General features: G+C 64.6%; 51 protein-coding genes and 2 pseudogenes (2 of these 53 cut by a window edge). 25 read left to right on the top strand and 28 right to left on the bottom strand.

The window, feature by feature from the left end; translation table 11 throughout:
• The 5 genes from uvrD to LJY18_RS05780 form a co-directional block, all read left to right on the top strand.
• Window positions 1–336 carry the final stretch of a DNA helicase II gene (gene uvrD / locus LJY18_RS05760; protein WP_238040822.1) on the top strand. Its footprint begins 1,854 nt before the window's first position, so only the last 336 of its 2,190 coding nucleotides appear in the window; its start codon lies beyond the left edge, outside the window; its stop codon occupies window positions 334–336.
• A gap of 44 nt (window positions 337–380) precedes the next feature.
• Window positions 381–1,475, top strand: a complete 1,095-nt coding sequence (locus LJY18_RS05765) for a TRAP transporter substrate-binding protein (RefSeq protein WP_238040823.1) — start codon at window positions 381–383, stop codon at window positions 1,473–1,475.
• A 101-nt stretch (window positions 1,476–1,576) separates the two neighbouring features.
• Window positions 1,577–2,155: a TetR/AcrR family transcriptional regulator gene (locus tag LJY18_RS05770; protein WP_238040824.1), complete on the top strand. Its 579-nt coding sequence runs from the start codon at window positions 1,577–1,579 to the stop codon at window positions 2,153–2,155.
• A gap of 125 nt (window positions 2,156–2,280) precedes the next feature.
• On the top strand, window positions 2,281–3,132 hold the full coding sequence (locus LJY18_RS05775; RefSeq protein ID WP_238040825.1) for a Tim44 domain-containing protein: 852 nt from the start codon (window positions 2,281–2,283) through the stop codon (window positions 3,130–3,132).
• Between the two features lie 182 nt (window positions 3,133–3,314).
• Complete coding sequence (locus LJY18_RS05780; RefSeq protein WP_238040826.1) at window positions 3,315–3,725, top strand: SMI1/KNR4 family protein; 411 nt, start codon at window positions 3,315–3,317, stop codon at window positions 3,723–3,725.
• A gap of 28 nt (window positions 3,726–3,753) precedes the next feature.
• Here LJY18_RS05780 and LJY18_RS05785 read toward each other — a convergent pair whose 3' ends face one another.
• Window positions 3,754–4,419 (bottom strand): GntR family transcriptional regulator, encoded by a 666-nt coding sequence (locus tag LJY18_RS05785; protein WP_238040827.1) that lies wholly within the window; start codon window positions 4,417–4,419, stop codon window positions 3,754–3,756.
• 210 nt (window positions 4,420–4,629) lie between these two features.
• Complete coding sequence (locus LJY18_RS05790) at window positions 4,630–5,412, bottom strand: SDR family NAD(P)-dependent oxidoreductase (RefSeq protein ID WP_238040828.1); 783 nt, start codon at window positions 5,410–5,412, stop codon at window positions 4,630–4,632.
• Window positions 5,413–5,531: 119 nt separating this feature from the next.
• Between LJY18_RS05790 and LJY18_RS05795 the strand changes: the two genes are divergently transcribed.
• The 5 genes from LJY18_RS05795 (at window position 5,532) to LJY18_RS05820 (ending at window position 10,476) form a co-directional block, all read left to right on the top strand.
• The gene (locus tag LJY18_RS05795; RefSeq protein ID WP_238040829.1) at window positions 5,532–6,923 is read left to right on the top strand and encodes an aspartate aminotransferase family protein; all 1,392 of its coding nucleotides are present in this window, start codon (window positions 5,532–5,534) and stop codon (window positions 6,921–6,923) included.
• A gap of 104 nt (window positions 6,924–7,027) precedes the next feature.
• Window positions 7,028–8,395, top strand: a complete 1,368-nt coding sequence (locus tag LJY18_RS05800; protein WP_238040830.1) for a glutamine synthetase family protein — start codon at window positions 7,028–7,030, stop codon at window positions 8,393–8,395.
• A 53-nt stretch (window positions 8,396–8,448) separates the two neighbouring features.
• Window positions 8,449–9,207: an SDR family NAD(P)-dependent oxidoreductase gene (locus tag LJY18_RS05805; protein WP_238040831.1), complete on the top strand. Its 759-nt coding sequence runs from the start codon at window positions 8,449–8,451 to the stop codon at window positions 9,205–9,207.
• 301 nt (window positions 9,208–9,508) lie between these two features.
• A complete protein-coding gene (locus tag LJY18_RS05815) occupies window positions 9,509–9,991 on the top strand; it encodes an acyl-CoA thioesterase (protein ID WP_238040832.1) in 483 nt (160 codons plus the stop codon).
• 95 nt (window positions 9,992–10,086) lie between these two features.
• Window positions 10,087–10,476, top strand: a complete 390-nt coding sequence (locus LJY18_RS05820; protein WP_238040833.1) for a DUF3301 domain-containing protein — start codon at window positions 10,087–10,089, stop codon at window positions 10,474–10,476.
• Between the two features lie 137 nt (window positions 10,477–10,613).
• On the opposite strand, the gene LJY18_RS05825 is transcribed toward LJY18_RS05820, so the two are convergent.
• Together LJY18_RS05825 and LJY18_RS05830 are read right to left on the bottom strand one after the other, a co-directional pair.
• Window positions 10,614–11,495, bottom strand: a complete 882-nt coding sequence (locus LJY18_RS05825) for an alpha/beta fold hydrolase (RefSeq protein ID WP_238040834.1) — start codon at window positions 11,493–11,495, stop codon at window positions 10,614–10,616.
• 71 nt (window positions 11,496–11,566) lie between these two features.
• Window positions 11,567–12,535 (bottom strand): CobW family GTP-binding protein, encoded by a 969-nt coding sequence (locus LJY18_RS05830; RefSeq protein WP_238040835.1) that lies wholly within the window; start codon window positions 12,533–12,535, stop codon window positions 11,567–11,569.
• A 171-nt stretch (window positions 12,536–12,706) separates the two neighbouring features.
• Here LJY18_RS05830 and LJY18_RS05835 point away from each other — a divergent pair, with 171 nt between their 5' ends.
• On the top strand, window positions 12,707–13,060 hold the full coding sequence (locus tag LJY18_RS05835; protein ID WP_238040836.1) for an NADH:ubiquinone oxidoreductase: 354 nt from the start codon (window positions 12,707–12,709) through the stop codon (window positions 13,058–13,060).
• Between the two features lie 37 nt (window positions 13,061–13,097).
• Here the strand turns inward: LJY18_RS05835 and LJY18_RS05840 are convergent.
• From LJY18_RS05840 to LJY18_RS05850, 3 genes and pseudogenes are all read right to left on the bottom strand, one after another.
• Window positions 13,098–13,232: pseudogene (locus LJY18_RS05840) on the bottom strand (GTP-binding protein); the annotation flags it as partial.
• Window positions 13,233–14,100: 868 nt separating this feature from the next.
• Window positions 14,101–14,394: a hypothetical protein gene (locus LJY18_RS05845; protein ID WP_238040837.1), complete on the bottom strand. Its 294-nt coding sequence runs from the start codon at window positions 14,392–14,394 to the stop codon at window positions 14,101–14,103.
• Window positions 14,391–15,563 (bottom strand): DMT family transporter, encoded by a 1,173-nt coding sequence (locus LJY18_RS05850; RefSeq protein ID WP_238040838.1) that lies wholly within the window; start codon window positions 15,561–15,563, stop codon window positions 14,391–14,393. Before LJY18_RS05850 ends, LJY18_RS05845 begins: the two co-directional genes overlap by 4 nt.
• Before the next feature lie 688 nt (window positions 15,564–16,251).
• On the opposite strand from LJY18_RS05850, the gene LJY18_RS05855 reads away from it, so the two are divergent.
• The 8 genes from LJY18_RS05855 to LJY18_RS05890 all read left to right on the top strand — a co-directional run bounded on the left by LJY18_RS05855 (window position 16,252) and on the right by LJY18_RS05890 (window position 23,812).
• A complete protein-coding gene (locus tag LJY18_RS05855; protein WP_238041122.1) occupies window positions 16,252–17,622 on the top strand; it encodes an NAD(P)-binding domain-containing protein in 1,371 nt (456 codons plus the stop codon).
• 233 nt (window positions 17,623–17,855) lie between these two features.
• A complete protein-coding gene (locus LJY18_RS05860) occupies window positions 17,856–18,341 on the top strand; it encodes a GNAT family N-acetyltransferase (protein WP_238040839.1) in 486 nt (161 codons plus the stop codon).
• A gap of 2 nt (window positions 18,342–18,343) precedes the next feature.
• Window positions 18,344–18,580, top strand: coding sequence for a hypothetical protein (locus LJY18_RS05865; protein ID WP_238040840.1), 237 nt, complete (start codon window positions 18,344–18,346; stop codon window positions 18,578–18,580).
• A gap of 174 nt (window positions 18,581–18,754) precedes the next feature.
• Entirely contained in the window at window positions 18,755–19,159 is a 405-nt protein-coding gene (locus LJY18_RS05870; protein ID WP_238040841.1) for a ribonucleotide reductase subunit alpha, read from the top strand.
• Between the two features lie 131 nt (window positions 19,160–19,290).
• A complete protein-coding gene (locus LJY18_RS05875; protein WP_238040842.1) occupies window positions 19,291–20,013 on the top strand; it encodes a hypothetical protein in 723 nt (240 codons plus the stop codon).
• Entirely contained in the window at window positions 20,010–21,005 is a 996-nt protein-coding gene (locus tag LJY18_RS05880) for a DUF6976 family protein (protein WP_238040843.1), read from the top strand. The genes LJY18_RS05875 and LJY18_RS05880 overlap by 4 nt, the downstream gene beginning before the upstream one ends.
• Window positions 21,006–21,194: 189 nt before the next feature.
• Entirely contained in the window at window positions 21,195–23,078 is a 1,884-nt protein-coding gene (locus LJY18_RS05885) for a DUF294 nucleotidyltransferase-like domain-containing protein (RefSeq protein ID WP_238040844.1), read from the top strand.
• The gene (locus LJY18_RS05890; RefSeq protein WP_238040845.1) at window positions 23,075–23,812 is read left to right on the top strand and encodes a 3'-5' exonuclease; all 738 of its coding nucleotides are present in this window, start codon (window positions 23,075–23,077) and stop codon (window positions 23,810–23,812) included. Before LJY18_RS05885 ends, LJY18_RS05890 begins: the two co-directional genes overlap by 4 nt.
• Window positions 23,813–23,907: 95 nt before the next feature.
• Here the strand turns inward: LJY18_RS05890 and LJY18_RS05895 are convergent, their stop codons facing one another.
• Complete coding sequence (locus LJY18_RS05895; protein ID WP_238040846.1) at window positions 23,908–25,575, bottom strand: BCCT family transporter; 1,668 nt, start codon at window positions 25,573–25,575, stop codon at window positions 23,908–23,910.
• Between the two features lie 266 nt (window positions 25,576–25,841).
• Between LJY18_RS05895 and cls the strand changes: the two genes are divergently transcribed.
• Window positions 25,842–27,287, top strand: a complete 1,446-nt coding sequence (gene cls, locus LJY18_RS05900; protein ID WP_238040847.1) for a cardiolipin synthase — start codon at window positions 25,842–25,844, stop codon at window positions 27,285–27,287.
• 436 nt (window positions 27,288–27,723) lie between these two features.
• Here the strand turns inward: cls and LJY18_RS05905 are convergent, their stop codons facing one another.
• The 11 genes from LJY18_RS05905 to LJY18_RS05955 form a co-directional block, all read right to left on the bottom strand.
• Window positions 27,724–28,143 carry a DUF1850 domain-containing protein gene (locus tag LJY18_RS05905; RefSeq protein ID WP_238040848.1) on the bottom strand — a complete coding sequence of 140 codons (420 nt, stop codon included), beginning with the start codon at window positions 28,141–28,143 and terminating at the stop codon, window positions 27,724–27,726.
• The gene (locus LJY18_RS05910; protein ID WP_238040849.1) at window positions 28,140–30,167 is read right to left on the bottom strand and encodes a TRAP transporter permease; all 2,028 of its coding nucleotides are present in this window, start codon (window positions 30,165–30,167) and stop codon (window positions 28,140–28,142) included. Before LJY18_RS05910 ends, LJY18_RS05905 begins: the two co-directional genes overlap by 4 nt.
• Before the next feature lie 201 nt (window positions 30,168–30,368).
• Window positions 30,369–31,322: a TAXI family TRAP transporter solute-binding subunit gene (locus LJY18_RS05915; protein WP_238040850.1), complete on the bottom strand. Its 954-nt coding sequence runs from the start codon at window positions 31,320–31,322 to the stop codon at window positions 30,369–30,371.
• 440 nt (window positions 31,323–31,762) lie between these two features.
• Window positions 31,763–33,115 (bottom strand): sigma-54-dependent transcriptional regulator, encoded by a 1,353-nt coding sequence (locus LJY18_RS05920; RefSeq protein WP_238040851.1) that lies wholly within the window; start codon window positions 33,113–33,115, stop codon window positions 31,763–31,765.
• A 70-nt stretch (window positions 33,116–33,185) separates the two neighbouring features.
• Complete coding sequence (locus LJY18_RS05925) at window positions 33,186–35,219, bottom strand: ASKHA domain-containing protein (RefSeq protein WP_238040852.1); 2,034 nt, start codon at window positions 35,217–35,219, stop codon at window positions 33,186–33,188.
• 95 nt (window positions 35,220–35,314) lie between these two features.
• Complete coding sequence (locus LJY18_RS05930) at window positions 35,315–36,226, bottom strand: dihydropteroate synthase (protein ID WP_238040853.1); 912 nt, start codon at window positions 36,224–36,226, stop codon at window positions 35,315–35,317.
• A gap of 36 nt (window positions 36,227–36,262) precedes the next feature.
• Window positions 36,263–37,327, bottom strand: coding sequence for a methylenetetrahydrofolate reductase (locus LJY18_RS05935; protein ID WP_238040854.1), 1,065 nt, complete (start codon window positions 37,325–37,327; stop codon window positions 36,263–36,265).
• On the bottom strand, window positions 37,324–37,791 hold the full coding sequence (locus LJY18_RS05940) for a methylenetetrahydrofolate reductase C-terminal domain-containing protein (protein ID WP_238040855.1): 468 nt from the start codon (window positions 37,789–37,791) through the stop codon (window positions 37,324–37,326). Before LJY18_RS05940 ends, LJY18_RS05935 begins: the two co-directional genes overlap by 4 nt.
• A gap of 85 nt (window positions 37,792–37,876) precedes the next feature.
• The gene (locus LJY18_RS05945) at window positions 37,877–38,188 is read right to left on the bottom strand and encodes a virulence factor (protein WP_238040856.1); all 312 of its coding nucleotides are present in this window, start codon (window positions 38,186–38,188) and stop codon (window positions 37,877–37,879) included.
• Window positions 38,185–38,775 (bottom strand): DUF1638 domain-containing protein, encoded by a 591-nt coding sequence (locus tag LJY18_RS05950; RefSeq protein WP_238040857.1) that lies wholly within the window; start codon window positions 38,773–38,775, stop codon window positions 38,185–38,187. The genes LJY18_RS05945 and LJY18_RS05950 overlap by 4 nt, the downstream gene beginning before the upstream one ends.
• 17 nt (window positions 38,776–38,792) lie before the next feature.
• Window positions 38,793–39,491 carry a corrinoid protein gene (locus tag LJY18_RS05955; protein ID WP_238040858.1) on the bottom strand — a complete coding sequence of 233 codons (699 nt, stop codon included), beginning with the start codon at window positions 39,489–39,491 and terminating at the stop codon, window positions 38,793–38,795.
• 372 nt (window positions 39,492–39,863) lie between these two features.
• Here LJY18_RS05955 and purU point away from each other — a divergent pair, with 372 nt between their 5' ends.
• The 3 genes from purU to LJY18_RS05970 all read left to right on the top strand — a co-directional run bounded on the left by purU (window position 39,864) and on the right by LJY18_RS05970 (window position 43,348).
• Window positions 39,864–40,730 carry a formyltetrahydrofolate deformylase gene (purU, locus tag LJY18_RS05960; protein ID WP_238041123.1) on the top strand — a complete coding sequence of 289 codons (867 nt, stop codon included), beginning with the start codon at window positions 39,864–39,866 and terminating at the stop codon, window positions 40,728–40,730.
• Between the two features lie 71 nt (window positions 40,731–40,801).
• Window positions 40,802–41,716 (top strand): bifunctional methylenetetrahydrofolate dehydrogenase/methenyltetrahydrofolate cyclohydrolase FolD, encoded by a 915-nt coding sequence (folD, locus tag LJY18_RS05965; RefSeq protein ID WP_238040859.1) that lies wholly within the window; start codon window positions 40,802–40,804, stop codon window positions 41,714–41,716.
• 75 nt (window positions 41,717–41,791) lie between these two features.
• Complete coding sequence (locus tag LJY18_RS05970) at window positions 41,792–43,348, top strand: trimethylamine methyltransferase family protein (RefSeq protein WP_238040860.1); 1,557 nt, start codon at window positions 41,792–41,794, stop codon at window positions 43,346–43,348.
• A 75-nt stretch (window positions 43,349–43,423) separates the two neighbouring features.
• Here LJY18_RS05970 and LJY18_RS05975 read toward each other — a convergent pair whose 3' ends face one another.
• From LJY18_RS05975 to LJY18_RS06015, 9 genes and pseudogenes are all read right to left on the bottom strand, one after another.
• Window positions 43,424–45,442, bottom strand: coding sequence for a hydantoinase/oxoprolinase family protein (locus tag LJY18_RS05975; protein WP_238040861.1), 2,019 nt, complete (start codon window positions 45,440–45,442; stop codon window positions 43,424–43,426).
• Between the two features lie 115 nt (window positions 45,443–45,557).
• The gene (locus LJY18_RS05980) at window positions 45,558–47,327 is read right to left on the bottom strand and encodes a sensor histidine kinase (RefSeq protein ID WP_238040862.1); all 1,770 of its coding nucleotides are present in this window, start codon (window positions 47,325–47,327) and stop codon (window positions 45,558–45,560) included.
• Window positions 47,328–47,361: 34 nt separating this feature from the next.
• Window positions 47,362–47,946: pseudogene (locus LJY18_RS05985) on the bottom strand (LysE family translocator); the annotation flags it as partial.
• Between the two features lie 111 nt (window positions 47,947–48,057).
• Window positions 48,058–49,242: a C17 cyclopropane fatty acid synthase CfaB gene (cfaB, locus tag LJY18_RS05990; protein WP_238040863.1), complete on the bottom strand. Its 1,185-nt coding sequence runs from the start codon at window positions 49,240–49,242 to the stop codon at window positions 48,058–48,060.
• A gap of 81 nt (window positions 49,243–49,323) precedes the next feature.
• Complete coding sequence (locus tag LJY18_RS05995; protein WP_238040864.1) at window positions 49,324–50,109, bottom strand: HvfC/BufC N-terminal domain-containing protein; 786 nt, start codon at window positions 50,107–50,109, stop codon at window positions 49,324–49,326.
• Complete coding sequence (gene bufB, locus LJY18_RS06000) at window positions 50,100–50,945, bottom strand: MNIO family bufferin maturase (RefSeq protein ID WP_238040865.1); 846 nt, start codon at window positions 50,943–50,945, stop codon at window positions 50,100–50,102. Before bufB ends, LJY18_RS05995 begins: the two co-directional genes overlap by 10 nt.
• A 61-nt stretch (window positions 50,946–51,006) precedes the next feature.
• The gene (gene bufA2 / locus LJY18_RS06005) at window positions 51,007–51,261 is read right to left on the bottom strand and encodes a BufA2 family periplasmic bufferin-type metallophore (RefSeq protein ID WP_238040866.1); all 255 of its coding nucleotides are present in this window, start codon (window positions 51,259–51,261) and stop codon (window positions 51,007–51,009) included.
• Window positions 51,262–51,448: 187 nt separating this feature from the next.
• On the bottom strand, window positions 51,449–52,831 hold the full coding sequence (locus tag LJY18_RS06010) for a heavy metal sensor histidine kinase (protein ID WP_238040867.1): 1,383 nt from the start codon (window positions 52,829–52,831) through the stop codon (window positions 51,449–51,451).
• Entirely contained in the window at window positions 52,828–53,511 is a 684-nt protein-coding gene (locus LJY18_RS06015) for a heavy metal response regulator transcription factor (RefSeq protein WP_238040868.1), read from the bottom strand. The genes LJY18_RS06010 and LJY18_RS06015 overlap by 4 nt, the downstream gene beginning before the upstream one ends.
• Before the next feature lie 266 nt (window positions 53,512–53,777).
• Between LJY18_RS06015 and LJY18_RS06020 the strand changes: the two genes are divergently transcribed.
• Window positions 53,778–54,005: a DUF2933 domain-containing protein gene (locus LJY18_RS06020; RefSeq protein ID WP_238040869.1), complete on the top strand. Its 228-nt coding sequence runs from the start codon at window positions 53,778–53,780 to the stop codon at window positions 54,003–54,005.
• 3 nt (window positions 54,006–54,008) lie between these two features.
• Window positions 54,009–56,302, top strand: partial view of a heavy metal translocating P-type ATPase gene (locus LJY18_RS06025; protein WP_238040870.1) — the 5' portion only. 58 nt of this gene lie beyond the right edge of the window; 2,294 of the gene's 2,352 nt are visible here — the first part of the coding sequence; it begins with the start codon at window positions 54,009–54,011; its stop codon lies beyond the right edge, outside the window.

Consider the following 56,302-nt stretch of genomic DNA (forward strand, 5'->3'; position numbering starts at 1 on the left):
GTCCGCCGTTTGTATGGCAATGAAACGCGTAACTCGATCTCGCGCTTCGTCCGCGAGATTCCACCGCAACTGATCCAGGAAGTACGCCTGTCCAATAGCGTCAGCCGGCCCTTCACCGCCAACAGCCGCAACATGAGCGGCAGCAGCATGTTCGCCGGTAGCGCCGTACCGGACACCGCGTTCAGCCTTGGCCAACGGGTGCAGCATGCGCTGTTCGGCGAGGGCACCATCCTCAATTTCGAGGGCTCGGGCGCCCAGGCGCGGGTGCAGGTGAATTTCGAGAGCGAAGGCAGCAAATGGCTGATGCTCAGTTACGCCAAGCTGGATGCTTTGTAAGGCAAATTTCCTCGACCGCACACTCAAACAATAAGGACGCCCCGATGAACCGCCGCAACCTCTTAACCGCTGCCGTGGCGCTGCTCGCCACCCTCGGCCTGGCCGGCTGCAAGGACGACAAAGCCAGCACCGAGCAAGCCGCCGTCGAACCGGCGCAGAGCTTCCAGTGGAAGATGGTCACCGCCTGGCCGAAGAACTACCCGGGCCTGGGCACCGCCGCCGAACGTCTGGCCGAGCGGGTCAGCACCATGAGCGCCGGGCGCCTGACCATCAAGGTCTATGCCGGTGGCGAACTGGTGCCGCCGCTGGAGGTGTTCGACGCGGTCTCGCGCGGCACCGCCGAACTGGGCCATGGCGCCGCCTACTACTGGAAAGGCAAGGTGCCGGCTGCGCAGTTCTTCACCGCCGTGCCTTTCGGCCTGTCCACTGCGGAAATGAACGCCTGGCTCAGCCATGGCGGCGGTCAGGCGCTGTGGGACGAGGCCTATGCCCCTTACGGGGTCAAACCGGTGGTGGTGGGCAATACCGGCATGCAGATGGGTGGCTGGTACAACAAGGAGATCAACACCCTGGACGACCTCAAGGGCCTGAAGATCCGCATGCCCGGTCTCGGTGGCGAAGTGCTGTCGCGCCTCGGCGCGACCACCGTCAATCTGCCCGGCGGCGAGGTATTCACCGCCCTGGAGACCAACGCCATCGACGCCACCGACTGGGTCAGCCCCTACAACGACCTGGCCTTCGGCCTGCATAAAGCCGCCAAGTTCTACTACTACCCGGGCTGGCAGGAGCCACAGGCGGTGCTCGAACTGCTGATCAACCAGAAGGCCCTCGACAGCCTGCCGGCCGACCTGCAGGCGATCCTGACCGAGGCCGCCCGCGCCGCCAGCCAGGACATGCTGGACGACTACGTCTACAACAACGCCCTGGCCCTGGAGGAACTCAAGCAACAGGGCACCCTGCTCAAGCGCTTCCCCGATGAAGTGCTCGACGCCCTGCAGCGCGAGTCCGAGGTGGTGCTCGGCGAGCTGGCCGCGCAGAGCGAGCTGAACGGGCGTATCTGGGCCTCGATGAAGGCCTTCCAGGCTCAGGCCAGCGAGATGCATCGGCTGTCCGAGAAGGAACTGTATAACTGGCGCTGAGCCCCTCGGCACCTCGCACAAACGGAGCCCTCTGGCTCCGTTTGTCGTTTGCGCCCTGCGCTTTGCGACTCCCGGCCCATACTCGATGACGAGGTGAGTCGATGAAGAAACCAACCATCAATGCCCCGCAGATTCTCGATGCGGCCCTGCAACTGGCCGATGTCTGTGGCTGGGAGCGCCTGCACCTGTTCGATGTGGCCGCCCAACTCGACACTGACCTGAACACCATCGCCGCCCATTATCGTGACAAGGATCAACTGGTCGACGCCTGGTTCGACCGCGCCGACCGGGCCATGCTGGTGCGCAGCAGCGCCGCCGACCTCGGCGCACTGGAGCCGACCAAGCGCCTGGAGGAACTGCTGGTCGCCTGGCTCGATAGCCTGGCCGCGCACCGCTCGGTGACCGGACAGATGCTGCTGTACAAACTCGAACCCGCGCATCTGCACCTGCAGGTACTCGGCCTGCTGCGCATCAGCCGTACCGTGCAATGGTGGCGCGAAGGTGCCCGGCGGGAAAGCCGCCACCTGCATCGCATCGCCGAGGAAAGCCTGCTGACCGGCGCCTACCTGCGCAGTTTCATCCACTGGTTGCGCCACCCCGGGGAAGACCCTGCCGAGTTCCGCGCCTTCCTGCGCCGGCAACTGCGCTGCGGGCCGCTGCAGATGCTGTTGCGCCGGTAAGTTGCGATGCCGAGGCGATACCGTTGAGCGAAAAGCAAAAGCCCGAAACACTCTATGACTAGCCTTCCGCGCGACTGGCGGGCAAGATGCCGCGCAGCGTTCCAACCACCAAGAGACAGCTAAACATGCAGCGTTTCCTCAGCATTGCCCTGGCCATGTGCCTGAGTGTGGGCCTTACCATGAGTTTCGATGCCGAAGCCAAGCGGTTTGGCGGCGCCAAATCCTTCGGTTCCGCACCTAGCCACCAGACTCGCCAGACCACCTCGCCAACCTCGACCACCGCCAACACGGCAACCACCGCTCGGCAGCCCGCCGCCACCAGCGGCGCCTCGCGCTGGCTCGGCCCATTGGCCGGCCTGGCCGCTGGCGGTCTGCTTGCTTCGATGTTCATGGGTGACGGCTTCGAAGGCCTGCAGATCATGGACATGCTGATCTTCGGCCTTATCGCCTTCCTGCTGTTCCGCTTCCTGGCCTCCCGGCGCAAGCACGCCGGCCCGGTAACCGCCAATGGCGCGCCCATGCAGCGTGAAATGTCTGCCCAGGCTGCACCCGCCTCGATCTTCGGTGGCGCCAGCAGCGCCGCAATCAAACCGGTGATCAATGCCCCGGCCTGGTTCAACGAGCAAAGCTTCGTCAGCGCCGGCCGTGAACACTTCCTCAGCCTGCAGCAGCACTGGGACGCCGACGAAATGGACAAGATCGCCGAGTTCGTCACCCCGCAGTTGCTCGAATTCCTCAAGCGCGAGCGCGCCGACCTCGGCGAGGGCTTCCAATCCACCTACGTCGACAACCTCGACGTTCAACTGGATGGCGTCGACGATCTGAGCGACAAGACCGTCGCTACCCTGACCTTCACCGGCGTAGCGAAAACCTCGCGCTTCGACCAGGGCGAAGCCTTCAGCGAAAGCTGGCGCATGGAGCGCGAAGCCGGTGACAACCAGCCGTGGCTGGTAGCCGGTATCCGCCAGAACGGCTAACGGGCCTCTGGCTTCGCGCAAAACCCGGGCCTGTCCCGGGTTTTGTGTTTGCGCGGGGCCAATCCCTCTTGTCCGGTCAGGCCGGGCAGAGTAAAACCCAACGCGGGAGAGCCTCTTCGCTGCATGGCGCGGGGCTCGCTGTTACTACCCCATCATTGTGCCTTGCTGCTGGAGTCCACCCCGTGGAAGAAGTCATCGAACAACTGCGTGAAATGAACGAACCTGTACCGGTGCCGCTGGAACTTCCGGAAGAAGAAGTGCTGGTGGAGATCGAGGAGCAGATCCTGATCAACCTGCCGTTCGAGCTGCGCGAGTTCCTGCTCAAGGTCAGCGACGTGGTCTACGGCCGCCTCGAGCCGGTCACCGCCACCGACCCGCAATCCCACACCTACCTGCCGGAAGTCGCCTCGGTGGCCTGGTCACTGGGCGTATCACGCGAGCTGGTACCCATCTGCGAGGATCGCGGCAACTACTACTGCGTCGAACTGGACGGCACCGTGGTGCTCTGGGAAGGCGAGACCGGCGAGCTGAGCGAAGATGAAACCTGGGACTCGGTGTGGCACTGGGCGCGCGACGTCTGGCTGGAGAGCTAAGCCCGTCCGGGCCGGGCCAGGCTTGGTATCAACCCTGGCGACTGGCCTCGCCCTGCTCCAGCTCCAGCAGGTTGAGCAGGAACTGACCGAAGAAGCTCAGGTCCTGCTCCGCCGCCGCCCGCGCTGCCTTGCCGTCGCCGGCGCGCAGGGCCCGAAACACATCCTCGTGGAAATCGTTGAGGCGCAGTGACAGGTCGGCCTCGGTGAACAGGCGATTGAAGAAGGGCCCGACCTGCAGCCACAGCGACTCGATCAGGCGCAGCAGCACCGGATTACCGCAGGCCTGGTACAGGTTCAGGTGAAACTGGCTGTTGTCGCTGAGGTAGGCCTGCACGTCGCGCCGCTCGAGGGCGCTTTCCATGCGCGCGATGCACGCCTGCAACCCCGCCAGTTCGGCCGGACCGATCCGCGCGGCGGCCAGCTCCACCGCCAGCCCCTCCAGGCTGATGCGCACCGGCAGCAGCTGCTGGTAGCGCTCGCGGGTCATCGCCGGCACCCGCACCGAGCGCTGCGGCTCGCCCTCCAGCGCGCCCTCGGCGACCAGCCGCTGCAGGGCGGCGCGCACCGGCATCGGGCTGGTGCCCCACTCGGCCGCCAGGTCGCGAATCTTCAGCCGCTCGCCGGGCTGGAAACGCCCGGCCAGCAGGGCCGCGCGGATATTCTGGTAGAGCTGCTCCTGCAGGTTATCGGCCATGGGTCAATGGTTCCCTGGTGCCGGCGGTGCAGGCAGTTGGGCCAGGGTCAGTAGGCAGTTGCGCATGCTGTTCTCCAATGTATTCAACGAAAGCTGAACGCTTCTGCTAGCGGCAGGCTAGGCGCAGGGGTGCTTGAAAAGCGGAGTTGACTGCAGTCAATGCGCATTTTCGAGCCCCCCTGCAACAACGCCTGACCGACGCAGAAACGCTCAGGGGGCCTTGTTTTCGATCAGGCAGTTGCCGCCATCGACCACCAGCACCTCGCCGGTAATGTAGCTGGCTTCGGGCGAGGCGAGAAAGGCCACGGCAGCGGCGATTTCCTGCGGGCGGCCGGCCCGGCCCATCGGCGTGTACTCGGCGGCGTGGCGCTCCTCGTCGGTGCTCGATCCGGTGGCGATCCAGCCCGGCGCCACGCTGTTGACCGTGATGCCCTGCTTCGCCACCTCCAGCGCCAGGCCCATGCTCAGCCCGAGCATGCCGGCCTTGGCCGCGCTGTAGGCGGCCTCGCCGGGATTGCTGCCGCGGGTGCCGGTGGTCGAACTGATGTTGACGATGCGTCCGTAGCCGCGCGCCTGCATGCCCGGCAGCAGGGCGCGGGTGAGCAGGAAGGCGCTGGTCAGGTTGCGTGCGATGGACAGGTTCCAGGTCGCCAGGTCCATCGCCGCCACCTCGGCGAACGGCTCCGGGCTGCCCTGCATGGCCATGCCGGCGTTGTTGACCAGGATGTCGACGCGGCCGAACTGAGCCTGCGCCCAGCTCGCCAACTCGGCGACCTGCGCTTCGTCGGTGAGGTCGGCAGCCAGCGCGCGGGCGTCTATACCTTCAGCCTGCAACTCGCGCGCACGCTGCTCGATGCGCGCACTGCTGGCGGTGAGCAGGACGCGCACGCCTTCGCGGCCCAGGCGCCTGGCGATCGCCAGGCCGATGCCGCTGTCGCTACCGGCACCACTGACCAGCGCCACCTGGTCCTGCCAGATCGAATGCGTCTTCATCGCCACTCCTGTGATCACAAATTTGGGGCAATACTAGCAAATATTGCCTTCATGACGATCCATTGACTTATTTGTGATCACAAATAAGAATGTGCAGAAATTCGAACGAGGTGTTCAACATGACTGCCAGCGGCATCAGCCCATCCGCCGTGGAAACCTTCGCCGCCCGCGAGCGCGAACGCTTCCTGCAACGCAACCCGAAATCGGTAGCCCTGGCCGAACGCGCGCGCCATTCGTTATATGGCGGCGTGCCAATGCACTGGATGGCCGACTGGTCGACCCCGGTGCCGCTGTTCGTCGAACGCGCCAAGGGCGCGCGCTTCTATGACGTCGACGGCCACGCCTACATCGACTTCTGCCTGGGCGACACCGGCACCATGTTCGGCCACTCACCAGATCCGATCGCCAAGGCCATCGCCGAGCAGGGCAACAACGGCCTGACCACCATGCTGCCGGGCGAGGATGCGGTGGTCTGCGGCGAACTGCTGGCCGCACGCTTCGGCCTGCCGTTCTGGCAGGTCACCGCCACCGCCACCGACTCCAACCGCTACGTGCTGCGCTGGGCCCGCGAAATCACCCAGCGCAAGACCCTGCTGGTATTCGACGGCTGCTACCACGGCACGGTCGACGACGTGATGGTGCGCTACCGCGACGGCGAGACCGTGCCGCGCTCCGGCCTGGTCGGCCAGGCCTATGACCTGACCCAGTACAGCCGCGCCATCCCGTTCAACGATGTCGCCGCCCTGGAGGCCGCGCTGGCGAAGGGTGACGTCTGCGCCCTGCTCTGCGAGCCGGCCATGACCAATATCGGCATGGTCCTGCCCGAACCGGGCTTTATGCAGCAGTGCCGCGAGCTGACCAAGAAATACGGCGCGCTGCTGATCATCGACGAGACCCACACCATTTCCACCGACATCGGCGGCTGCACCCAACTGTGGAACCTTGAGCCCGACTTCTTCGTGGTCGGCAAGCCGATCGCTGGCGGCGTGCCCTGTGGCATCTTCGGCTGCAGCGCGGCGATGGCCGAAGCGATGACCGCCGCGCGCAAACGCGCCAGCGAGAACAGCCACGGCCACGGTCACAGCGGCATGGGCACCACGCTGTCGGCCAACGCCCTGGCCATGCACTGCATGCGCGCCAACCTGGAACAGGTGATGACCCCGGCGGCCTACGCGCACATGCTGCCGCTGGCCAAACGTCTGGCCGACGGCTTCCGCCGCCTGATCGGCAAGTACGACCTCAAGTGGTCGGTGACCGAGCTCGGCGCGCGCAGTGAGTTTCAGTTCTGCCCGGTCTCGCCGAAGACCGGCGCCGAGGCCGAAGCGGCCTTCCACGACGAGCTGCAGATGGCCATCCACCTGTACCTGATCAACCGCGGCATCCTGATCACGCCGTTCCACAACATGACCCTGTGCTGCCCGAGTACCACGGCAGAGGATGTGGACCAGCTGATCGGCATGCTCGATGCGGCCCTGACCGAGCTGCTGGCCATCCCCGGCGCCCGCGAATAACGCCGGCAATTACGTAGGATGGGTTGAGCACCGCGATACCCATCAGATCGCATCGATGGGTTACGCCGCCACGCGGCTAACCCATCCTACCCAGGACACCGACCATGCAATTCGCCGATATCCAGGAAGCCCATAACTTCCTCGCCCGCCACCCCGAAGTACGCAGCATCGAGCTGATGCTGATCGACGCCAACGGTATTCCGCGCGGCAAGCTGCTGCACCGCGACGAGCTGTTGGCCATCTACGAGAACGGCCGGCCGCTGCCCAGCTCGATCCTGGCGCTGACCATCCAGGGCGAGGACGTGGAAGAAAGCGGCCTGGTCTGGGAAGTCGCCGATGCCGACTGCTGGACCTACCCGCTGCCCGGCAGTCTGACGCTGCAACCCTGGCGCACCACGCCCACCGGCCAGCTGCAGGTGAGCATGCACCCGACCCAGGGTCTGCCCGCCAGCCCGGCCGACCCACGGCATGTGCTGGTGCGCGCCATCGACCGGCTCAAGGCCGACGGCTACCACCCGGTGATGGCGGTGGAGCTGGAGTTCTACCTGCTGGACAAGACCCGCGACGCCAACGGCCGCCCGCAACCGGCGCTGCAGATGAACGGCGTGCGCCCGCAGGCACCGCAGGTATACGGCGTCTACGAGCTGGAGCAAATGCAGCCGTTTCTCGATGACCTCTACGCCGCCTGCAAAGTGCAGGGCCTGCCGGTGCGCACGGCGATCTCCGAGTACGCCCCGGGCCAGCTGGAGCTGACCCTGGAGCACCGCTTCGACGCGCTGCAGGCGATCGACGAAGGCGTGCGCTACAAGCGCCTGGTCAAGGGCGTGGCCAACAAGCATGGCTTGCAGGCCTGTTTCATGGCCAAACCATTCGGCGACCTGGCCGGCAGCGGTATGCACCTGCACGTCAGCCTGGCCGATGCCGAGGGCAACAACCTGATGGCCAGCGAAGACCCGCAGGGCACGCCATTGCTGCGCCATGCCATCGGCGGGATGATGGCCACCTTGGACGACGCCCTGGCGATCTTCTGCCCCAACGCCAACTCCTACCGGCGCTTCCAGGCCAACAGCTACGCGCCGCTGGCCAAGAGCTGGGGGGTGAACAACCGCACCGTGTCCTTCCGCGTCCCGGGCGGCCCGGCCAACAGCCGCCACATCGAGCACCGCATCTGCGGCGCCGACGCCAACCCCTATCTCGCCGCCGCGGCGATCCTTGCCGGCATTCACACCGGCATCCAGCAGCAGCTCGATCCGGGCCAGGCCATCGTCGGCAACGGCTACGAGCAGGCGCGCGAAACCCTGCCGACCGACTGGCTGACCACCCTGCACGCGCTGGAACACTCCAACTGGGCCAGGGAAGCACTGGGCGAGGACTTCCTCAAGGTGTTCCTGGCGATCAAATGGGCCGAGTTCCGCCAGTTCATGGGCGAAGTCGGCGAGCAGGACTGGCGCTGGTACCTGAGCCACGCCTGAGCCAACCCTCCAGCCTTACCTACACTGATTGAACCAGCCACGAGGAGAACTTCATGAGCACGCCCGTCATCCTGATCACCGGGGCCGCCGGCGGCCTCGGCCGCGCCATCGCCAAGCGCTTCTCCCAGAGCCGCTGGCGGGTCACCGCCACCGATGTCGACAAGGCCGGCCTGCACGCGCTGAACACCGCTGTGCCACTGGACTTCAGCGCCACCGCCGACCTGCGCAGCGCCAGCAACTGCCAGGAGCTGATCGCCGAGACCCTGGTCGCCACCGGCCGCCTGGACGCGGTGGTCAACGCCGCCGGAGTCTGGCGCGAGGGGCCGGTGGAGAGCTTCACCGAGGAAGACTTCGACCAGGTGCTCGGGGTCAACCTCAAGGCCGCCTTCTACATGAGCCAAGCCGCCATCCCCCACCTCAAGGAAAGCCGCGGCTGCATCGTCAATATCGCCAGCGATGCCGGCCGCCAGGCCTATCGAGGCTCGGCGGCCTACTGTGCGAGCAAGGCGGCGCTGGTGATGCTGAGCAAGACCCTGGCCCTGGAACTGGCCGAGCACGGCGTGCGGGTCAACGCGGTGTCGCCTGGCGACATCGCCACGCCGATGCTCGACTATCAGGCCGAGCGCTACGGCAAGGGCAACCCCAATGCTTACAAGCGCGAGCTGCTGAGCCTTTATCCACAGGGCCGCGAGGCGCGCTTCCTGCGCCCCGAGGAAGTCGCCGAGCTGGTCTGGTACCTGTGCCAGCCCGAGGCCGAGGCCATCACCGGCGCCGACCTGGCGATCGACTTCGGCCTCTCCGCCGGCAAATAGCCCGCGCCCTCACATACCGTTGGCGAAAGCCGGCGCGATGGCCGTGCGCAGCGGGCGCATGGCCATCGCGTACTGCACCAGCACCCCGAGGGCCCAGCCGGCGCGGGCGCCGGCCGAGACGCCAACCAGCAGCCCCCGCTTGTGCCCCAGTTCGCGGCGCCCGGAAGAGGTTCTTCAGCGCAGGGCAGGCCATGCCGCGCCACTCGGGGCTGACCAGCACCACGCCGTCCGCCTGAGCCGTTATGATAGACAGGGCTCCGCGATGCCCGAAGCCGTCCACCTCAACTACAAGAGTGTCCCCATGGAAGCCGGAAACGCGCAACTGACGATGAGCGTATTGATGACCCCGGATATGGCCAATTTCTCCGGCAACGTTCACGGCGGCACCCTGCTCAAGTACCTCGACGAGGTGGCTTTCGCCTGTGCCAGCCGCTACGCCGGCTGCTACGTGGTGACCCTGTCGGTGGACCAGGTGACCTTCCGCGAGCCGATCCACGTCGGCGAGTTGGTGACCTTCCTCGCCTCAGTCAATTACACCGGGCGCAGCTCGATGGAAATCGGCATCAAGGTGATCACCGAGAACATCCGCCAGCGCTCGGTGCGCCACACCAACAGCTGCTTCTTCACCATGGTCGCGGTCGATGACGGCGGCAAGCCGATAGCCGTACCGGTACGCCAGCCGCAGACCTCCGAGGAGCAGCGGCGCTTCAAACAGGGCCACCAGCGCCGGGCAATTCGCCAGGAACTGGAGCAGCGCTACCGCGACCTCAAGCACGACGCTTGAGTGCTCGGGCAAGACAGCCCGCAGCGGGACTGGCAGAATGGCGTAACGCTCCTCGAGCCACACCGCGCTCCGACCAAGCCCGCCTGGAACCCGCAATGCTGACCCTCGGTAATATTTTCGTTCTGATGCTGCTGGCCACGGCCGGCGCCTGGCTCTGGCACGCCCACGGTCTGCGCGAGCGCGCCCTGGCGCAGGTCAAACAGCACTGCGCGAAGGCCGATGTCGAACTGCTCGACGGCAACGTCGCCCTACGCAAGATCACCCTGCTGGCCGATAGCCGCGGGCGTAAACGTCTGGCGCGGGTGTATGGCTTCGAGTTCACCGTCACCGGCGAACAACGGCATGTCGGCAGCATTGTCATGTTCGGCCAGCAGGTCGGACGCATCGAGCTGGCGCCCCATCCGTTCAGGAAACCACCGGCGGAAAACCCGCAGGTCATTGAACTCAATGCCTGGCGGCGCGAACGTCAGCCGCCCGAGGACTGAGAGCCCGTGAAAACGCTCGCCTACTGCGGCCGCCTGCAAATGACCGCTGCGGCGCTGGATATTTTCACAACCGCTGAGACGCACTCAGACCCGTCTTGCCAGCGGCAAGCCCACTGCAGAGCCGCTTTCGGCTGACGTCAGGCATAGTGCGGCAAGCAGAAATCGCGCACCCTGATAGCCGCGTCCTCGGGCTGTTCCTGCATGAAGCAGTGCCCACCCTCCACCACCTGGGCATGAACGTGCGGGTTGCTGGCGCACCAGCGCGCCACCGACTTGGCGACAAAGGGGTAGCTGCGCTGGCCATACAGCACCTGAGTCGGCGTCACCACCTTGGCCAGCGATGGCCACAGGCGCTTGGGGAAAGAGCTGAATATTTCCGCCTCACGGCTCGGCCGACACTTGAGCTCGACACCGCTCTCGGTGTCGCGCAGGGCATGGTTGAGGTAGGCCTCGAACGCCGCCTCGTTCCAGCCGCGGAACATCCCCCGGCCATGCAGCGCGGCATAGGCTGCAATCCGGTCGGGCCACTCGCGGCGACGCTTGCGCGCCTTGCTCGCCAGGGTATTGCGCTGGCTCAGACCGACCACGTCGGATAGCGCCATCACCCCGATCATCGCCGGGGTGAAGAGCACCGGATCGAGCAGCACGGCGCGCTGAAATAGCTGCGGCTGCTGGGCCAGCATCAGGCTGCTCAAGACCCCGCCAAAGCTATGGCCGACGGCAAACAACGGCACCTCGGCAAAGTGCTTGCGGCCCTCGGCGAACGCCTCCAACGCCAGCTCGGCACTGCGGTTCCAGCCATGGAAACGCCCGCCATGATCGCTGTCGCCATGGCCCTGGGCATCGCACAGCCAGAGATCGAAATCCGCAGCCAGAGAAGCCAGCAGCGGCTCATAAACGCGACCGCAATAACCGTTACCGTGGAGAAAATGCAGCAACGGCTTGCCCGAAGGCGGCGAATGCCAGCCGCGCAGGGTGAAACCGGCGGAACAGGCGTGGGACCAGGAAATCAGTTGCATACCCTTCATCCATCAGGAAAACCCGTGAAGTCTATCAGGCCCGCACAAGAAGCCCTGTACAGGCCGCACTATCAGCCCAATCGACACCGCTGCATGCCGGCCTGCAAGGTCTCCACCTCCTGCGCCTCGCTAAAAATCAGCTCCAGGCGGGAATCCTTGCGCCATTCGCTGGTTTGCCAGTGCAAGGGCTGGCCCTGCAGGGCGTTGGCCGAGAGCCAACCGGCATTGGTTTGCAGCACCAGCTTGGCTCTCCGCCAGGGTAAGGTGTTGAGCCACTGCTGCACCTGCATCAACTCGAACTGCTGGCTGGGGTGCCAGCGCCAGCCGATGCTCCAGCCTTCAGCTTGCGCCTGAACCTGGCAGATCGGCTCGGCCGGTGTGCGCCAGATCTGCGGCCTGGCTGCGGCGACGCTGTGGGGCAGGCCGTCCAGACCCGTACCGGCTTCGGCCCGGGCAGCGAAACCGGGGAGTTGCGCCAGGGGCAAGGCCGCCTGGGTCGTCCACAGCAGCGGACGCGCCGGCAGCTGCGCCTGAATCCGCCCCTTCGCCGCATCGTCCAGGTGCTCGGCCTTGTTCAGCAGCAGCAAACCGGCACTGCTCAAGCTGGCCTGCTGGCTGTCAGGCAAGCCGGCGCCGGCGGCCAGGGCGGCGGCATCCAGCACCAGCACCGCCGGCTGCACAGCCAGTACGCCGGCCCAGGGCGGCTCGCGCAATTGGCGCAACAACTCCAACGGATGGCCCAGGCCGGACGGCTCGATCAGCAGGCGATCCGGCCTGGCCTTGCGCAACAGCCGGCTCAGGCCGATCTGGAAGGGCACGCCGTTGACGCAGCACAGGCAGCCGCCGGCGACCTCGCCCATGGCGATGCCGTCGGCGTCGCTGCTGAGCAGGGCCGCGTCCAGGCCGATCAAGCCGAACTCGTTGATCAGTACCGCCCAACGCTCAGCTGCCGGGCGCTGCGCCAGCAAGTTGCGGATCAGGCTGGTCTTGCCGGCGCCCAGGGGGCCGGCGATCAGGTGGGTGGGAATATTCTTGAGCATGGGCCTATGGTGCGTTTGTACAAGCGCTAAGGGAAGGGATCCCGGTGCGCTGCTTGTGCTGGTTAAGCGGACTGTGTCCGCGAGCGCCGCAACGGTCTGACTCGGCGCCACGCAGACGCGGAAAAAGCGGCATGCTAGAGTCGCCAGCATATTCGCTTGGGGGGTTAATCGATGCGTCTTGTTCTGCTACTGGGCATGCTCGCCCTATCCGGACTGGCCTGGGGCGAAGCCTGCGTGATTCACAGTCAGGCCGAGCGCCTGGACGTCAAGATCTGCCAGCAGAATCGCAGCATTCCACCGAACCTGTTTCGCAGCGGTTTCTGCCAACCACAATTGAAAGGCCAGAAGGTCGAAGTCGCCTTCGTCGAGCAATGCCCGATCGGCGCCTACGGCGTCTGCCGCAACGCCCGGGTCGGCGGCATGCCCTACCAGCAGGACATCCATTACTACGGCGTGGCCAGCGACGCCGCCTACCTCAAGCCGTTCTGCGAACGGCAGAGCAAGGGCGTGTGGATGGCGCGCTAGGCCGTACAACCGGCCACGCGCCTGTCGAGCTCCTCTATCAGGCCGCCGCTTCCTCGATCCAAGGCCCGAACGGATCGGGCAGTGCCAACCAGGCACCCGCACCCAGGGCCATTTCCGCGTTATCCAGCCGGCAGGCGTCCAGTTCTGCGGTGAGTTGTGCGAAGTCGATGCTCTACCCGCCCGCCCGGCAATCGCCGCGGCGCCCCCCCCCCAGTTTTTCAGGACCGCGCGGCAGGACTTCGATAAGCACGGTTGCACGCAGGGGCAATCTCCCTGGCGCTGGATTAGCCTGTTATGACATTCCTTAAATCATCTATTGCACGCGCTGGGCTTAAGCTCAACCCACGGACTCTGCCGAATATTGCGGGCATTGGCCCGCACGGCGGTGGCGCTGGTGGACGGTATCCAGACGCGCCTACCTCACCCGGCATGATCTAGCGCTGCTGCGCCCTCCAGCCCGCGGTCAGGAGGGAAGGCCCATACCAAGAGAATGCCTGCACGCCAGGTTCCATGGGGGTTCCACATGGAACCTCAGGTTCCGCAAGGCTTCGCCAGCCAGTTGCAAGACCATGAGGCGCCGGCCGAAAGCGTTGACCGGGATGCTCTGCGGCAGAAACCGCACAAGGCCCAAGAGGCCACCTCTTGGTCCGGTCGAGGATCGGGCCTGAACGGCCAAGGCCGCCTGGTCAGGTGATTGCCGGGCCGCAGCAACCGCTGCGAGGCACCACGCCCGGATGGCGTGGCCTATGTTGATTCAGCAGGCGCTGGAGCGGCATCTTGCGATCGCCCAACAAGCCCTGGTCAACCCCGGCTTAAGACGTACTCCGCCAAGCCGGCGTAAACCCAGAGCCTATCTGGACCTGCCATTCTGACAGTGCGTCAGATCTTGGTGACGAACGTGCGGGCTTGGTAGAGCGCGAAACCACTCAAGGCGATGATCACCACCACCGCCAGGATATCGGCCCCTGGATAACCCCAAAAATCAGACATGCTATTTCTCCTTCAGCCAGTTGCTTGCGTAGTGAGCGTATGGATTTTGATCAGATCAGCGCGGTATCGCGCATGCGCTGACGACCGAAATCGCTCAGACGAAATTTGAACAGCACCTTGCCCAGGCCGAAGTAGTCCTGCTCATCGAGCTGCTCCTCGACACTTTCGATAATGCCGCTGGAATAGAGATCGGTCAGGGTCACCCGCGTGGTGCCCCGCCAGTACGGGCCGGAAATTGCGTATTCGCGCTCAAGAATATCCGACACCTGCCAATCCCATAATCCCTGGTCCAGCTGATCATTGATCAACTGCAGGATACGGCCCTTCATATGCAGTCTTTTCATGATCCGACCTCCTCTGCTTTGCTCTTGGACACGGCACGCACCACTTCCAGCACCTCGTCGCTCTCGGTGTACATCACGAAACCACCGATCACGAACAGGGCGAGTCCAGCCAGGAAGTTCCACTCAGGAAACTCCAGAGTGAAGGCGGCCAGGAAGATCACCGCAAACAGGCCGTACAACGCCGCAATAGCCTGCCCGCGCCCCACGCCGATGAGGGGAAAGGACTTGTACCAGGACACATAACAGAAGGCGAAGGTGACCCCGGCCAACATCAACCAGCCGATTGCCGCCCAGTTGAACGTGGCCACGACCAGTTCCACCACCGGTTGGTCGGTAAACAGGTAAATAGCGGGCAGGATCAACGCGACCCAGTAGAGCACCTCGGCGGAGAAGCGTACGGTGATGCCAACGTCGGGGTCGGCAACATCCAGGCCCCGTCCAGCGATCGCGCCCTCGATGCCCCAACCCAGTGCGGCCATGGCACCGCCCAGATAGCCCAACCAACCACTGTCACCGGTTCCCGTCAATTCACCGATAATACCGGGTGCATAAACAGTCACGCCGCCGGCCATGATGATGAAAATGCCGATCGCCGCCCGTTTGGTGATTTTCTCCTGATACCAGAGACGAGCCAGGGTAGCGCCGATTATCGGGTACATCAGCGCGGCGATGGCGGCGAACGCACCACCGATATAGCCCATGGCCAAATAGGAGCCAAAGATCGCCATGGGACCACCGAAGATGGCGCCGATGAAGAACCACTTGGAAATATTGCGCATCTGGCGAATGGTGCGGCCGTATTCCCCCCACTTGCCAAGTACGCCGTTCCAGAGAAACAGGAATAACAAAACGGCGATGGCATTGAAGGTCGTCAGCACTGCCGCCGCCAACAGAAATTCGGAATTAGTCTCATAGGTCAGGTCGACATAAGGCGCTTCAAACCAGACGGCTGACCCAGGCACATACCAAGCGCCCCACAAGACAGCGCACCACAATGCCCAGATAAATCCCCAGCGAATACTGCTGGCGGTAAAGCGCGTTCGCGCCAGATCCAGATTTTTATGCATTATTATTGCCTCCTTTAAAATTGAAGGAGAGACGCATTGGTCACCGAATAATTTCGCTATTTTGGCTAACCGATGTAATGCTTTTGACACTTCGTTACCCATAAAAACGCGTGGTAACTTCCAGTGCAAAAATCCGTGCCCAACTATTAATATTGCCAAGCAATACGTCGCCCCACGCAGTAACGCTAACATGCAACCCGCGAAACGGGCTAAGCATTTAACTATAAACACTCAACCCAACAGCCTGTTCACCCACCGACTAACCAGTCAATAAACATCCCGCTCGGACCTGTTTCCGCGATTGGATAAACGCTTGACTGCATAGCCGTCAAACCGATAATCACCCAGCCCGTGACGGCTATAGAACAGCGAAGCCTGGCGCTTATTTACACATTTTCAAGACGCAGTAAACCACCTAATTAATCGCCACACCGATATTTACCGCGAAAAAAGCCACGCGTAATCAAGCCCTTTTGCGCAACCATCCGGCGCACGCCAGCCGCCACCGTTATTATTGCAACAGGTCCTGCTGCACGGTCGTTTCAGCGCACATCAACCGGCATAAAGCACTGCCCCGAAGCCCCCTTGCGCCGCGCCACAGCGCCTGCCCTGACCTCACCAAACAGACAAAGCTGCCCGCTTACTGTATGGTCCTACTTCATTTTCATGCACATCGTTTCCGTGAATCTTGCGATTCATGGTTCTTGATCTATTAACTCACCTAGTTGATAGACCGGTGCCTTGTTGTTTATTCAAGCGGCAACAAGATGCCTTATCCAGGGAGAAATTTATCACGACTCGAGTAGCCATTATTGGTGCCGGCCCCAGCGGTCTTGCACAACTTCGCGCGTTTCAAACAGCTCAAGAAAAAGGCGCCGAAATTCCCGAACTGGTTTGTTATGAAAAGCAGGCGGACTGGGGCGGCTTGTGGAATTACACATGGCGCACTGGCCTGGACAAGAATGGCGAACCCGTGCACGGCAGTATGTACCGCTACCTCTGGTCCAATGGTCCAAAAGAATGCCTCGAGTTTGCCGACTACACCTTTGATGAACACTTTGATCAGCCCATTGCCTCCTATCCGCCACGCGCAGTACTCTGGGATTACATCAAGGGCAGGGTCGAGAAAGCCGACGTCCGTCAATATATTCGGTTCAACACGCCGGTTCGCCAAGTTAGTTATTGCCCGCAAAGTCGTCAATTCACGGTAACTGCCCATGACCATGGCAGCGACAGCACCAGCAGTGAACTCTATGACCACGTGATCGTTGCGTCCGGTCATTTCTCGACACCCAGCGTGCCCTTTTTCGAGGGTTTCGAGGGCTTCAATGGCCGTATTCTGCATGCCCATGACTTTCGCGATGCAGTGGAGTTCAAGGACAAGGATATTCTCCTGATCGGCAGCAGTTATTCCGCCGAAGATATCGGCTCGCAATGCTACAAGTACGGCGCCCGGAGCATTACCAGCAGTTATCGCACCCGCCCCATGGGCTTCGATTGGCCGGAAAACTGGCAGGAGAAGCCCCTGCTGACCAAGGTCGATGGCGACACCGCCTATTTTGTCGACGGCAGTTCAAAGCGAATCGATGCCATTATTCTCTGCACCGGCTATCTGCATCACTTTCCGTTCCTTGATGAAGAACTGCGCCTGAAAACCGGCAACCGTCTCTGGCCGCTGGGTCTGTATGAGGGTGTGGCCTTGGTCGAGCAGCCCGGTCTGTTCTACCTTGGCATGCAAGACCAGTGGTACACCTTCAACATGTTTGATGCCCAAGCCTGGTATGTGCGGGATGTGATTCTGGGTCGGATCGTCATGCCCGCCAAGCCGGTAATGGAGGCTGACATCCAGACCTGGCGCCGCCGCGAAGCCCTGCTTGAAAGCGATGAGCAGATGATCCGTTTTCAGGGCGACTACATAAAATCGCTGATCGAACAGACGGACTATCCGACCTTCGACATCGAAGGCGTGAACCAGACGTTTCTGCAGTGGGAACAGCATAAGCACAACGATATCCTGACCTTCAGGGATCACTCCTATCGCTCGCTGATGACTGGCACTCAGGCACCGGCGCACCATACGCCGTGGCTCGAGGCGATGGATGACTCGCTGGACGCCTATCTCAACGCACCAAGCGCAGCCCAAGCTGAAAAGGTCATCTGAACCAATCCGGAGTTAATCGCAACCTTCTCGGCAGATGATTAACCCTCTGCAATGATCCGCCCTCGTTGCAGAGCCTCAGGGCATGCCAGCCTTGTTTCGGGATTGGCTAACGTTCAGTGACCCGGGCCGCGTTGCGGGGTTGATTGGCAGCGCCAGTATGCCGACAACCCCACAGACAGCGCGACGTGACTCCCGCTGGTTATAAACCTCCCCCGCAGCATCGGTCATGACCCATGTCCAGCAAAGCCAACATTTCCATCCGCGCTTACCGCCCCAGCGATCCCCAGGCTCTGCTCACGCTGTTCGGCACCTCCGTGCATGGTTTGGCGCAGCGTTTGGCCTGGGCGCCGCTGGAAACCGAGCTGCCGGCCGGGCAAGTGCACCAGGCGACGTTGCCGGTCAGGCGGGCGCAACACCGGGGACAACCAGCCGGGTTTATCGGTTTCACGACGAACGCTCATATCGAGCTGATGTTCTGTTCGCCGGCGTGCGCCCGCCAAAGGCTGGCGTCGGCGCTGCATCGGGATGCCGAGGTCCACTTGCGCACTCTTGGCGCGGCGGCGCTGTTTACCGCGGCCAGCCTGAAGGCGCGGCCATGCTTTGCTAGGCAGGGCTTTTCTGTGGAACAGGCACAGACGCTGGTGCGCGGCACTGTTACCTTGCAGCGCTTCGCCATGCGCAGGCCACTGCGCCCTGAAAGACAAGGAACCCCGGAATAGCCATGACTCATCTGACCTGGACAGGACTTGCGCTGGTACTGCTGGCAGTCGCAGGTTTGGCCTACTGGAACTGGCGCAGTAACCGCCAACTCAGGCAACTGGACCAGCGTGTCCGCCGACAAAGCGAATTGCTTGAGCAAATCGACAGCGTGCTGGAAAACCCGCAACTCAGCGAAGACGAGCAGCGCGCGCAAAGCGAAGCCCTGCTGGCCAAGCTGCGGGAAAGCAGCAAGCCCTGAGCGGCCAGCGTACAGCCCGCGCGCGCAAGCCTGAAGGTACCCGCGCTCATCGGCCCCGCCCCTCGGCAGGGCATGGGCGCAGCGCCTCTACACCTTAAGAGATATGGTCAGGGTCGGCACCCCATGGCAGTGTGGCCTATCGCACCGCTCATTTTTTCGTACGGATGGACTGTCATGGATATTGCCGAATTCGCCGACCTGCTGGCCGCCGCCAAGGCCCAGCCGGAACCACAACGCTTGCTGTTGGTGTTCGTTTGCGCCGAGCTGCCGGAAGATGCAACCGAAGAGGAACGCCAGCGCCACGCCGAGAACCAGGGTGGCTCGCTCAAGCCGGTGCTGTGCGTCGACAAGCTGCCGGACGAACTGGTGGATTTTGCCGGGTTGCTGGCCGAGTCCAACCGCACCGGGGTGGCCTGGGACCTGGTGTTCGCCGCCGGCCTGGCCGGGCGCGCAGGCATGGTGCCGAGCAGCGATGAAGCCGAACAACCGCTGAAGATGATGGTCGGCGCCATCGAAGCCGGCAGCATCGGCAACTTCGTCGCCTTCGACCGTGAGGGCCATGCGGTCAACTTCTACTAGGCACTTGTCAGCGTACTAGTGCGCAAGTCGCAACAAGCAAGTCGCAGCGACATAGTGCCAAGGTTCCCTGGCTCGCTGCGCGCCCCCATGTGAACGTCCCTGGACTGGTAAACCACAACAGGGAGGTCCGGGTGAAAGACGCAGAATTGTGCCGCTGGCTGCTGGAAGTGAACGAGCCCTGGGAGGTCAGCCGGGTCCGGGTCGATACCCACAGCCGCGAGGTGCATGCCTACCTGAGCACCGGTAAGACCTGGTTCGGCCGCTACCTTGGTGAACAGCCTCGTTCACGCTGGCGGCATGTCAATATCGGCGCCTACAAGACCTACATCCACGCCAGCCTGCCGGAGCAGGACGAGCAGGCACCGCCCCCCTTCCTGGGTAACAGTGCCAGCGACTTTACCCATGGCCTGGCCAGGCGGGTGATCCAGTGCCTGCAGGATGGCCTGCGCTATCGCCAGGTCTGCGCCCTGCTGGATATCGACATTCACCTGGCCTGGCAGATCAAGCACGCGATCGAGTCCGGTCAGTTGGCCACGGCCGATACGGGCCTGCGGGCGCGCCTGCAGCTGGACGACTCGGCGGGGCAAACCGGCAGTACGATCCCGGCCAGCGACGATGGCATATGGCTGCGCCTGCTGGCACTGGATTGTCCGTTCGAGATCCGCCTGCTCAGCCTGAAGCTGCTGCTGGCCCGTGCCCGCCAGGACTTTGCCAAGGCGCATGACCCGGATCTGCGGATCCTCAGGATCAATGAACTGCGGCGTTTCTTCATCAAGCACGAAAAGCATCTGCAGCACGAGATCGCCCAGCTGAACAACGACCACCAGCCGGCCACGGAGGGCGACCAGCCATGAGCATCGGCACAGCGACAAGCGCACTGCTGGACCTGCGCCAGGCCAGCGCCTTGATCGAACGCGGCGAAACCCTGGCCATCGCTGGCCACCTCGAGTGCCTGGCAGCGCTGCCCAGGGGTAACTGGATCGGCGGCACCACCCCCTACTTCATGGCCAGCGAGGGCGGCACCTGTCGGCTCGATCGGGTGTTCGTGCAGTCCTTCGGCCAGCAGGTCGGCGAGATCGCCTGCTATGACCGTGAGCGACTGCCGCACATGCTCGAAGACGCCCCGGAAGATGGCTTCAGCATCGTCATCCTGCCGGCCGGCAGTGCGGTGCTCGAGGACTATGCCCGCGAAGCCCCCACTTACCCCGACATGTACATCAAGCCGATAGCCGGCTGGGTCGCCGGCGTGCACCTGGATCAGCTGGGCAGCGCGCAGGCCCAGGTGGTCGATGGCCGCAGCGGTCGCTGCTGCGCCGACCAGGCCATCGTCCTGCACATCCCCCTGCCGCCGCACCAGACGGCGGTGGTGCATGCAGTGAACCTGTTCCAGCCCGGCGCAGGACCGACACTGAGTTTCGACGAGACCGGCTTTGCCGCCCGCGACTGCCTGATCGATGGCGTGCGCGGCAGCTTGCTCGAACTGATCCGCGCGCGCGGCATCGACACCCGCCTGCCGCTGGTGGCCGACTACTGCGGGGCCATGGTCAATGTCAGCATCCAGTCGCTGGAGCGCGAGCCGGGCCTGGTGTCCTTCTACGCGCCGGTGTTCGCCGGGGTGAACTACCGCTTCGCCGACGCGGTCGAGAACTATAGCGAGCGTTTCCTGCAGGCCATGCCCCGCGACGGCGGCCCCATCCTGTTCGGCTGCAACTGCATCCTCAATTACCTGTACTCGCAGCTGCAGGGGCGCCAGACCGCACAACTCACCGGCCCCATCACCTTCGGCGAAGTCGCGTACCAGTTGCTCAACCAGACGGCGGTCTACCTGACGCTCGAGCAAAGCTGAACCGGCGACCTCGAACTGCCGGATCGCGACCCGGCAGCTAAACAGTCGCGCACCCGCTGCAGGACACGTTATGGTTAGTCAAGATCGACCATTCGCCCCGGCGGTGCGACCAGCCCGCCGCGCGTCGGACCGAGCCTGGGCCAGCCCGGGTTGGCTCGTCGTCCACCCGCCCACCCTCAAGAGACCCGCATGCAGATCGAGTTGATCGAAATTCGCGACCACCTGCACCGCTTCCCCCCCTTCGATGGGCTGCCCGAAGACACCCTCGACGAGATCGCCCGTCAGGTCGAAGTCGGCTACTTCAAGGCCGGTAGCGAGATCCTCAGCTTCGGCGCGGAGATCCACGACCTGCACTATGTGCGCAGCGGTGCGGTGGAAATCTACCGGCGCACCGGCGCCCTCTACAACCGTCTGACCGAGGGCGATATCTTCGGCCAGTTCGGCCTGCTGCGCGGGCACAAGGTACGTCTGCCGGCCCGGGCCATCGAAGACAGCCTGATCTATTTCATTCCCGGCAGCCTGTTCGAGCAACTCTGCGAGGCCCATGACTTCTTCGCCGACTTCGTCGAGGCCGAGGGCCAGTCACGCCTGAAGTCGGCGGTGGAAAGCCAGGGCAACGCCAGCGAACTGATGAAGATCAAGGTGCGCAAGCTGGTCTCGCGGCGCACGGTCAGCGTGCCCCTCGGCACCTCGGTGCAGCAGGCCGCGCGGGTGATGACCGAGCACGGCGTGTCTTCCCTGGTGATCCTCGGGCCGCCATCCGCAGCCGGAGCGCCCGCGAACCAGGCGATGGCCGGCATCACCACCGATCGCGACCTGCGCACCCGGGTACTCGCCGAAGGCCTGGCCCTGGACACCCCGGTCGATCAGGTGATGTCACCCAACCCGATCACCATCAATGCCGACGACTCGGTGTTCGAGGCGATGCTGTGCATGCTCCGCCACAATATTCATCACCTGCCGGTGGTGTACCGTCAGCGCACGGTCGGGGTGATCAACCTGTCGGACATCATCAAATACGAGTCGCAGAGCAGCCTGTACCTGGTCAATAGCATCTTCAACAAGCAGTCGGTGGCCGAGCTGCAGGCCCTGTTGCCGGATCTGCGCGCCACCTTCCTGCGCATGGTCAACGACGAGGCCACCGCGCACATGATCGGCAGCGCCATCTCGGGCATCGGCCGCAGCCTGACCCAGCGCCTGCTGGAGCTGGCCGAGCAAGAGCTCGGACCACCGCCGGTACCCTACTGCTTCATGGCGCTGGGTTCCATGGCCCGCGACGAGCAGCTGATCGTCACCGACCAGGACAACGCCCTGGTGCTCGACAACCGCTTCGATCCGCGCGTCCACGACGACTACTTCCTCAAACTGGCGACCTTCGTCAGTGATGGCCTGGCGGCCTGTGGCTACAGCTATTGCAAGGGCGGGATCATGGCCACCAATCCCCAGTGGCGACAGCCGCTACGGGTGTGGAAGGGTTATTTCAACCAGTGGATCGAACGCCCCAACCCGCAGACCCTGCTCAACAGCTGCATCTTCTTCGACCTCGACAGCGTCTACGGCGAGGCCGAGCTGGTCGAGAGCCTCAAGGATCTGCTGGCGGAAAAGGCCAGCCAGAATCCGCTGTTTCTCGCCAGCCTGGCGCGCAATGCCCTCAACCGCACCCCGCCGCTGGGATTTTTCCGCACCTTCGTGATGGAAAAGGATGGCCAGCAGAACAACATCATCAACCTCAAGGGACGCGGCACGGCGCCCCTCACCGACCTGATCCGCGTGCATGCCCTGGCTGCCGGCTCCAAGGCGCAGAATTCCCTGGATCGTCTGGACGCCATCGCCGCCACCAAGCTGATGCCCCAGGAAGCCATCACCAAGCTGCGCTACGCCCTGGAATTTCTCTCCATCGTGCGCATCCGTCATCAGGCCATGGACCTCGAGGCCGGCCGCGAGCCGGACAACTACATCGAGCCGGAAAAGGTCTCCGCCAGCGAGCGCTACAACCTCAAGGAAGCCTTCCAGGTGCTCAGCAACGCACAGAAATTCCTGCGCTTCCGCTACCCGGCGAGCGGCTCCCAGTGAAGTGGCCCGCTGCCTCGCGTAATGCCGCCCATGAGGGGCCGACAGACTGGCAGGGCCTCTTCATCCAGCTTGCGCAAACGGCCAAGGATCCGCGCCTGGCCGCCTTCTATCAGGCCGGCGTGGTCGCCGCCGACACCCCGCTGGAGCAGGTGCCGCTGGTGGCACTGGACGTGGAAACCACCGGTCTGGATTGTGGTCGCCACTCGATCGTCAGCCTCGGCCTGGTGCCCTTCAACCTCGCACGCATCCGCTGCGCTCAGGCGCAGTACTGGGTGGTCAAGCCGGTTTCCGAGCTGAGCAGCGAGTCGGTCACCTTCCATCACATCACCCACAGCGACATCCGCCACGCACCCAGGCTGACGACTATTCTCGGTGAATTGCTGACGGCCATGGCCGGCAAGGTGATGGTGGTGCATTACCGCACGATCGAACGCGGTTTTCTCGATCAGGCGGTACGTCAGCATCTGGGCGAAGCGCTGCACTTCCCGGTAATCGACACCATGCAGCTGGAGGCCCGCTTGCACCGCAGCCAGCGCCAGCCGGGCTGGTTCGACCGTCTGTTCGGCCGTCAGCCGACTTCCATCCGCCTGGCCGACAGTCGCCTGCGTTATGGCCTGCCGCTGTACCAGGCGCATCACGCCCTGACCGACGCCCTGGCCACAGCGGAGCTGTTGCAAGCGCAGGTAGCCACCCACTACTCGCCGACCACCGCGGTCGGCGAGTTGTGGAGCTGAGCGGATTGCGGCGGTGACTCACGCGATCCAGCCCTGCGCACCGCCGAAAAAAAACGCGCCCGAAGGCGCGCTCTTGCATTACTCAATAACAGCGCTCAGCGCGGCTCGCTCATCAAGCCTTTGACGATCGACACGCAGCCCACCAGCAAGACAATGGTGAACGGTAGTCCCGTGGACACCGCCATCGCCTGCAGGGCGACCAGGCCGCCGCCCAGCAGCAGGGCAATGGCGACCACGCCTTCCATGATGGCCCAGAATGCCCGCTGCGGAATCGGCGCATTGACCTTGCCGCCAGCGGTGATGGTATCGATCACCAGCGAACCCGAGTCCGACGAGGTGACGAAGAACACGATCACCAGGATGATGCCGATAAAGGAGCTGATCTCTGCCAACGGCAACTGCTCGAGCATGACGAACAGCTTCAGCTCCAGCGCAGCATCCTGCACCCCGGTGAAGCCATCACCGACCAGTTGGCCGATGCCGGTACCGCCAAAGGCGGTCATCCACAGCACCGAGGCCAGGGAAGGCACCAGCAGCACCGCCACCAGGAACTCGCGCACCGAGCGACCACGGCTGACCCGCGCGATAAACATACCGACAAAGGGCGACCAGCTGATCCACCAGGCCCAGTAGAAAGCGGTCCAGCCCTGGCTGAAGTTGGCGTCTTCACGGCCGAAGGGGTTGGACAGCTCGGGCAGATAGGTCAGGTAGCTCCCCAGATTGCTGAAGAAGCCGGTGAGGATCGCCAGGGTCGGCCCCGCCACTATGATGAACAGCAGCAATAGCAGCGCCAGCACCATGTTGATTTCCGACAGGCGTTTGACCCCCTTGTCCAGGCCGGCCATTACCGACATCAAGGCAATCGCGGTGATCCCGATGATCAGCAGCACCTTGCTGGTATCGGTCGCGGTTATGCCGAACAGGTGATCGATGCCGGCTGCTGCCTGCTCGGCGCCGAAGCCCAGCGAGGTAGCCAGGCCGAACAGGGTGGCAAATACCGCAAGGATGTCGATCAGATGGCCCGGCCAGCCCCATACCCGCTCCCCCAAGAGTGGATAGAAGATCGAGCGCATGCTCAGCGGCAGACCCTTGTTGAAGGAGAACAGCGCCAGCGCCAGGGCGACGATAGCGTAGACGGCCCATGGGTGCAGGCCCCAGTGGAAGATGGTGGCAGCCATGGCCAGGCTGGCAGCCTCCTGCGCATTGCCGGCAGCCGCGCCCAACGGCGCCCAGTCGGTGCGCAGACCGTCCTCGCCGATACTGACTCCGCCCATCGCCGAGGAGAAGTGCGACATCGGCTCGGCCACGCCATAGAACATCAGACCGATGCCCATACCGGCAGCGAACAGCATCGAGAACCAGCCGGCATAGGAATAGTCCGGCGACGCCTCCTTGCCGCCCAGGCGCACCTTGCCCAACGGCGAAATGATCAGGCCCAGACACAGCAGCACGAAGATGTTCGCCGAACCCAGGAAGAACCAGGCCAGGTTGCTGGTCAACCAGTTGCGAACAGCCGTGAACAGCGGTTCGACCTCGCTCTGCAGGGCCAGGGTCAAGACCACGAACAGCACGATGCTCAGCGCGGAAATGCTGAAGACCTTGCCATGAATATCCAGGTTGACCAGAAACCTGCCTTTGATGTTGTCCTGGCCGACGACATAGTCGGTGTCGATCAGGCTGGATGCTCCACTCGGAGCCGGGATACCGCCCGCTATTTCCGCTTCTGGCTGTGGCGTCGTGTCATGCGAAGGGGGTTTTTCCATGTGGAGTTCTCCTTGAGGCATTTAACTCGCTGGCAAGCACAAGAAGGACGGATTCGCCCAACTTACAACTCATCGCGACCGAAAGTTTGTTCGGTTAGCAGGTTAGGGTAACAGGCAAACCCCATACTTGCCGGCTGCGGGCCGTCATTCGCAGGCCAAATACCGTCATTTACTCATATAGCACTTACTGCACGCCGCCCTGTTGGTGCCACACTGCATGGGTAACAGGCTCAGCAGCAACCCGGCGTCAGCGCACAGGAACCAGCATGCCTCTGGACTTCGCGATCCCCAATCTATTCGCCTACCTGATCGCCGCGATCCACGCCCTCGGCCTGCTCGCGGCCGTGCATGCGGTGCTGACCGTGCGTACCGCCCAGGGGGCGCTGGCCTGGGCGATGTCGCTGTTCTTCATGCCCTACCTGACCCTGGTGCCCTACCTGGTGTTTGGCCGCAGCCGCTTCGATGCCTATATCAAGGCGCGACGCCACGCCGACAAGCAGATGCACCAGGCCATGGCCGCGCTGAACTGGCGCCCGTGGGTCGACGAAGCCCTGAGCGCCAGCGCATCCCCGGCCTCCCGGCAACTGCGCGCCTTGCCCCGACTGGGCCGCATGCCCTGTCTGGCGAACAATCAGGTGCAGTTGCTGATCGATGGCGAGGCGGCCTTCGCCGCGATCCTCGCGGCCCTGGCCAGCGCACGCCAGGTGATCCTGCTGCAGTTCTTCATCATCCGCGACGACCTGCTCGGTCGGCGCCTGCAAAGCCTGCTGCTGGAGCGCGCGGCCGCTGGCGTGCAGGTCTACGTGCTCTACGACGGTGTCGGCAGCCACGCCCTGCCGCGTTATTTCAGCGACACAATGCGTGCCGGCGGCATTCAGGTCCATGCCTTCACCACCGGCGGCGGGCTGCTCAGCCGCTTCCAGCTGAATTTTCGCAACCACCGCAAGATTGTCGTGGTCGATGGCGAATGTGGCTTTCTCGGCGGGCTCAACGTCGGCGTCGAATACCTCGGGCACAAGCCGCCACTGGCGCCCTGGCGCGATACCCATGTGCAAGTGCGCGGGCCGGTGGTCGCCTGCCTGCAGGAGTCCTTCGCCGAAGACTGGTTCTGGGCCAGCCACCATTTACCGCCGCTGCTGCTGCCCGAAGCCTATGCGGGCGAGGGCATGCTCTGCCAGCTGATCGCCAGCGGCCCGGCCGACCCGCAGGAAACCTGTGCGCTGCTGTTCGTCGAGGCGATCAACAGCGCCCGCGAGCGGGTCTGGATCACCAGCCCCTACTTCATCCCCGATGAGGCGCTGTTCACCGCCTTGCGCCTGGCCGTGCTGCGCGGCGTCGAGGTGCGCATCCTGCTGCCGGCGCGGCCCGACCACCGGGTGGTCTACGCCGCTTCCAGCCTGTATGCCTTCGAGGCCTTGCGCGCAGGGATCCGGGTGTTCCGCTACCAGCCGGGCTTCCTGCACCAGAAGGTCATGCTGATCGATGACGATGTCGCCAGCGTCGGCAGTGCCAATCTGGACAATCGCTCGTTCCGCCTGAATTTCGAGATCACCCTGCTGACCTTCGATTCCGGCTTTGCCGCCGAGGTCGAACAGATGCTCGAGTTGGACTTCGCCCGCTCGCGCGAACTGCTCGCCAGCGACTACAAGAACCTGCGGCGCCTGCAGCAACTGGCCATGCGCGTGGCGCGCCTGATCTCGCCAATCCTCTAGCCGGCGGCTGGCGTCGCGACCATGAGCCGCCAGCGGCGCTGCGCCCGCTGAGCGCCTGGCTGGATCCTGACCTGGGGTCTTGCTGGGGAATGTGCTGGCCTCGATCTGCGCCTCACGCATGCAGATGCGCATGGCAAGACGCCAAGCTTGGGTTGGCTGCGCTGATGCAAACAGCAGCACTCTGCGCGGCTGATCCCGCGCTCGACCGGTCGCTGCCCTAGTAGGTCACGTCTTCACGCTAGGATTACAGGCTAGGCGCCGGGTAACTGGCCAGGGCGCCAGGATGATCGAGGCCGCAGGTAAAGGTGCTCATCGGCCTCAGGCCCTTGCTTGGCAGGTGCCGGGGCTGAATGAACAAAACCCCCACCGGCAAAGCCAAATGGGGGTTCTCCTCTTGCGGCAGCCAACGCTTGTGGCGCTGGGAGCGACAACGGCGTTAGCCGTTACCCGCATCGTTGACCGATATGGGGGAGCCGAGCTCACAGCTCCAAAGTTCCACCGCCGGCTGGGTCGCTTGTGGCGGGCCGAGCCAGTCGCTCATCGAGCGACAACGCTGGTTGAAACACAGTTGGTAATCCCCCGCCTCGGGGGTTCGCCCCAAGCGCAGCGGTTGCAGGGGCGCTAGCTGGCGTTGGTAGTGCCAGCTGCCCTCATGCAGTTCGGCATCGGCAGGGATTTCCATGCCAGCACCAGAACCCTTGACCCGCGCCTCGCCGAGCAGCAAGCCCTCGGCGGTCACGCGGTAATCCTCTTCCCAGCGAATTTTCTCGATGGTGTGGCGCCAGGCCAGGGTAAACCCCGGAACCGGCAGTTCAGCCCACACCACCCCGGCCAGGCCCAAGCACAATCCGATCACGCCAGCGTCGCCTGGACGCGGCGCGCACGCCAGAAGTGCTGCGCGAGAAACAGCGCCACCAGCACGAAGCCGATCTCATCGCTCATCGGCGTGGCCAGGATCAGACTGATACCCGCGGCGAAACCCAGTGCGCGCTCCCACCAAGGCATCTTGCAGTGCAAGAAACCGGTGAACACTGCGCCCCAGATACCGATCGCCAGCGCCGCCTTGATCAGCACATAAATGATCGCCAGCAGGCTATCGCTTTGCAGCATCAGCGCCGGCTCATACACCGCCATGAAGGGGACGACGAAACCGGCGATGGCGATACGTATTGCCCACAGACTGATCTTCAACCCGCTCTCCTTGGCGATAGGTGCCGCCGCGAAACAGGCCAGCGCCACCGGCGGGGTGAGGTCGGCCATGATGCCGAAGTAGAAGACGAACATGTGCGAGACGATCAGCGGCACGCCCAGCTCGAGCAGTGCCGGCGCGGCGATGGAACTGGTGATGATGTAGTTGGGAATGGTCGGGATACCCATGCCCAGCACCAGGCAGGTCAGCATGGTGAGGATCAGCGAAAGGAACAGGTTGTCCTGGCCGATGGCGAGGATGTAACCGGCGAAGGTCGACGCCACCCCGGTCAGCGAGACCACACCGATGATCACCCCGACCAGGGCGCAGGCGATACCCACCGGCACCGCGTGGCGCGCGCCCTCGACCAGCGCATGCAGACAGATCACCAGGGTGTCGCGACCGCCCTTGATGAACCAGCAGATCGCCACCAGCAGCGCGACCACGCCGAATACCACGCCGATACCCAACTGGAAGAAGCCGGCGCAGAGCACCCCGAGGGCAATCCAGAAGGCCATGCGCAGTAAGGTCGAGGACACCCGCAGGATGATCGCCGAACCGAGAATGACGATGGCGGTCAGGGCCAGGCCGACCATTCCGGAGAACAGCGGCGTACGCCCGGAGAACAGCAGGTAGATGAGGATGAACAGCGGGATCAGCAGGTACCAGCGTTCCTTCACCGCCGCCCAGGGATTGGGGCACTGGTCTTTCGGCAAGCCTTTCAGGTTGGCGCGCTTGGCTTCCAGATGAACCATCCAGAACACCGAACCGAAGTACAGCAGCGCCGGCATCAAGGCAGCCTTGGCCACCTCGATGAAGGGCACGTTGATGGTCTCGGCCATGATGAACGCCACCGCGCCCATGATCGGCGGCATGATCTGGCTGCCCATGCTCGAAGTCGCTTCGACGCCGCCGGCAAACGCCGACTTGTAGCCGAAGCGCTTCATCAGCGGAATGGTGAACTGGCCGGTGGTGACCACGTTGGCCACGCCGGAACCGGTGATGGTGCCCATCAGCGCCGATGACACCACCGAGACCTTGGCCGGACCGCCGAGCTTGTGGCCGAACAGGCCCATGGCGAAGTCGGTGAACAGCTTGATCATGCCCGCCTGTTCGAGGAAAGAGCCGAACAGGATGAACAGGAAGATATAGGTGGCCGACACGTAAGTCGGGGTGCCGTAGAAGCCCTCGGTGCCGAAGGCCAGCTGGTTGACGATCTGATCCAGGCCATAACCGCGGTGGGCCAGATCCCCGGGCAGGTACTGACCGAGCAGGCCGTAAGCGAGGAACAACCCGCAGATCAGCGGCAAGGCGATGCCCATGACCCGCCGCGCCGCCTCGAACACCAGCACCATCAGCAGCAGGCCGACGACCATGTCGGCACTGGTCAGGTCGCCGGAGCGCTGGATCAGGTCCGCCTCGAACACCCACTGGTAGATGGCCGTGCCCATGCCCGCCAGGCCGAGTAACCAGGCCAGCGGCTGCCAGGGTTTGTGCTTGCCGACCAGGGGAATGCTGAGGAATACCGTCAGCAGCAGAAAGCCGACGTGCACCGCCCGCAAGATCTGGCTGGACACCGGATGAAAGGCCGCCGTGGTGATCTGGAAGATGGAAAACAGCAGCGCCACATAAAACAGCGCTTTCGGCCACTCGCCCGGTCCAGCCGCGAGGCCGTGGTTTTGTTCAGTCATGGAACTGGTGCCCTCATTACAACGTCGATAAGGCGCAAGAGTCGCCAACAAAACCTGCCGTACTCAGTACGCTGGTTTTATTCGCAGCTCTGTATGGCGTTCAAATTAGTCGGTTGCTGCTGCCCCGGGAGTCGCGAGCGATTCCCGGGGCATTCATGCCACGCGCTGGGCTTCGCCGTACAAAGCCCAGCCACGTAGGGACTAGAGCGCGCCGACTTCCTTGTAGAAGCGCTCGGCACCCGGATGCAGCGGGATCGGCAGGCTCTTCGCCGCGCCGTCCAGTTTGATGTCCTTGGCCGCGGAATGGGCGTTGCCCAGGCGCTCGAGGTTGTCGAACATCAGCTTGGTCATCTGGTAGGCCACTTCCTCGGACACGTCTTCATGGCTGACCAGGATGTTCTTGATCGCCACTGTCGCGATGTCGACATCCTGACCGTCGTAGGTACCGGCTGGAATCATGGCGGGCTGATAGGCCGCATTGCCGATCTTGGCGGTCACGTCGGCCGGAATGGCGACGAAATTGATCGGCAGGGTGGCGGCCAAATCGCGGATCGCCGCCATGCCCAGTCCCGAGGATTGCAGGGTGGCATCCAGCTGACGATTCTTGATCAGCTCGACCGACTCGGCGTAGGGCAGAAACTCGACCTTGGCCATGTCGTCATAGCTCAGACCCGCCGCGGCGAAGATCGCCCGGGCATTCAGTTCGGTGCCGGACTTCGGGGCACCGACCGAGATGCGCTTGCCTTTGAGGTCAGCCAGGGTGGCGATGCCCGACTCCTTGTTGGCGACGATCTGGATGTAATTCGGGTAGGTGCCGGCAATCGCCCGCAGCTTCTTCAGCGGGGTTTTGAAGCCTGCATCTTCCACACCATTCCAGGCATCGGCGACCGAGTCACCCAAGGCCAGGGCCAGCTCGCCGCGACCGCTCTGCAGCAGGTTGAGGTTTTCCACCGAAGCCTTGGTGGCCTGTACCGAGGTTTTCGCGCCGTCGATACCGGTGCTGTAGAGCTGTGACAGGGCCACACCGATCGGGTAGTAGACCCCGCTGGTGCCGCCAGTGAGGATGTTGATGAAGGTCGGTGCGGCAAATGCCGCCGTGCTGGCCGTCAGGGCCGCGGCAGCAGCGAGCAGGCTGAAACGCTTGGTCAATCGCATGGAGTATCTCCGTCGTTGTTATGGCTTTATGCAGCGTTTTTGTACTGTAGACGATGCACGACCGCCGCAGCGGATAGGCAGGTCCGGGGGTCGATCAGAATGGGTGAAAGTGGCGAATGCCCGCACCCGGCCGAGGCCTGGCACGCAAGAGGCGGCATAGCGGAGCTGGGCGAGACGCGCTCGCGGGGGTAGTTCGGCAGTTCATAGGCTCACCTCTGGTCTTTCTTATAATCGCCAACGCAAACAGCAAGGATGGCGTACCAGAGCTATAGCAGATGCCGTGCCAATGGCTGTAAAGCCCGGCCTAGAGGGTTTCCAATGAATAGGCCAAGGCTTTATGAGCGAAATAGCGCCTATTCAAGAACAGGAATAGGCGTAAATCCGCTGACGCTGTCGACCCATTGACCCTGTGTGCAGGGTCAACGCACAGCTAACGACCGTCAGTCCTCGTCGCCGCTGCCGGCCGGGCGATAGCTGCTGCGCAGCAGGCCATGGCGCTGCATTTTCTCGTTGAGGGTGCGTCGTGGCAGCTGCAGCAGCGCCATGACCTCGGCGATATTGCCCTGGCAGTGCTGCAGGGCACGGTGCAGGCATTGCGCCTCGAAGGCTTCCATCTGCTCGGCCAGCGACTGCGCCGGCAACTCGCCAGCGCCTTCAGCCGGAGTGCTCAGACCCAGGGCATGGCGCTCGGCGGCGTTGATCAGCTCGCGCACATTGCCCGGCCAGTCGTGACCAAGCAACCGGCTCAAGTCGGCCGGCGACAGCGGCGGCAGCTCGCGACCGTGACGCTGGGCGGCCTGGCTGGCGAAGTGTTCGAACAGCAGGGGAATGTCCTCGCGCCGCTCACGCAGCGGTGGGATGCGCAGGCTGGCGACGTTCAGCCGGTAGTACAGATCCTCGCGGAAACGCCCGGCGCGCACTTCATCGAGCAGATCCGGCTTGACCGCGCTGATCACCCGCAGATCGACCTGGATGCTGCGGTTGGAGCCGAGCCGCTCCAGGGTCTTTTCCTGCAACACCCGCAGCAGCTTGACCTGCTGAGCCAGGGGCAGGCTCTCCACCTCGTCGAGGAACAGGGTGCCGCCATCGGCGTACTCGATACGCCCGATGCGCTTGCCCTGGGCCCCGGTGAAGGCACCGCTCTCGTGGCCGAACAGTTCGCTCTCGAAGATGCTTTCCGGAATCGCCGCGCAGTTGAGGGCGACGAAGGGCTTGCCGGCCCGCGCGCTGAAGTCATGCAGGCAACGGGCGACCCGCTCCTTGCCGCTGCCGGTCTCGCCGCGAATGAGGATGTTCACCGAGGTGCCGGCCAGTTCGAGAATCTGCCGGCGCAGGTTTTCCATCGGCCGCGACACCCCGAGCAACTGCGCCTCGATATGGTCCTTCTGGGCAAACTGCTGGCGCAGCTGGCGGTTCTCGCAGACCAGGCGGCGCTTGTCCAGGGCGCGGCGCACGCTGTCGAGCAGGCGCTCGGGGGTGAAGGGCTTCTCGATAAAGTCATAAGCGCCCTGGCGCAGCGCCTGCACCGCCATGGGCACATCGCCATGACCGGTGACCAGGATCACCGGCAGGTCGCGATCGAGCTCCAGCAGCTTGTCCAGCAATTGCAAGCCATCGGTGCCGGGCATGCGCACGTCACTGATGACGATGCCGGGGAAGTCGCGGTCGATCAGCGCCAGGGCCTGCGCCGCACTGGCGCAGCTCTGCACGCGAAACCCCGAGAGTTCCAGCCACTGCTGCACCGCCTCGCGGATCGCCGCTTCGTCATCGACCACTATCACCTGACCACTCATACCACCTCCCGCGCAATTGCCCGCAGTGTATCGCGGGCCCGGGTGGGGCGCATGGCCTTGCGCGGGGCGCTCAGCTCGCTGGGCGTGGCGGCCGCTGGCGGCGTCCGGTGCCGCGGCTCAGGGTGGCCTGGCTCGGCACCGGCGGCGGCAGCTTGACGCTGGCCTGCAGCCGAGAAAAGGCGTCGGTCTTGTGCGGGATGGCCATGGCGGCGATGAAGTGCTCCTGGAAGCGCGGCTCCATGGCGGTTTCCACCTTCTCCACGCCGCGCACCACCTCCTCGATTTTCCGGCGCGCCTTGCGACTGAGCAGGGCGATGCGCGCGCCGGTGCCGGCGGCGTTGCCGGCCGAGGTGACGTGCTCCAGAGCGCAGTCCGGAATCAGGCCGAGGATCATCGCGTACTTGACGTCGATGTGGGTACCGAAGGCGCCGGCCAGGCGGATGCGGTCGACCTGCTCGGCGCCCAGGTGCTCCATCAGCAGCTTGATTCCGGCGTAGAGCGCGGCCTTGGCCAACTGGATGGCGCGGACGTCGTTCTGGGTGATGCGCAGGCAGCGACTGTCGTCCTCATGCAGCACGTAGGCGAAGGTCCGGCCGTCGGCCACCACCCGCGGGCAACGCTCGGCCAGGGCGCCGTTGATCACCCCCTCGTGGTTGATGATGCCGCTCAGGAACATCTCGACGATCACCTCGATGATGCCCGAGCCGCAGACCCCGGTGACCCCATGGCGGGCGGTCGCCTTTACGAAGCCGGCCTCGTTCGACCAGAGTTCGCAGCCGATCACCTTGAAGCGCGGCTCCAGGGTCTCGGGGTCGATGCGCACGCGCTCGATGGCGCCCGGCGCGGCGCGCTGACCGCAGCTGATCTGCGCGCCCTCGAAGGCCGGACCGGTCGGGCTGGAGGCCGCCAGCAGGCGCTCGCGGTTGCCGAGCACGATCTCGGCGTTGGTGCCGACGTCCACCAGCAGCATCAGCTCCTCGCTCAGGTAGGGCGTCTCGGAGAGGATCACCGCGGCGGTGTCGGCGCCGACGTGACCGGCGATGCAGGGCAGGCCGTAGACCCGCGCGTTGGGGTGGATGCGCAGGCCGATCTCGGTCGCCCACAGGCCGTCTACGGCCTCGTCGGTGGCCAGGGCGAAGGGCGCGCCGCCCAGTTCGACCGGATTGATGCCGAAGACCAGGCTATGCATGATCGGGTTGCCGACGAAGGTGGCCTCGATGACCGAATTCAGCCCGATCCCCGCCTCCTTGACCAGCTCCTCGACCACCTGATTGAGCGCCTCGCGCACGGCCTCGGTCATGTCCTGGTCGCCACCCGGATTCATCATGATGTAGGAGACCCGGCTCATCAGGTCCTCGCCGAAGCGGATCTGCGGGTTCATGCGCCCGGCGGAAGCGACCACCTCGCCGCTCTGCAAGTCGCACAGGTGGGCGGCGATGGTGGTCGAGCCGACGTCCACCGCCATGCCGTAGATCTTCTCGTGCAGGCCGGGCCAGACGGCGATGATCCGCTCGTCGTTGTAGACCGCCACCGTGACCTGCCAGTTGCCCTGGCGCAGGGCCTCCTGCAGCTGCTGGACCACGCGGATATCGCTCTCCAGATGGGCCAGGTGCCATTCGTAGCTGAGGGCGTCCTTGAGCCGCCGCAGGTCGGAGGCCGGCACGTGCATGTCCGGCTGCTGCACCTCGACGAAGTACAGGCGCACGATCGGGTCCAGCTCGATGTTGACCACTTCGGCGCGCTTGCGCACGACCTGCCGGTGCACCTGGCTAGTGGCCGGCACATCGATCACCGCATTGCCCAGCAGCAGGGTCGAGCAGCTCAGCCGACGCCCAGGGTTGAGCGGCCCGCGGCGCATTTCCCAGGCATATTCGGTGTCGCTCTTCTCGCTCAGGTGGCTGGCGAGGGACTCGACCCCGTGCTTGGCGAAGTTGCCCTCGCACAGGTCGACCTGGCAGCGCCCGCACAGGCCGCGGCCGCCGCACACCGAGTCGATGTCGACGCCCAGCGCCCGGGCGGCCTCCAGCACCGGCGTGCCCACCGGGAAGCGACCACGGCGACCGGACGGGGTGAATACGACGAGTGCATCCTCTGGCTCGGACATGGCTACCTCCTGATTCGACGGAAGTACCCCCGAAGCGCCTCTCGCGGGCCCTTCAAGGTGCCGCTGGCGTTGCCGCCAGCGGCGTTCGGCGGCGCTTAGCCGGTAGTGCGCCGACGGGTCTGGCGGCGACCGCGGGCCTCGCTGCCATCGGCGCCAATGGCCGGCGCCTCGCGGAACTTCTTGATCCAGCGCATGCAGTCCGGATCGTGGCCCATCATCACGTCGGCGCCCATGATCGCGGCCATGATCTCTTCGTGCAGCGGGTTGGTGATCGCCGACGTCAGGCCGGAGGCGATCGCCATGCTCATGAAGGCCGCATTGATGCCGTTGCGGTTGGGCAGGCCGAAGCTGACGTTGGAGGCGCCGCAGGTGGTGTTGACCTTCAGCTCGCGCTGCAGGCGGTAGCACAGCTCGAAGACCTGGCGGCCGGCGTTGCCCACCGCGCCGATCGGCATGACCAACGGATCGACTACCACGTCGCAGGCGGGGATACCGTGGTCGGCGGCGCGCTCGACGATCTTCTTGGCGATGCCGAAGCGCACGTTGGGATCGTGGGAGATGCCGGTTTCGTCGTTGCTGATGGCGACCACGGCGGCGCCGTATTTCTTCACCAGCGGCAGCACCCGCTCCAGGCTTTCGTCCTCGCCGGTGACCGAGTTGACCAGGGGCTTGCCCTGGTACACCGCCAGGCCCGCTTCCAGGGCGGCGATGATCGAGGAGTCGATGCACAGCGGCACGTCGGTCAGCGACTGCACCAGCTGGATGGTCTTGGCCAGGATGGCCGGCTCGTCCGCCAGCGGGATGCCGGCGTTGACGTCGAGCATGTGCGCGCCCGCCGCCAGCTGGGCCTGGACATCCTCGACCACCCGGGAGAAATCGCCGGCGGCCATTTCCGCCGCCAGCAGCTTGCGACCCGTGGGGTTGATGCGCTCGCCGATGACCACGAAGGGGCGTTCGAAGCCGATCACCACTTCCTTCTTGAGCGAGCTGATGATGGTATCTGTCATGACACTTCCTCGAATGATTGCAGTGGTTGCCAGGAATTAATCGTGTCGCGGTTGCTCGGCGTGCCCGAGCGCATCCGGCGACTGCGGATTGAGCTGCGCCGGGTTGTCACGCCCCGGGTACCAGGGCACCCGCCCTTCGAGTACGCCGGTGGCCTGGATGATCTCGGCCACGGTTTCCTCCTGGCGGTAAGCCATGATGTGGGCACCGCTGACGCCCTTGATCTCGCGAATCTCCTGCAGCAGATCCATGCACAGGCGCTTGCCCTCTTCCTTCTGCTTGGTGGCGCCCTGCAGGCGCTTGATGACCGCATCCGGGATATGCACGCCGGGAACGTTTTCGCGGATCCACAGGGCACTCCTGGCCGAGGCCAGCGGCCCCACGCCGACCAGGATGTACACCCGGTTCGGACCTTCCAGCAGGCCGAGGTCGTTGACCTTGGACATGAACGGCTTGAGCAGGTCGATATCGAAGCAATACTGGGTCTGGAAGAACTGCGCGCCGGCCGCGACCTTCTTCGCCAGGCGGTGCGGGCGCCAGTCGTAGGGCGGCACGAAGGGGTTCTCGGCGGCGCCGAGGAACACCCGCGGCGGCATCTCGATCTTGCGCCCGCTCTGGAAGCGGCAGTCGTCGCGCATGCCGCGGGCGATCTCCAGCAGCGACAGCGAGTCCAGGTCGAACACCGGCTTGGCCTGGGGATGGTCGCCGGCCTGAACGCCGTCGCCGGTCAGGCAGAGGATGTTGCACGCGCCCATCGCCGCGGCGCCGAGGATCTCGCCCTGGATGGCGATGCGGTTACGGTCGCGACAGGAGATCTGCATGATGGTGGCGTAGCCGACCCGGGTCAGCAGCGAGCACACGCCGACGCTGGACATATGGCAGTTGGCCCCCGAGCCGTCGGTGGCGTTGATCGCATCGACATAGCCATCGAAGATCGCCGCGCGCTTGAGTACCTCGGCCGGATCGGCCGAGTCCGGCGGATCGAGTTCGGAGGTGACGGCAAACTTGCCGGCGCGCAGCACCCGCTCCAGGCGCCCGGGCGATACATGGCCGGGAAGGATCGGTAGTGAATAGCCGGGAACCGGCTCGTCGTCGAATCTCATTGGTCGCCTCTGTTGTCCTCTTGCACCTGTTGACGGACCACGCTCAACCAGGACGAGGTGCCCTTGAGACGGTAGTCGACCGGTTGCTGCACCACATGGATGCGCTCACCCTCACGCATGTTGCGACTGCCGGACCAGGCCTCGACCCAGACGCACTTCATCTCCGGCTTCACTTCGCAATGGCCATTGCTGCGCACGCCGCCGCAGGGGCCGTTGCGCAGGGTCTTCGGGCAGTTCATCGGGCACGACATGCCGGTCGAACTGAGCACGCACTTGCCGCACATCTGGCAGTCGAACAGCAGGCCCTTGACGCCCTTCTCGACGACGCGCATGGGCCCCTCGACCCGCGCATAGCCCAGGCGCCGCCAGAGCGGATGCAGCTTGACCAGCAGCGGCTCGAAGTGGAGGTAGAGGCTTTCGAACAATCTGGAATGGCGGACCACCCAGCGACGAACCTTGTACATGGCAGATATCCTGGCTCGTGAAACAGCGTTGTTGTCTTGCCTGGCGCGGCGCTCACCCTGTGGCCGCCGGCGCTCGGCCAGCCGGTCAGGCTTGCGGATCAGGCGTCAGCCCCTTGTTCCTGATCAGCCGGTCCAGGTCATCGTCGCTAAAGCGTTGTTCTATCCGCGCGGCCTCGGCCTCGGCTTCGGCCTGCAGGTCGTCGCCGCAGGCCCTGGGCTCGGAGCGCTTCCAGTCGGCCAGATAGGCATCCGAGCTGCCCTTGCCGGCGCGCATGGCCGCACGGTCGACGGCTTCCTGAAAGCGCCGGGACAGCTGCACCCGCGCAGTCTTGCGGCCCTGCTTGACGATGATCTGCGCCGGGATGTCGCGCCAGGACACGATGATCAGTTGGGTCATTGCTCTTCCCCTTCGATTAAGCGCACCAGTGAAGCCTGCAGATCGCCGTAGCCGGTATGGCGGTACTCGAAGGCGAGGCCGAGCTGCTCGGCGGCGCGTTCGGCGGCCTGCAGCAGCGCCGGGTCCTCGCGTTGCGCCAGGTACACCAGGCGCCGGTAGTGGCCGAAATACATCGAGGCCAGCTGCGGGTGCCGATCGATGCCCAACTCGCGCATGACCAGCCGATCGAAATGCCGCGCGAGGAAATCGGTCAGGTAGAAGGTGCCGGGCTCGGCCGCGGCAAGTTCGGCAAAGACCCGCTCGCCCGCGTAGAACTCGTAGCAGTGGGCGCCCGGCAGGCGCTCCACGCCATGATCGCGCAGCACCTGGTCGAGGCGCCCGCCGGTGCCGCAATCGGCATAGGCGACGAACACCTGCTCGCGCGTGCGATCGACTTCGCCGAGCTTGTCCTGCACCGCCCCGGCAATCCGCTCGGGGTGGTTATGCAAGTCGGCCGGCAGGCACTGCAGGCGCACCTGCTGCCAGCCATTGGCGGCGACCAGGGCATTGATTTCCCTGGCCAGGGCACCGCAGGCGATGATCAGCACGGCAGCGGGCTCGGGGCTCAGGCCGCGCGCCGTCTGGCGATCAATTCCTTGGCCATGTCCACGGCGACGCCGGCGTCGCGGCAGTAGGCATCGGCGCCGATCGCCTTGCCGAACTCCTCGTTGAGCGGCGCCCCGCCGACCATCACGATGTAGTCGTCGCGCAGGCCTTTTTCCACCAGGGTGTCGATCACCACCTTCATGTAGGACATGGTGGTGGTCAGCAGCGCCGACAGCCCGAGGATGTCCGGCTTGTGCTTTTCCAGGGCCTCGATATAGGTTTCCACCGGGATGTTGATGCCGATGTCGATGACCTCGAAACCGGCGCCTTCCATCATCATGCACACCAGGTTCTTGCCGATGTCATGGATGTCGCCCTTGACCGTGCCGATCACGATCTTGCCGACCGATTCGGCGCCGGACTGGGTCAGCAGCGGACGCAACACCTCCATCCCGCCCTTCATGGCGTTGGCCGCCATCAGCACCTCCGGGACGAACAGGATGCCGTCGCGGAAGTCGACGCCGACGATGGTCATGCCGCCGACCAGGGCCTCGTCCAGCACCTTGCCGGCCGTCCAGCCGCGCGCCAGGAGAATCTCGGTGCCTTCCACGACCTCGTCGCGCAGGCCGTTGTAGAGGTCATCGTGGATCTGTTCGACGAGCTCATCGTCGGGCAGGTCGTTAAGATCAAAATCTTCTTCGCTAAACTGATCAGTCATGGCGATTGACTCCCCGATAGCTGGGTCTGGATGGTACCTGGCGGCGGTGTTCTGCCTGCAGCGTAGGATCAGCCCGATTATTCGATAACCATCAAGGCGACTCGGACATACCCATCAACGACCCGCCACCGGGCAACTTTCAGGATTTACCAGAAACCCGATAAAACCTTGATCTGGATCAATTTTTCCTAAAAATCAGCGACCTAGCGAGGTCGCAGAAGCGACGGCGAGCGTCGTCTTTGGGAAATTGCCCCCGCTATTGGCGAGTAGATTTCAAGACTCCGAAGCGAGCGCCGCTCCTGCCCTTTCCGCGCATCGCCAAGTCCGTCCGACCAACCAGAGACGCGTTGTCAGGGGGATGAAATGTCCGTAATGACCGAAGGAAAGAACATCTATGTGCTGAAGGCCAGCTGCAAGGGCGCCATCGGAACGGTGTCGAGAATCTCCACCTTCCTCGCCCAGCACCGCTGCTACATCATGGAAATGGCCCAGTTCGATCAGATCTCCAGCGGTAACTTCTTCGTTCGCGTGGTGTTCTCGACCACCCCGGGCGAAACCCCCTCCTTCCAGGTGCTCAAGGACAGCTTCCCCGCCGTGGCCGAGCTGGATGGCCTGGAGTGGGAGATGCACGACACCCTGACCCCGCCCAAGGTGCTGATTGCCGTCTCCAAGTTCGATCACTGCCTGGACGACCTGCTCTATCGCCAGCGCACCGGCGAAATCAAGATGGAGATTCCGGCCATCGTCTCCAACCACCCCGACCTCAAGCCGCTGGCCGACTGGCACGGCATTCCCTACCACCACCTGCCGCTGACGCCGGACAACAAGGCCGTCCAGGAAGCCAGGCTGCTGGAGATCATCGAGGAGACGGGCGCCGACCTGGTGGTGCTGGCGCGCTACATGCAAATCCTCTCCGAGGACCTGTGCGACCAGCTGGCCGGCCGGGCGATCAACATCCACCACTCGTTCCTGCCTGGCTTCAAGGGCGCCAAACCCTATCACCAGGCCTTCGAGCGCGGGGTAAAACTGATCGGCGCGACCGCCCACTACGTGACCTCCGACCTCGACGAGGGCCCGATCATCGAACAGATCGTCGAGCGCGTGGACCACACCTACAGCGCCGAGCAGCTCGCCGCCGTCGGCCGCGATGCGGAGAACCTGGCGTTGTCGCGGGCGGTGCGCTTCCACCTGGAACATCGAGTGTTCATCAACGGCCATACCACCGTGGTGTTTCGCTGACGCCGGCCCGCCAACGCGCCGACGCCAAGCCACACCCGCTCTCCACGCCGGACCCAGACAGGGGCTCACCCATGGCAACAATCATCGATGGCAAGGCTTATGCGGCGCGCCTGCGCGCGGAAATCGGCCACCAGGTCCGCAAGCTGCGCGAACAGCATTTCGTCACCCCGGGGCTGGCGGTGATCCTGGTCGGCGAAGACCCGGCCAGCCAGATCTATGTCAGAAACAAGGCGACCCAGGCGCGCGAAGCCGAGATGTCGTCTTTCGAATACCGCCTGGCCTATGGCGTGCCGCAAGAGCAGGTACTCGAACTCATCGAGCGTCTGAACCAGGATCCGGCCGTGCACGGGATTCTGGTGCAGTTGCCCTTGCCGCCACAGGTCGACCCGGAGCGGGTGATCACCGCCATCCGCCCGGACAAGGACATCGATGGCTTCCACCCACTCAATGTCGGCGCGCTGGCCACTGGCGGCAAGGGCATAGTGCCCTGCACGCCACTGGGTTGCCTGATGCTGCTCAAGCACCACCTCGGCGACTTGAGCGGCCTGCACGCCCTGGTGCTGGGGCGCTCCAACATCGTCGGCAAACCCATGGCCAGCCTGCTGCTCAATGCGGACTGCACGGTGACCATCGCCCACTCACGCACCCGCAATCTGCAGGCCGAGTGCCACCGCGCGGACATCCTGGTGGCTGCGGTCGGGCGACCGCGACTGGTTCCCGGGCACTGGATCAAGCCAGGGGCTACAGTCATCGATGTCGGCATCAACCGCATCGAGGAGCAAGGCAAGACCCTGCTGGTGGGCGACGTGGATTTCGACTCGGCACGCGGCGTGGCGGGCGCCATCACCCCGGTTCCCGGTGGCGTCGGCCCCATGACGATCGCCTGCCTGCTGCTCAATACGCTCGAAGCCGCCTGCCAGCAGAACGGCATCGTCTTCCCCTCCGGCATCATGCAAGCCGCCTGGGGCAGCGCGCAGAGCAACTAGGTCGGCACAGGGGGTGCCCAGCAACTCCACATACTGACGTCCCGATGACGCAAACAACCGAGGGAGAGTCCGATCATGAGTTCAAATCCCACACGCAGACGCTCAGGCGGCAGTGAGGCACGTCGCGCGAGCCGGTCCGAAGGTCAGGCCGCACAACCGCCCTACATCACGCGCAACATCCCCTACTACGAGGTGCTCAATGACGACGGACTGAGCATCATCGAGAACAACGCCGACACCATCCTCGAAGAGATCGGTATCGATTTTCGCGACGACCCGGAAGCGCTGCAGATCTGGCGCGACGCCGGCGCCGACGTCCAGGGCGAGCGGGTGCGCATGCCGCGCGGCATGTGCCGCAAGCTGATTCAGGACAACGCCCCGCGCGAGTTCACCCAGCATGCCCGCAACCCCGCCCGCAGCGTGCGCATCGGCGGCGCCAACACCGTGTTCGTGCCCGCCTACGGTTGCCCCTTCGTCCATGACATAGATCGCGGACGGCGCTACGGGACCATCGAGGACTTCCGCAACTTCGTCAAACTGGCCTACCTGTCGCCGAGCATCCATCACTCCGGCGGCACCATCTGCGAACCGGTGGACCTGCCGGTGAACAAGCGCCATCTGGACATGATCTACAGCCACATGAAGTACTCCGACAAGTGCTTCATGGGCTCGGTGACCCACCCGGAGCGGGCCCAGGACACCATCGAGATGGCCAAGATCCTGTTCGGCGACAACTGGACCGATCCCGACACCGGCAAGCCGAGAACCTGCGTGATCAACCTGATCAACGCCAACTCGCCGATGACCTTCGATGACACCATGCTCGGTGCCGCCAAGGTCTATGCCCGCGCCAACCAGGCCTGCATCATCACCCCGTTCATCCTCGCCGGGGCCATGTCGCCGGTCACCGTGGCCGGGACCGCCGCCCAGAGCCTGGCCGAGGCCCTGGCCGGCATGGCCTTCGTGCAGCTGGTCAACCCGGGCGCCCCGGTGGTACTCGGCAGCTTCGCCAGCTCCATGTCGATGCAGTCCGGTGCCCCCACCTTCGGCACCCCCGAGCCGGCGCTGGTGCTCTACGTGATGGCCAACCTGGCCCGGCGCCTGGGCGTGCCGTTCCGTTCCGGCGGCTCCTTCACCGCCTCGAAGATCCCCGATGCCCAGGCGGCCAGCGAGAGCGCCAACACCCTGCTGCCGACCACCCTGGGCGGGGTCAACTTCGCCCTGCACACCGCCGGCTGGCTCGAGGGTGGCCTGGCCATGGGTTACGAGAAGTTCATCATGGATGCCGACCAGGCCGGCATGATGCAGACCCTGCTCAAGGGCATCGACCTGTCCGAAAACGGCCAGGCCATGGATGCGATTCGCGAAGTCGGCCCCGGCAAGCACTTCCTCGGCTGCAACCACACCCAGCTGAACTTCAAGACGGCCTTCTACCTGTCGCCGATCTGCGACAACAACAGCTTCGAGCAATGGGATGCCGACGGTCGTCTGGACATGGCTCAGCGCGCCAACGCCCGCTGGAAGAAGCTACTGGCCGACTACCAGCCGCCGGAGCTGGACCCGGCCATCGACGCGGCGCTGCTGGCCTATATCGAGCAACGCAAGGCGAGCATGCCCGACTCGAACGTGTAGCCGCTGGCGGCGATGGCACCCAGGCGGCTGTTCGGCCGCCTGGTTGCGCTGCCTGGCGACTGATCGTCGTCGCCCTCAGGCCTCGGCGGCCAGCTGCAGCGCCGGCATGCCGCTGGCCACCGCGGTGACCCGGGCCTCGACGAACAACTCGCCGTCGATGTCATTGCGCACCCGTTTTTCCGCCAGCTCGAAGTCGATCCGCGGGCTCTCGGCGCCGGCCTCGCGGGCCATCTGCTCGGCGTCCGCGGCGGCCTCCGCGCGCGCCTGGGCCAGCGCCGCCTCGAGGCTGGGATGGTCCACCGGGCCGTGCCGGCCGAACACCCGAAACACCCCGAACACCGGCTGCAGCACGCTGATGTGCACCCGTTGCACCACCTCGCCATACACCGTGCCCACGGCATTGGCGACCTCGCCGTGTTCCGGCAGGCACAGGTGCACGCCCAGGGCTTGGGCCGCCAGCGGGTAGTAGCTCGCCGCCGGCCCGCCGACGGCCACCACCGGCAGCTCGTCGGCAAAGTGCATGCTGAATACCGAGCCGCCACCTTCGCGCGCCTGGGGGGTCAGGATCAGCTCGCTGAGCACCCGTGCCAGGCGGCTGACATCGCCTTCCTGACCGGCATCGTGCAGCCCGGCCTCGACCAGCTTGGCGCAGATGATCTGCACAACCCGCTGGAACACATCCCGGGCCGGCGCCTCGGCATCGCCTTCCGGCCAGCTGCCGAAGCCGTACTGACGCCGCATCCGGCGGGCCCAGATGCGCGCCGCCAGATTCGCCGCCTCGCTGCTCCAGTGCCGGGAAAGGCCCAGCACGTGGGTGGCATCGGTGGGGGTGAAGCCGCTGTAGATGACCAGTCCCTTGCGCTCCAGGCGGGCCAGGGCGCGCGCCAGCCAGCGTTCGTCCATGGCCGCCTGTTCGATGGCCACGGGTCCGGCTTCCAGGCGCTCCCAGGCGGCCTGCTCGTCGCCGCTGAGGTGGCGCAACAGGGCGTCATCGCGCTGCAGACGCAGGGCAAAACGGTTGTGGCTGCTGCTGGGGGACGAACGCAACTGGCGCTCCAGCACCTCGATCACCGCCGGATACTGACTGGCCAGCAGGCTCAGCGGCACCACCCGACGGGGGCCGATGACGATGCCCAGGCCGCTGTCGAAACTCAGCTCGCTGTCCCCGCCCAGACCGACCGAATACAGGCGGATGGCTTCGACCATCGGCCGCCATTCGCCCACCCGGGCACCGTCGAAGGACAACTGCGGGCGACCGTTGCGCACCACCGCGATATCGGTGGTGGTGCCGCCCATGTCGGCCACGATCAGGTCGCGGTAGCCGCTCAGGGCGCAGGCCCCGTTGACACTGGCGGCGGGTCCCGAGAGCACGGTACTGATCGGGCGGCGCATGGCGCTCTGGGCATTGACCAGGGAGCCGTCGCCCTTGACGATCATCAACGGGGCGCGAATATCCAGGCGCGCCAGCAGGCCCTCGACCGACTCGATCAACTGGCTGACCTGGGCGATCATGCGCGCGTTCAGCGCCGCGGTCATCGCCCGTCGCGGCGCACCGAGCGAGGAGGCCAATTCATGGCCGCAACTGACCGGCTTGCCCGCCAGGCTGGTGACCAGTTCCTGCACGCGCAGCTCGTGGCAGGGGTTGCGCACGCTGAAACTGGCCGAGATGGCGAAGGCCGAGACCCGCTCGCGGTAATGCAGGATGGCCTGGCGCGCGGCCTCCTCGTCCAGCGCGGTGTGTTCCTTGCCGCCGGGATCATGGCCGCCGGCCAGCATGACGATGCCATCCGCGCCGAGCAGCTCGGGGAGCCCGCTGGCCTTGAGCTGCTGGGCGTCGTAGCCGATCAACAGCACGCACACCGGCGAGCCCTTGCCTTCCACCGCCGAATTGGTGGTCAGGGTCGAGGACAGCGAGACCATGGCCACCTCGGGCATCAGCTCTTGGGGCAGCGCCGCCAGCGACTGGCCGATGCCGACGCTCAGATCCAGGCGCGTGGTCAGCCGCTTGGCCGAGGCCACCACACGCCGCTGGTCGTCCAGCAGCACGGCATCGGTGAAGGTGCCACCGGTATCGACTCCAAGGTAGTAAGCCATGCCCGTTCTCGTTCCCGTGGCTGCCCATAGATCGCACTAATAGCACCCGCCAAGGTTCGTCACTGATCCACCAGCGGCATCGCGCCACCGAAAACCGACCGCGCCTGGGTATTTTTCAGGCGCTGGATGGATCGGGATTCGGCGCCGCCGGCAGTCTCAGGCTGAACACCGCGCCCCGCGCGCCATTGGTTGCCACCAGGCTGCCGCCCAACTCGCGGACGATGCCGTAGGACACCGCCAGGCCGAGGCCCAAGCCCTGGCCCACCGGCTTAGTGGTGAAGAACGGCTCGAACACCCGGCTCAGGTTTTCCTCGGCAATGCCGCCGCCACTGTCCGCAATACTCAGCAGGCACTGCTCGCCCTGGCGCTGGATCGACACCGTGAGCAACCGCGGTTCGGCATCCGCCATGGCATCCAGGGCATTGTTCAACAGGTTGAGCAGGACCTGTTCGAGTCGAATCGCATCGCCCAGCACCATGGCATTGCTGTCGATTTCGCAGTGCAACTCCACCTGTTCGCTGCGCAGGCGTGGCGCCAGCAGTTGCAGCGCCTGCTCCAGCACATCACCCAGGCGCAAGCGTTCGCTGAGGCCGGCCGGGCTCTTGCGGGCGAAGGTCTTCAGGTGCCCGGTAAGCCCGGCCATGCGTTGCAGCAACGCATCGATGCGGCGCAGACCTTCGTGCACATCGGCCTGGCGACCACTGTCGAGCAGCAGGCGCAGGCTGCCCAGTTGCATCTGCATGGCGGTCAGCGGCTGGTTGATTTCATGGGCCATGGCCGCCGACATCTGCCCCAGGGCAGCCATCTTCGCCGCATGCACCAGGCCATCCTGAGCCTCGCGCAACTCGGCGGTGCGCAGCGCCACCTCGCGCTCCAGGCGCTCGCGAATCCCCGCCTGCAGGCGCTGGTTCTTGCGCCGCTGGGCCAGGTACAGCAGCAGAAACGCCAGGGTCATCCACACCCCAGCGGCGGCCAGGCGGTAGCTGCGCACGCTGTCGACCAGCGCCTGCGGCTCGACCAGCAGGTGCAGGGTCCAGTCTTCCTCAGGCAGCGCCAAACGCTGCCAGAGGTAGTCGCGGCGCCCGTCCGGGCCATCGACCCGGCGCCATTCGCTGTCCTCACCGATGCGCCGGCGCAGCTTGCTGGGCAGCGGTTGCAGCGCCTGCTCGGCGTACTTGCGCACCTCCACCAGCTCGCCACGATCCGCTTCGCTGAGCTCGCCCAGGGCCCGAAAACGCCAGGCCGGGCGGTTGCTGAGGATCACCACCGAATAACTGTCGGCCACCAGCAGCACCCCGGGTTGCCCCGCCCATTCGCGCTGCAATTCCTCCAGTTCGAGCTTGACCACCAGCACGCCGAGCACCGCGCCGTCATCGTCGCGCACCACATGGGAAAGGAAATAACCGGGTATGCCGGTGGTCACGCCCACCGCAAAATAGCGCCCGGAAGACTGGCGTATGGCATCCTGAAAGTACGGGCGAAAGGCGTAGTTGTTGCCGACGAAGCTGCTCCAGTCGCGCCAGTTGCTCGCCACCAGGGTCTTGCCCTGGCTGTCGAGCAGGTAGAGCACGGTGGAACCGGCCGCGGCGTTCAACTGCGTCAGGCGTTGATTGAGTTTTTCGCGCAACAGGCGATCATTCGGCGCATGCAGCAGCGACTTGATATCGCTGTCCAGCGCCAGCACCTCGGGCACCGAACGGAAGCGCTCGACCAGGGTATGGATCGATTGGGCATAGAGTTGCAACTGGCCACGCGCCTCGACGCTGCGCTCCTGCCAGGCGTGCTGCTCGGCATAACGGCCGGCCAGCCAGATGCTGGCGAGCAGGCCGAGGAGGATCAGCAGCACGATCAGAATGACGCGGAAACGCGGAAAAAAGGCAGGCATGCACGGCTCGTCTCGACCCAATCCCGGCATGGTAAGGCAAAGCGCGCCCCAATGCAGACGCCACCAGCAGCAGGGCCAGGGCACGATTGAACAGGCGCATGCGCCGCGGTTGCTCCAAGTATTGGCGCAGGAACGCACCGGCATAGGCCCAGCAGGCCAGAGAGAGGTAGCAGATGACGAAATACAGCGCCGCGAACTGCCCCACCACGCCCAGTTCGCCGTCCGTCGCATAGGCGCCCATGCCGGCCAGGGCCGCCAGCCAAGCCTTGGGATTGAGCCACTGCATCACCGCGCCGGTGAGCAGAGTGGGTGGCTGTTGCGCCTTGCCGCCATCCAGCCGGCCATCGTCCCGCGCCAGGCCATAGGCCATATAGAGCAGAAAGGCCACGCCGGCCCAGCGAATCAGCGCCGCCAGCAGCGGCCATTGCTGCAACAGGCGGTGCAGTCCCAGGCCCATGGCCAGCAATAACAGGGTGAAGCCCAGGGTCGCGCCGGTCACATGCCGCAGGCTGGCGCGCAGGCCATAGCGGGCCGCGCAGCTGAGCGCCACGAGGTTGACCGGGCCAGGGGAAATCGAAGAAGCCAGGGCAAAGGCCGCCATGGAAAGCAGAAGAGTCATCGCGTACCTGCCAGCATCGCCAGAGAGAAGGCGAAGACTGACAGGCGTGCAACTCGTGGTATTGAAGGAAACTGCCCCGCGCCCGGCCCGCGCTCAGCCGGGCCTCACGCCTCAGCGATACAGATCGGCGCGGGTCCAGGGCAGGTCGTGGCTGCCATCGGCGTGCGGCTTGACCGCGAGGATCTGGTGCAGGCTCATCCAGCCGCGGGCAAAACCGTAGGCGCAGCCGGCCAGGTACAGCCGCCAGATGCGCAGGGCCTGCTCGGGCACCAGTTGCGCGGCCTGCTCCAGTTGCGTTTCCAGGCGTGCGCTCCAGTGTTCCAGGGTGCGCGCGTAATGCAGACGCAGATTTTCCACGTCGACCACTTCCAGGCCGGCATCGCTGAGCTCGGTGATCATGGTCGCCAGGTGCGGCAGTTCGCCTTCGGGGAACACGTAACGGCCGATGAACTCGCCGCCACCGCGCGCCACCGGACGGCCGTCGGTGTATTTGGCGGTGATGCCATGGTTCATCACCAGTCCGCCGCTCTTCACCGCAGCGAACAGGCGCTGGCAGTAGAGCGGCAGGTTGGCGTGGCCGACATGCTCGAACATGCCGACGCTGACCACCTTGTCGAAGCGGCCGTCCTGCGGCAGGTCGCGATAGTCCAGCAGTTCCAGGTGCACCTGCGGCGCCAGCCCCTCGTCCGCGACCCGTTGCCGGGCCAGTTGCAGCTGCGCCTGGCTGAGGGTGATGCCATGCACCTCGACGCCGAACTCGCGGGCGGCGAAGCGCGCCAGCCCGCCCCAGCCGCAGCCGACATCGAGCAGCCGCTCGCCCGGTTGCAGACGCAGCTTGCGGCACAGGTGGCGCAGCTTGGCCTGCTGGGCCTGCTCGAGGTCCTCATTGCCGGTCTCGAAATAGGCGCAGGAGTAGACCATCTCGCGGTCCAGCCAGAGCGCATAGAAGTCGTTGGACAGGTCGTAGTGGTAGCTGATGGCCGCCGCATCGGTGTCCTTGTCGTGGGCGCTGCGCTGCGCCTCGACAACCGGCTCATCGTCGATCAGCGCCTGACTGAGGGCATCACCGAGTTCGATCACCGCGCTGATCGGCCCCTCCAGCTCCAGGCGTCCTTCGACATAGGCGCCACCCAAAGCAGCCAGGCTCGGATGGGCCAGTTGCGCCACCAGGCTCGGGTCTTTCACCACCATGGTGACCCGCGGTTCGGGCCCCAGATCGATTTGCTTGCCGTCCCACAGCCGCAGGCGCAGGGGCAAATGAAGATCACGCAGGGTAGGCGGCAGATACGCGAGCATAAGAACCTCCAGCTTTCAGCAATCAATGAAAGACTAGTTCAAATGACTCGCGGGTCAGCTAATCGGCTCCATAGAAGCTGGCTATCCGCCATGTCGCTGCAACAGGCCGTCGCCAAGCCACTGGCGCAGCCAGGTGGCGGCCTGCAGCGGAGCGTTCTCACCCAGCTCGTGCAACTGTGCGCAGAGTTCGGCGAAACTCCAGCCGGCCACGGCCATGCCGTGCAAGGCTGCGGCTTCGTCGGGATCCAGGCTGCGGTACTGGCTGATCAAGCCGTGCCGCCAGATCAGGCAGACCTGGGGCTGCTCCAGCGCCTGGCTGCCGGGGAACTCGCTCTGCGCCTTGCACGCGCGCCAGAGCGCCAGGCTGTTGTGCCGGCAGACCTGCCATTGCACGCTGGGCAGCAGGCGCACCTGCAGGTTCGGCCAGTCCTCGGCCGGCAGACTGGCCATCTGCGCCATGCTCAACGGCTCACCTGCGGCCGCATCGAAAGCCAGGCCGAACGCCCACTCCAGCCGCGCCAGCTCGCCGAGCGGGATCGCCTGCTCAGGCACCAGATAGGTATCGATGAAGCTGGCCAACTCGGCGCCCAGCCAGCGCAGGCTGAAGTGCTGCGAGGGGCGCGCATCGATATAGGCGCCGGCCAACGCATCGAATTCCTGGTCGCCGAGCCAGCCGTGCACGGCTGGGTAATCGCCGCGCAAGGCTTCGAGCAGGCGCGCGCGATAGGCGTTGTGATAGATCGCCAGGCCCTGTTCGGCACTGAGGGCCGGGCTGCCGAGCAGGCTAGCGCGCAACTCTGGATTGGCTGTCGGGTCGCTGCCGAGCAGGTAGCTCTCGAGTTCGCGCTGCCAGTCGTTCAGACGCATGCTGGCGCTCCCCCCAGAGCCACGGCGGCATAGGCGCGGGCCTGGTCGAGCTCGGCGAGCAACTGCGCAAATGGCGGGTAGTGGTCGTCACGCTCGAGCAGCGTCGAGACCGGCCCCAGGTGACGCAAAGTTCGCTGATAGAGCTGCCAGACCGGATCGCTGACCGGCTGATCGTGGGTGTCGATCAGGTAGCTGCCGTAATCGCTGTGCCCGGCCAGATGCAGTTGGCGGATACGCTCCCTGGGCAGCCCGCTGATGAAGTCCCAGGGCTCGAAACCATGGTTGCGCGCGCTGACATAGACATTGTTGACGTCGAGCAGCAGTTCGCAGCCGCTGAGTTCACAGAGCGCGGCGAGGAACTGCCACTCACTGAACTGATCGTCGGCGCTGCGCAGATAGCTGGACACGTTCTCCAGCACCAGCGGCCGCTCGATCACGTCCTGCACCTGACGCACCCGCGCCGCGACGTGCTGCAGGCTCTCTTCGGTGAATGGCAGTGGCAGCAGGTCGTGCAACTGATGGGCATTGCCGCGGCTCCAGCACAGGTGATCGGAGATCCACTGGGGCTGAACCCGCTGCGCCAGCTGTTTGAGACGGCGCAGGTAATCACGATCCAGTTCATGGGGGCCGCCAATCGACAGCGAGACGCCATGCATCACCAGCGGATAGTGCTCACCGATGGCGTCCAGGTAGTAGAGCGGCTTGCCGCCCTCGACCAGATAATTTTCCGAGATAACCTCGAACCAGTCGACGTTGGGTCGCTGCTCGAGAATCTCCTGGTAATAGGGGGTACGCAAACCCAGGCCATAGCCCAGGCTGGGTGACTCGATGGACATGCCGGGCTCCTCGGCCATGGGGTGAACCGGAGTGGCCGTAGCTCGGCCACTCCGACGGACGTTACTCGCCAACAGTACCCTTGGCCGCATTGCACTCGGCCAGGGTCATGGTCTTGAAGCCTTGGCCCTTGCAGGAGCCCTGGCCTTTGCAGGCGTTGCTGGCGGTCTTGCAATCATTCTGACCTTTGCAGGCGTTAACGCCGTAACAGTGAACCATGGCCTCTTCAGCCACAACCATGGTGCTGGTCAGGCCAGCGAACAGGGTAGCGGCGGCGAAGGCCAGGGCAGCGCCAGTAGCAGCAGTCTTGGTAGTCATGGGTGCATCCTCGGATAGTCTGGTTGGGTCGGTCAAACAGGAGTGCTCAACGCCGACATAGAACTAGAGAGCGATCGGGGCCAGGCGTTACAGCCCTGACGATAAGTTTTGCGCTACTCAGCCGGCGCCCCCAGTACAGTCACGGCAATCGCCTACGTTTGCCACGCCAGGCATAAGCGTGCCTTGCTCACTCAGCCTCCCGGGGCTGCCCGTATTGGGGAAACGCCATGTGGAAAGCCGTCCTGCCATCCACCGAGCTGCAGCAGATGCTGCCCTGATGGGCCGCGACTATCGAGCGAGTGATCGCCAGGCCCAGACCGGCATTGCTCCGGCTGCCTTCTCGGCGTGCAGGATCGGCGCGGTAAAAGCGATCAAAAAGCCGCTCAAGGTGTTCAGCAGGAATGCTCGGCCCAGGGTTTTCAACGGTCAGGTTGGTGGTGCCAGCAGCCTCGCCGATCGTCACCAATATGGTCGCTCCTGCGGGGGTGTAACGCAGCGCATTGGACAACAGGTTGGAGATCGCCCGATGCAACATCAGCAGGTCGCCGCGGATGCTGCCATGACCTGCCAACTTCAGTTCGACCCCACGGTCCTCGGCCAGCAACTGGTAGTACTCGAACAACTTGGCCACCACCGCTTCGAGTGCAATGTGCTGCTGCTCGGGGATGATCAGGCCATTGTCCGACTTGGCCAGGAACAGCATGTCATCGATCATCCGCGCCATGCGCTTGAGGTCTTCCAGGTTCGAATAGAGATTCTCCTCATAGGTGTCGACATCACGCTTGCGGCTGAGAATCACCTCGGTGTGGGTCATCAGGCTGCTGAGCGGCGTCCTCAGCTCGTGGGCGATGTCGGCAGAGAAGCTGGAGAGTCGCACGAAGGCATCATCCAGCCGGCCCAGCATGGCATTGAATGAAGTCACCAACTGCTGCAGCTCCAAGGGCACAGACGTCAGGGGTATGCGCCCCTTGAGCGACTCGACCGACACCGAAGTGGCCAGCTGGGTGACCTGGCGCAAGGGCCGCAGGCCGCTGCGGGCAACGATCCAGCCCAGCCCCGCACTGACCAGGGCGCTGACGACCAGACCAATCCAGAACCAGCGCTGCAGGGTTTCGAAGAACGACAGGTGATGGGTGACATCGAGTGCCAACATCAGCGTAACCGGCCCAGACCGGCCGGGCGCAGCCAGCTGAGCGGTGATCCCCCGATACCTCTGGGCCTGGCTCCGCCACTCCCACAACGCGCCCTCGGGGTAGCCCGCGAACTGCCGCGGGATGCTGACCGCCGGTGGCTCGGCGAACAGCTCGTGGCCGTCGGCCGCGAGGATGATGGCCGACAGATCACGGTGTGCGCCGAGCAAGGCATGCAGTTGCTCGAAACTCATTGCCCCTGCCGGGTCGGCAAGTATGGCCTGGGCGGACTCGAGTTTTTCCATCAGGATCTGTCGATCGAGCATCTCGAAGTGGTGCTGGCTGAGCCGATTGAAACTCAGCGCCGCGACGCTCAGCACCGCCGCCACGGCCAGCATGAACATCAGGCTCAGGCGGGCGGTCAGGGACAGTCGATTCATTGTGCTTCCGGCACCTCGAGCTTGTAGCCCATGCCGCGCACGGTCTGGATCAGCTTCAGCGGGAAATCGTCATCGATCTTTGCCCGCAAGCGCCGGATCGCCACCTCGATGACATTGGTATCGCTGTCGAAATTCATGTCCCAGACCTGCGCAGCGATCAGCGACTTGGGCAGCACCTCGCCGCGGCGGCGCAGCAGCAGTTCCAGCAGGGCGAACTCCTTGGCGGTCAGATCGATACGCTGGCCACTGCGCATGGCCCGATGCTTGAGCAGGTCGACTTCCAGGTCGGCAATCTTCAGGCTCGACTGGGTCGGCGCGCCAGTGCCGCGGCGCAGCAGGGTCCTGACCCGGGCCAGCAGTTCGGCAAAGGCAAAGGGCTTGATCAGGTAGTCATCCGCGCCCAGTTCCAGGCCCTTGACCCGGTCCTCGATCCGATCCCGCGCGGTGAGGAACAGCACGGGCAGCTCCTTGCCGGCAGCACGCACCCGGCGCAGCACTTCCCAGCCGTCCAGGCCCGGCATCATCACGTCGAGGATCAGCAGGTCGTAGGTTTCAGCCAGGGCCTGTTGCAGGGCATCGCTGCCGGTCATCACCCGGTCCACATTGAACCCGGCCTCGCTGAGCCCCTGCTGCAAGTAGGTGCCGGTTTTAGGTTCGTCTTCGGCGACCAGAATCTTCATGTACTGTTTCCCAGGTGGCGAGCGCCTTGAGTGTGCCGCTAATCCAGCACAGCAACCAGCAGCTGACAAAAATGTAATGGTCCCACCAGCTGTCTGTCAGGCACCACTGCCTAGGCTGTACTCACGCGCACGGCTCGAAGTCGCAACTGCGGCTAGCGAGGCGCGCTGAAATGATCTTGGCTTGATTGATATCAAGCGGGTAGCCCAGGCTGTTGCCTACCCTAGACTACAGTTCGTTCGCCAACGCTCGCCATCGGAGTTGGATCATGACCCACCCCACCACGCCGCTGTGGAAGAGCAAGGCCGGCATCCCGCTGCTGATGCTGCTGGTCATCGGCCTGTTCTATCTGGTTCGGGAGCACTCGACCCACGCCTCGCAGCTCCTGCCTTACCTCATCTTGCTGCTGTGCCCCCTGATGCATCTGTTCGGCCACCACCACGGCCATCATCGGCATGGCGAAACCGATGTCCGCAAGGACGAGACCAGGAAATAACCCATGAATACTGCTTCGGGCCATCACGAACATGACCACCAGCACCCTGCAGGTCGGCAGAATGATGGCCAGCAAGATCCGGTATGCGGCATGCAGGTCAACCCCGACAGCTCGCACAGCGCGCAGTACCAGGGCGAGACGTACAGGTTTTGCAGTCAGAAATGCCTGGACAGGTTTCACGCCGAACCGACTCGCTACCTGGACCCGCAGCACGCCGCCGAGCAGACCGAGCAGCCGCCTGAGCAGGCCGAGGCAACCGAATACACCTGCCCCATGCACCCGCAGATCCGTCAGCCGGGTCCGGGCGTCTGCCCGATCTGCGGCATGGCGCTCGAGCCGCTGATGCCGACGCTCGAGGAAGAGGAAAACCCCGAGCTCAAGGATTTCACCCGGCGCTTCTGGTGGACCCTGCCGCTGACGATCATGGTGACCGCCCTGGCCATGGCCGGGCACGCGCTGCCGTTGTTTCACGGTGCCACGCAAAACTGGGTGGAACTGGTGATCGCCACCCCGGTGACCCTCTGGGCGGGCTGGCCGTTCTTCGCCCGTGGTCTGGCCTCGGTGCGCCAGCGCAGCCCGAACATGTGGACCCTGATCGGCCTGGGCACTGCCGCCGCCTACCTGTACAGCGTCGCCGCCACCCTGGTCCCGCAGATTTTTCCGCAGAACTTCATGCAGGACGGCAGGATCGGCGTCTACTTCGAGGCGGCCGCGGTGATCATCTCCCTGACCCTGCTGGGCCAGATGCTCGAGCTCAAGGCGCGCTCGCAGACCTCGGCGGCGATCAAATCCCTGCTCGGCCTGGCACCCAAGACGGCGCGCCGGATCAACAGCGACGGTCAGGAAGAAGACATCCCGCTGACGCATGTACACCAGGGCGACCGGCTGCGCGTGCGTCCGGGCGAGAAGGTTCCGGTCGACGGTAAGGTGCTGGAGGGCGAAAGCGCCGTCGACGAGTCGATGCTCACTGGCGAACCCGTGCCGGTGATGAAGACACCCGGCGATGCACTGATTGGCGCCACCCTGAACGCCCACGGCAGCCTGGTGATGGAGGCGCAGAAGGTCGGCGGCGACACCACCCTGGCGCAGATCGTGCAAATGGTGGTCCGGGCCCAACGCTCGAAAGCGCCGATGCAGCGCCTGGCCGATACGGTCGCCGGCTACTTCGTAGTCGGCGTCATTGCCATCGCCGTGCTGACCCTGTTCGGCTGGGGGCTGTTTGGCCCAGAGCCGGGCTGGGTATTCGGCCTGATCAACGCGGTGGCGGTGTTGATCATCGCCTGCCCCTGCGCCCTGGGCCTGGCCACGCCGATGTCGATCATGGTGGCCACCGGCAAGGGCGCCAGCAATGGGGTGCTGTTCCGCGATGCCAGCGCGATCGAGAACCTGCGCAAGATCGATACGTTGATCGTCGACAAGACCGGCACCCTGACCGAGGGACGGCCGGTGTTCCACAGCGTCGAAGGCACCCAGCAGGTCGAGCCCGATGAAGTGCTACGCCTGGCCGCCAGCCTCGACCAGGGCAGCGAGCATCCGCTGGCCCACGCGATCGTCGAACACGCCCGAGCCGCAGGGCTGGAGCTGGCCAAGCCGGAGCAGTTCGAATCCGGTTCGGGGATAGGCGTGCGCGGGCAGATCGAGGGCAAGCAGATCCAGTTGGGCAATAGCGCCTTGATGGAAGACGCCGGCGTCGACATCGGCCCCTTGCAGGACCGTGCCGAACAGCTCCGCGCCGACGCCGTCAGCATCATCTACCTGGCGGTGGACGGCGCGCTGGCCGGCTTGCTGGCAGTGTCTGACCCGATCAAGCCGACGTCCAAACAGGCCGTCAGTAAGCTGCAGAGCAAAGCGGTCAAAGTCATCATGGCGACCGGTGATGGGCTGACCACGGCGCGGGCGGTGGCCAAGCAGCTAGGCATCGAAGAGGTACATGGCGAGGTCAAGCCGCAGGACAAGGAGCGGCTGGTGGCGGCCCTGCAAGCTCAGGGCCGGCGGGTGGCTATGGCCGGCGACGGCATCAACGACGCCCCGGCACTGGCCCGTGCAGAGGTCGGCATCGCCATGGGCACCGGCACCGACGTGGCGATGAACAGCGCCCAGGTGACCCTGGTCAAAGGCGACCTGATGGGCATTCTGCGGGCACGCACGCTGTCCGTGGCCACGGTGAAGAACATGCGCCAGAACCTCGGCTTCGCCTTCCTCTATAACGCCATGGGCATCCCCCTGGCGGCGGGGCTGCTGTACCCTCTGACCGGCCACCTGCTGTCACCGATGATCGCGGCGCTGGCCATGAGCGT

Source organism: Pseudomonas sp. MMS21 TM103 (assembly GCF_022132145.1).
In the GTDB taxonomy this organism is placed as follows: domain Bacteria; phylum Pseudomonadota; class Gammaproteobacteria; order Pseudomonadales; family Pseudomonadaceae; genus Aquipseudomonas.

Excerpts from the sequence above, each read along its gene's own strand:
- LJY18_RS05915 (WP_238040850.1), bottom strand. The coding sequence starts at position 31,322 with ATGCGATTGACCAAGCGTTTCAGCCTGCTCGCTGCTGCCGCGGCCCTG.
- LJY18_RS05895 (WP_238040846.1), bottom strand. The coding sequence starts at position 25,575 with ATGGAAAAACCCCCTTCGCATGACACGACGCCACAGCCAGAAGCGGAA.
- LJY18_RS05925 (WP_238040852.1), bottom strand. The coding sequence starts at position 35,219 with ATGTCCGAGCCAGAGGATGCACTCGTCGTATTCACCCCGTCCGGTCGC.
- LJY18_RS05865 (WP_238040840.1), top strand. The coding sequence starts at position 18,344 with ATGACTCATCTGACCTGGACAGGACTTGCGCTGGTACTGCTGGCAGTC.
- bufA2 (WP_238040866.1), bottom strand. The coding sequence starts at position 51,261 with ATGACTACCAAGACTGCTGCTACTGGCGCTGCCCTGGCCTTCGCCGCC.
- LJY18_RS05930 (WP_238040853.1), bottom strand. The coding sequence starts at position 36,226 with ATGACAGATACCATCATCAGCTCGCTCAAGAAGGAAGTGGTGATCGGC.
- LJY18_RS05980 (WP_238040862.1), bottom strand. The coding sequence starts at position 47,327 with ATGCCTGCCTTTTTTCCGCGTTTCCGCGTCATTCTGATCGTGCTGCTG.
- LJY18_RS05995 (WP_238040864.1), bottom strand. The coding sequence starts at position 50,109 with ATGCGTCTGAACGACTGGCAGCGCGAACTCGAGAGCTACCTGCTCGGC.
- LJY18_RS06010 (WP_238040867.1), bottom strand. The coding sequence starts at position 52,831 with ATGAATCGACTGTCCCTGACCGCCCGCCTGAGCCTGATGTTCATGCTG.
- LJY18_RS06020 (WP_238040869.1), top strand. The coding sequence starts at position 53,778 with ATGACCCACCCCACCACGCCGCTGTGGAAGAGCAAGGCCGGCATCCCG.
- LJY18_RS05885 (WP_238040844.1), top strand. The coding sequence starts at position 21,195 with ATGCAGATCGAGTTGATCGAAATTCGCGACCACCTGCACCGCTTCCCC.
- LJY18_RS05835 (WP_238040836.1), top strand. The coding sequence starts at position 12,707 with ATGCGTCTTGTTCTGCTACTGGGCATGCTCGCCCTATCCGGACTGGCC.
- LJY18_RS05935 (WP_238040854.1), bottom strand. The coding sequence starts at position 37,327 with ATGAGATTCGACGACGAGCCGGTTCCCGGCTATTCACTACCGATCCTT.
- LJY18_RS05825 (WP_238040834.1), bottom strand. The coding sequence starts at position 11,495 with ATGCAACTGATTTCCTGGTCCCACGCCTGTTCCGCCGGTTTCACCCTG.
- LJY18_RS05945 (WP_238040856.1), bottom strand. The coding sequence starts at position 38,188 with ATGACCCAACTGATCATCGTGTCCTGGCGCGACATCCCGGCGCAGATC.
- folD (WP_238040859.1), top strand. The coding sequence starts at position 40,802 with ATGGCAACAATCATCGATGGCAAGGCTTATGCGGCGCGCCTGCGCGCG.
- LJY18_RS05805 (WP_238040831.1), top strand. The coding sequence starts at position 8,449 with ATGAGCACGCCCGTCATCCTGATCACCGGGGCCGCCGGCGGCCTCGGC.
- LJY18_RS05800 (WP_238040830.1), top strand. The coding sequence starts at position 7,028 with ATGCAATTCGCCGATATCCAGGAAGCCCATAACTTCCTCGCCCGCCAC.
- LJY18_RS05880 (WP_238040843.1), top strand. The coding sequence starts at position 20,010 with ATGAGCATCGGCACAGCGACAAGCGCACTGCTGGACCTGCGCCAGGCC.
- LJY18_RS05920 (WP_238040851.1), bottom strand. The coding sequence starts at position 33,115 with ATGAGTGGTCAGGTGATAGTGGTCGATGACGAAGCGGCGATCCGCGAG.
- LJY18_RS05955 (WP_238040858.1), bottom strand. The coding sequence starts at position 39,491 with ATGACTGATCAGTTTAGCGAAGAAGATTTTGATCTTAACGACCTGCCC.
- LJY18_RS05870 (WP_238040841.1), top strand. The coding sequence starts at position 18,755 with ATGGATATTGCCGAATTCGCCGACCTGCTGGCCGCCGCCAAGGCCCAG.
- LJY18_RS05940 (WP_238040855.1), bottom strand. The coding sequence starts at position 37,791 with ATGTACAAGGTTCGTCGCTGGGTGGTCCGCCATTCCAGATTGTTCGAA.
- LJY18_RS05770 (WP_238040824.1), top strand. The coding sequence starts at position 1,577 with ATGAAGAAACCAACCATCAATGCCCCGCAGATTCTCGATGCGGCCCTG.
- LJY18_RS05790 (WP_238040828.1), bottom strand. The coding sequence starts at position 5,412 with ATGAAGACGCATTCGATCTGGCAGGACCAGGTGGCGCTGGTCAGTGGT.
- LJY18_RS05830 (WP_238040835.1), bottom strand. The coding sequence starts at position 12,535 with ATGCTCAAGAATATTCCCACCCACCTGATCGCCGGCCCCCTGGGCGCC.
- LJY18_RS05970 (WP_238040860.1), top strand. The coding sequence starts at position 41,792 with ATGAGTTCAAATCCCACACGCAGACGCTCAGGCGGCAGTGAGGCACGT.
- LJY18_RS05775 (WP_238040825.1), top strand. The coding sequence starts at position 2,281 with ATGCAGCGTTTCCTCAGCATTGCCCTGGCCATGTGCCTGAGTGTGGGC.
- LJY18_RS05795 (WP_238040829.1), top strand. The coding sequence starts at position 5,532 with ATGACTGCCAGCGGCATCAGCCCATCCGCCGTGGAAACCTTCGCCGCC.
- cls (WP_238040847.1), top strand. The coding sequence starts at position 25,842 with ATGCCTCTGGACTTCGCGATCCCCAATCTATTCGCCTACCTGATCGCC.
- LJY18_RS05815 (WP_238040832.1), top strand. The coding sequence starts at position 9,509 with ATGGAAGCCGGAAACGCGCAACTGACGATGAGCGTATTGATGACCCCG.
- LJY18_RS05850 (WP_238040838.1), bottom strand. The coding sequence starts at position 15,563 with ATGGGTAACGAAGTGTCAAAAGCATTACATCGGTTAGCCAAAATAGCG.
- LJY18_RS05910 (WP_238040849.1), bottom strand. The coding sequence starts at position 30,167 with ATGACTGAACAAAACCACGGCCTCGCGGCTGGACCGGGCGAGTGGCCG.
- bufB (WP_238040865.1), bottom strand. The coding sequence starts at position 50,945 with ATGTCCATCGAGTCACCCAGCCTGGGCTATGGCCTGGGTTTGCGTACC.
- LJY18_RS05845 (WP_238040837.1), bottom strand. The coding sequence starts at position 14,394 with ATGAAAAGACTGCATATGAAGGGCCGTATCCTGCAGTTGATCAATGAT.
- cfaB (WP_238040863.1), bottom strand. The coding sequence starts at position 49,242 with ATGCTCGCGTATCTGCCGCCTACCCTGCGTGATCTTCATTTGCCCCTG.
- LJY18_RS05860 (WP_238040839.1), top strand. The coding sequence starts at position 17,856 with ATGTCCAGCAAAGCCAACATTTCCATCCGCGCTTACCGCCCCAGCGAT.
- LJY18_RS05975 (WP_238040861.1), bottom strand. The coding sequence starts at position 45,442 with ATGGCTTACTACCTTGGAGTCGATACCGGTGGCACCTTCACCGATGCC.
- purU (WP_238041123.1), top strand. The coding sequence starts at position 39,864 with ATGACCGAAGGAAAGAACATCTATGTGCTGAAGGCCAGCTGCAAGGGC.
- LJY18_RS05765 (WP_238040823.1), top strand. The coding sequence starts at position 381 with ATGAACCGCCGCAACCTCTTAACCGCTGCCGTGGCGCTGCTCGCCACC.
- LJY18_RS06015 (WP_238040868.1), bottom strand. The coding sequence starts at position 53,511 with ATGAAGATTCTGGTCGCCGAAGACGAACCTAAAACCGGCACCTACTTG.
- LJY18_RS05820 (WP_238040833.1), top strand. The coding sequence starts at position 10,087 with ATGCTGACCCTCGGTAATATTTTCGTTCTGATGCTGCTGGCCACGGCC.
- LJY18_RS05785 (WP_238040827.1), bottom strand. The coding sequence starts at position 4,419 with ATGGCCGATAACCTGCAGGAGCAGCTCTACCAGAATATCCGCGCGGCC.